This window comes from Desulfallas sp. Bu1-1 (genome assembly GCF_015594625.1).
GTDB lineage: Bacteria > Bacillota > Desulfotomaculia > Desulfotomaculales > Desulfallaceae > JADNRQ01.
Window position 1 is genome coordinate 1 of the sequence record NZ_JADNRQ010000015.1, and the last position, 57,671, is coordinate 57,671.

Sequence of the window (57,671 nt, forward strand, 5' to 3'; positions counted from 1 at the left end):
GCAACAACCGCTGCAACAACCAAAGAAGGCAAGGATTTTGCTCCCAAAATCCTTGCCTTTTCCACAAACAACATTTCCGACCCGGGCATCGACCTGGCGGGCAGCGCGCACATGCATTACCCGCCAAGCGTGATGGTGACCAGCATGCCCTGTACCAGCGGAATCAAGCCCGGGTGGATCTTGCGCGCGGTGGAAAAAGGTTTTGATGGTGTGTTTATCGCCGCCGACGGCGAGGAGTGCGCCTATCTTCCCGACTGTTCGGAAAGGGCGTCCAGGATCGTCAAAGAAGCCCAGGCGCTGCTCCAGGAGGCCGGATATGAACCGGAAAGGTTGAAGATGGCGGCTATTTGTTCGGTTTGCGCCGAACCGTTTACCAACCAGATCAAGGATTTTTACCAGACCTTGAAAAAACTCGGACCTGCCAGGAAGGGATAAAGATATGAATTATGACGTTCTCGTTGTAGGCAGCGGCATTGGGGGGATGGAATCGGCCCTCAAGCTCGGGGACATGGGATACAAGGTGCTGGTGGTGGAGAAAGAGCCCAGCGTCGGCGGCAAGATGATCCTGCTGAGCAAGGTGTTCCCCACGCTGGACTGTGCCAGCTGTATTTCCACCCCCAAGATGGCGGCCACCACCCATCACCCCAATATCGATGTGATGATTTATTCCGAGGTGGAGCGGATCAAGCGGGGCCGGGACGGCAGATTCCAGGTCAGGGTGCGCAAAAAGCCCACTTTTGTCAACCAGGCGCTTTGCACGGGCTGCCGGCAGTGCGAGATGACCTGCAACGTCGCCGTTCCCGACCAGTATAACGCGGACATGGTGGCCAGGCGGGCGGCTTACATCGCCTTTCCCCAGGCCGTTCCCAAAAAGGCCGTCATTGAACGGGAAGGCACGTCGCCCTGCTCGTTCGCCTGCCCGGCGGGCATCAAAGCCCACGGGTACGTGGCGCTGGTAAGGGCCGGAAAGTACCAGGAGGCATTTAATCTGATTTTGGAAACCACCCCCGTGATCGGCAGCCTGGGAAGGGCCTGTTACGCTCCCTGCGAGGGGGAGTGCACCAGGGGCGACCTTGAAGGGCCCCTGCCCATCCGGAAATTGAAGCGGTTTGTCGCGGACACTTATTACAGGGAACATGCGGAACCGGAACATAAACCCGCCGGGGAAGTCAAGGATAAAAAGGTGGCCGTCGTGGGTTCCGGCCCGGCGGGCCTTACCGCCGCCATGCACCTGGCCCGCCGGGGCTACCGGGTTAAAATTTTCGAGGCGGAATCCCGGCCCGGGGGCATGCTGAGGCTGGCCATTCCTTCTTACAGGTTGCCCAAGGATGTAGTGGACCGGGACATCAAAAATGTAACCGCGCTGGGAGTGGAAATCGAGACGGGCGTGCGGGTGGAAGACCCCGCCGGGCTGAAAGAGCAGGGCTTCGACGCGGTTTTCGTGGCCACCGGCACCCCCGGGACGAGGAAGCTGCGGGTGGAAGGGGAAGACCTGGACGGCGTGATGACATCGCTGGACTTCCTGCGGCGGGTCAACCTGGGGGAGAAGATTTCCCTGGAGGGGAAAACCGTTGTCGTCGCCGGCGGGGGTAACGTAGCCGTAGATTCGGCCAGGGTTGCCGTGCGGCTTGGCGCCAGGCGGGTAATCGTGCAGTACAGGAGAAGCCGGGCCGAAATGCCCGCCCATGACTGGGAAATCAAAGGGGCCGAAAAGGAAGGCGTCGAGTTCCAGTATCTCAGCGCCCCGCAAAAGTTCATTGGTGAGAACGGCAAGCTGACCGGAATTGAGTGCATCAAAATGGAACTGGGCCCGCCGGACGCCGGCGGCAGGAGAAAACCCGTGGCGGTTAAGGGTTCGGAATACAGATTACCGGCCGATTTCGTGATCACCGCCGTGGGGCTGGCCCCGGCTACGGAACAGCTGGCGGGCAGGCTGGAATTGAATCAAAACGGCACCATCAGTGTCAATCCCGAAACCCTGCAAACTTCGGTGCCCTTCGTGTTTGCCGGCGGTGACGTGGTGACCGGTCCTTCCATGATCGTCAACGCAGTTGCTCAGGGCAGGAGAGCGGCCTTTTTTATCGACCGCTACCTCAGGGGGGAAGAACTGGAGGGAACCGGTTATGATTACAGGATGCCCGCGGTCGACAAGCAAAAGGTCACCGGCAGGCAGCGGAGTTACCGGACCCTTGCCCCCGTGCCCGGCAGGGAAGTTACCGGGGTGCGGGCCGGCGATTTCACCGAGATTGAACTGCCCCTGACCGTTGAAGAAGCGCGGTACAGCGCCGGCAGGTGCCTGGACTGCGGGGTATGCTCGGAATGCCGCCAGTGCGTCGCCGCCTGTCCGGCCGGCGCCATCGACATGACCATGCGGGCGGAGGAAGTGGATGTTGAAGCCAGCTCGGTTATCGTTTCCACGGGATTCAAGCTTTTCGACGCCAATCTGAAACCCCAATACGGGTACGGCAAATATAAAAATGTCATCACCGGCATGCAGATGGATCGGCTGCTGGCGCCCACCAGGCCGTATAACACGGTGCTGAGGCCCCATGACGGCAAGGTGCCAGATAACATCGCCTTTATCCTGTGCACGGGCTCCCGGGACTGCACGGTGGATAACCCGCTGTGCTCCAGGGTGTGCTGCATGTACTCGGTAAAGCAGAACCAGCTGATCATGGGCGCGCTGCCCCTGGCGGACGTGACGGTTTATTACATCGACATCAGGGCTTTCAGCAAGGGCTACGAGGAATTTTACCAGCAGGCCAGCGCCATGGGGGCCAACTTTATCAAGGGCAGGGTCGCCAGGATCGAGGAAAAGGAAGACGGAAACCTGGTGCTGCATTACGAAGATATCGACAACGGCGGCAAGTTGAGCCGGGCGGAGCACGACCTGGTTGTCCTGTCTGTTGGCCTGCTGCCGAACACCGGGGTGTTCAACCTGTTCGACGGAGACAAGCTGGAAGCCGATGAGTTCCTCTATGTCAAAGAGGTCAACGAGGACGTCAACCCGGGTCAAACCAGCATTGACGGGGTTTTCGTGGCGGGAACGGCGTCCGGCGCCAAGGACATTCCCGATTCGATTCTGCACGCCGGGGCGGCCGCGGCCCAGGCGGCAGCATATGTGGAAAGGATAAGGATGAGCAAATGAGTGATCAAAAAAGGATTGGTGTGTATATTTGTCACTGCGGTGGGAACATCTCGGATTACGTCGATGTGGAAGGGGTGCTGCGGGCCGTCCAGGACGAGCCGGGCGTGGTTGTGGCCAAAACGGCGATGTTCACCTGTTCCGACGCCACCCAGCAGGAGATGGTCCGGGACATCCGGGAACAGAATCTGACAGGGCTGGTGGTGGCGTCCTGCTCGCCCAAACTGCACCTGTTCACCTTCCGGGAAGTGGCCAGGCGGGCGGGCCTGAATCCTTACCAGTACACGCAGGTCAATATCAGGGAACAGTGTTCCTGGGCCCATACCGGCGACAGGGCGGGGGCGACGGAAAAAGCCATCAGGCTGGTCAGGGGCGGCATCGCCCGGACCAATTTCACCGAACCCCTGGAGCCAATTACAATTGACACCGTGCCCAAAGTGCTGGTGGTGGGCGCGGGGATAGCTGGGCTGCGGGCGGCCACCGGCCTGGCGGATCTGGGCTTGTCCGTGCTCCTGGTGGAAAAATCCGCGTCCGCCGGGGGGAAGGTGGCGGGCCTCGGCAAGATGTACCCCCATGAAAAAACGGGCCGGGAGATTATCGCCCGGCTGGTTGACGAGGTTAAAAGAAGGGAAAACATCACCCTGTTTACCAATGCCGAGCTTGTTGAAAAGAGCGGCAGCATCGGCAACTTCAGGGTCAAGATCAGGCTCGGCGGCAAGCAGCGGGAAGAGATCGAAGAGAACGCCGGCTGCATCATTGTGGCCACGGGCTTTGACACTTACCGGCCCCGGGAGGGGGAGTACGGCTACGGCATCGACGGAGTACTCACCCTCGCGGAATACAAGGAGCTTTTGGACCGCTGTGGCGGCGGGCTGGTGCGCAATGGCAAACCGGTCAAGGATATCGTGTATATTTACTGTGTCGGCAGCCGGCAGCAGGCCGGGGAAAAACCCAACCGCTATTGTTCCCGCTACTGCTGCAACGCTGCGGTGCACGCGTCCATCCAGTCCTCGGAAGCCAGCCCCGGCATCCACCAGTTTCACCTGTTCCGGGATATGCGGACCTACGGCAAGTTCGAGACGCTGTACGGCCGGGCCAGGGATCAAGGCGCCGTGTTTGTCAGGTACAGCGAAAGCGAGCCCCCGGCGGTGGAAAAGGGCGCGGATGGAAAACTGAAGGTTACCGTCAAGGATTTGTTGACCTTCGGCGAGCAAATCGAAATACCGGCCGACGTGGTGGTGCTGGTGACCGGCATGGTGCCGGCGCGGAACGAGGCGCTGGTGGATGTATTGAAGCTTCCCGTCGGCAGGGACGGGTTCTTCAACGAGATCCACCCCAAGCTGCGACCGGTGGAAACCGTGGTGGACGGAGTGTTTATCTGCGGCGCCTGCCAGGGCCCCAAAAACTCGGCGGAGAGCGTGGCTTCCGCCCTGGCGGCGGTCACCCAGAGCGCCAGTATTCTCAAGAAGGGTTATGTCGAGCTGGAGCCGCTGATCGCTTCGGTGGACCCCGGGTTGTGCGAGCTGTGTGATGTTTGCGCCGGGGCCTGCCCCTACTCGGCCATCGAGCGGGATCATTACCAGGGCAAAGAGGTGGCCAGAGTCAATGAGGCGGTGTGCAAGGGTTGCGGTGGTTGCGCCCCGGTGTGCCCCCGGAACGCCATTAATCTTAAAGGTTATACGGACGCGCAAATGGAGTCGATGATCGATGCCATGTTAAAGGAGATCGGCTGAGATGAAGGAAGAAGTAAGGGATATCAGGGAAATAATCAGGGAAGAAATGCTGATGCGGGATAAAATTCTCGCCGTCCTGCGGGACGGTCCCAAAACGGTTCCGGAAATTGCGCAGGCCCTGGGCTGTCCTTCCCATGAAGTGATGTACTGGGTGATGGGGATGCGCAAATACGGTCACGTGGCCGAAACGGAAGAGGAAGACGGTTACTACAAGTACAGGGCTGTGGCGGGGGAGGGGAAATAATGGCGCTGGTCAACCCCGGTTTTGTCGATGCGGTTAAACAATCCGAAGCCTTCAACGCCTCGGCTTGCATGAATTGCGGCGTCTGCAGCGCGGTTTGCCCCATGGGCATCGAGCTTCTCCCCAGGAAGCTGTTCAGGTACGTGCTGCTGGGTTTGGAGGAAAAAGTACTGGAAAACACCGAAACCATTTACTCCTGCCTGTTGTGCAAAATGTGCGAGGCCAACTGCCCGGCCCGGGTGCACATAGCGGAAAACGTGAGATTCTTGAGATCCTACATCAATAAAAAAGTTTTTAAACTTTAAGGAGAGTAGAGCCATGCCGTTGCCAACCGGCGATACCATCGGGATTTTAGCGGATAACCTGAGAATGAGGAATTCGGTGCTGCCCATTTCCGCCAAAAGCGCGACGAGCTGGGCCAGGGGCCTGCATCTCCCCCGGGGCGCCAAAACCGTCCTGTACACGGGGATGATGTACCAGCTCATTCCTTATATTGCCGCTATGAGCAAAGCCCAGGCGGGCATTGAGGATTCGTTCCTGGCCAACTTCGTCAAGCTGGGCAGGCAGGTCAACAAGGTGATCAACATTTCCGCCTTCATGGCCATGCCGCCCAAAAGCATGCGGGAAACTTACAACCGGCTTCTGGTCAATATCGCCCTGCTGTTGCAGCGGGCGGGGGTTCAGTTTGGTTATTTATATGAGGATGAACTGTACTCCGGAGCGCTGGTTTACGACCTGGGCGCGGATGACGTGCTCAAGGCCCACGCCCGCAAAGTGTACGGCACTTTCCAAAAATACGGGGTCAAAAACGTGATCACCGTTGACCCCCACACCACCAACATGTTGCGGTCGGTCTACCCCACCTTGCTAGACGGCTATGATTTAAATGTCAAAAGCTACCTGGAAGTGCTGGTTGAACGAAACATCGAGCCCAAAAACCGGCTGGACCGGGAAGTGGTGATTCACGATTCCTGTGTCTACGCCAGGTATGAGAACGTGCTTAACGAACAGAGGACCCTGTTGAAAAATGCCGGCGTCACCGTGAAGGAACCCGCGTATTCGGGAAAATTCACCCTGTGCTGCGGAGGCCCCGCCGAGTCCCTGTATCCCAAAAAGGCCAGGGCGCGGGCCGAAGCAAGGGTGAAGCAGCTAAAAGAGGTGGCCCGGAATTGTGTCACCATGTGCCCCATTTGCTACGTCAACCTGCAAAAGGCGGCGGGCGGCGAAATTGAACTTGCGGACATCTCCAGCTACCTGGTGCAGGCTTATTGCTAAATAAAAGCCCGTCATTGCCCCAAAGCAACAAAATCATTGAGTGTTTTACCACAAGTGCGGGGAGGAATGGTGATGGATACCACCAAGAAAACAATCATCGTCTTCAGTGGCGACCTGGATAAAGTAATGGCGGCCTTTATCATTGCCAACGGCGCCGCCGCCATGGGGGACGAAGTGACCATGTTCTTCACCTTCTGGGGCCTGAACGCGCTGCGGAAACCCGAAAAAGTCAGCGTGAAGAAAAGTTTCCTGCAGTGGCTGTTCGGCAAAATGATGCCCCGGGGCGCCGGCAAGCTCGGCATATCCAAGATGAACTTCGGCGGGATGGGCGCAAAAATGATGAAAATGGTAATGAAGCAGCAAAACGTGACCACTCTGCCGGAACTGATGCAAACCGCGAAAGAGCAGGGAATTAAAATGATTGCCTGCACCATGTCCATGGACGTGATGGGCATCAGGGAGGAGGAGCTTATCGACGGCCTGGAATTCGCCGGGGTGGCCACCTACCTGGCCGAAGCCGACGAGGCGAACGTCAACCTGTTTATCTAGTTGCCCCTGAAAAACTCTAATTAACACGAAGCCCCAACGCGGACTTTTTCAGGGGAAACTATCTAGTTACCCCCGGTGCCGGGTGTTGCGTCGTTGTTGCGATTTGCCAAGTTGAGGTTCATATTCCGCAAATGCATGCTTTATGATTCTGAACGGCACCGTGTTAACGGCGCGCAATTTAAAAATATTGTTTTTTGCGGGGAAACCCGGGGTTTCAATATCCCGGGTTTTTTCGCGCGCTCTGATCATGAAGTGAAAAAATTTTTACATTCCTAAAATTTTTTTCATTTTTAAGAAGGAAACGTCTGAAATTTGTAGAATATCTTATTGAAAAAAGTTTCAGTGATCTGAAAATATTTTCATTCTTATCTTAAGGAGGCGATCGCTATAGACGTCAGGCAGCTGGTGCGTGTGGCCCGTTTGTATTACGAGTTCGGCTGCAAACAGGATGAAATAGCCGAGAGGGAAGGCATTTCCAGGTCTAAAGTGAGCCGCCTCCTTGACAGGGCAATCAAGGAAGGCATTGTTAAGATCGAAATCGTGTATCCCCTGCAACCGGTGCATGAATTGGCGGAAAGCTTGCGCGAATACTTCGGGTTGAAAAAAGTGGTGGTCATCCCGGTTATCGTCGATCACCCGGACGCGGTGCGGGACGACCTGGGGCGGGCGGTGAACAGCTTCCTGGGTGAGATTGTGGAGGACGGGGATATTATTGGTGTTTCCTGGGGCACCACCTTGCCCTTCGTGGTCAAGCACCTGGATCAATATCACGTTAAAAATGTGACAGTTGTTCAATTAAACGGCGGGGTAACTAAAAATTACCTTTCAACCCAATCCGGGAGCATTGTCGAAGGTTTTGTCAAGTCATTTAACGCCGTTCCTTACATGTTGCCCGCACCGACCATCGTCGACAGCACGGAACTGGCCCAAGCGATCTCCGCCGATTCCAATGTCAGGCAGACCCTGGAACTGGCCCGGCGGGCGCGCATTGCCGTCTTTGGCATCGGGCGGGCCTCATACGATTCCATACTGGTGCAGGCCGGTTACTTCAAGCACGGGGAATATGAGGAGTTGTTGCGCAAGGGCGCCGTGGGGGACATCTGCTCCCGCTTTTTCCGCCTGGACGGGAACATTGCCGACCCGGAGTTGAACCAGCGGACGGTGGGGATCACTCTGGAGGATTTGGCCCGGAAAGAATACGCCATTGCCGTGGCCAATGGCGTGGAAAAGGCGGAAGCCATCACCGGCGCTCTCAGGGGAAGGTATATCAACACGCTGTTCATCGATGAAGCGGCGGCCCAAAGGTGCCTGGAGCTTTTGGAATAGTCTGATCAAAATTTAGTGATGGGAGATGCTGCATATGAAAGCGCTTAAATTGTATGAACCCGGTGACCTCAGGGTTGAAGACGTGGAAGTACCCGCGCTTGCTTCCGGAAATGTACTGGTCAAAGTCAGGGCGGTGGGGGTTTGCGGCTCGGATATACCGAGGGTGAATTTCTTCGGAGCTTACCGGCCAAAACTTACCATCGGGCACGAATTCAGCGGTGAAATTGTGGAAGTCAACGAGGCCGGTGACTGGCAAATCGGGGACCGGGTGGTGGTTCCCCCCCTGTTGCCATGCGGAAAATGTTGGTGGTGCAAAACAGGTCATTACTCCTTATGTGAAAGCTACGATTACTTCGGCTCCCGGCGTGACGGGGCCATGGCGGAGTACGTGGACGTGCCCGTAGCCAATCTTCTGGCCCTGCCGGACAATGTTTCCTTTGAAGCGGGCGCCATGACGGATCCGGCTGCCAACGCCATCCATGCCATTTGGAAGGGCGGCCTGAACGTGGGGGAAATCGTTGCGGTTTACGGCTGCGGTCCCATCGGGTTGTTTGCCGTGCAATTTGCCAGGGAACTGGGGGCGGACCTGGTTATCGCCATTGATATCAAGGACGAGAAGCTGGCGATTGCCAGGGAGGTCGGTGCCGATGAAACAATTAACGGGTTGACCAGCCCGCCGGTGGAAAAAATCAACGAAATCACCAAGGGCAAGGGAGCGACATTGGTGCTGGAAACGGCCGGATCCCCCGTTGCGCAAAACCAGGCTGTTTGCTCCGCAGCCAAGCTGGGCCGGGTGGTATTTGTGGGCATTTCCCACAACCGGCTGGAGCTCTCCAAGGAAGCCGTAAATAACATTCTGCGGCGCGAACTGGTGGTCAAGGGTTCCTGGAATTCCTTCTCCGATCCCTTCCCCGGCCGGGAATGGACTTATAGCCTGGAACTAATGTCCAGGGGAAAACTAAAAACAACGCCGTTGGTGAGCCATCGCCTGGGACTGGATGACGGTCCCGCCATTTTCAAAAAATTTCTGGACAAGGATTTCTACTATAGTAAAGTGCTGTTTCTTCCCTGAAAATGGGGGTATTGATGATGACCATGCATGAGACCGAAACGCTGTTGCTGGGAGCGGATTTCGGCACCCAGGGAGTGCGGGTGGCCGTATTCGACCGCTACGGCGGTTTACTGGAAATGTCCTTTGCAGCGTACCCCACGTTTTATCCCCGGCCCGGCTGGGCGGAGCAAGACCCCCGGAACTGGTGGGATGCCTTTAAACAGGCGCTGGCGGAATGCCTGAAAGGGGTAAAAAGCCCGGAGAAAATAAAAGGCATGACCATTTGCTCAACTTCTTCCACGGTCCTGGCCGTGGATGACGGCGGTAACCCGCTGATGCGAGCGATTCTCTGGATGGACAACCGGGCTGTTGCGGAAGCCGGGATCATCAATAACACCGGTCACCCGCGCCTCAAGTATTCCGGCGGGGCGGACTCGGTGGAGTGGATGATTCCCAAAACTTTGTGGATCAAAAACAATCTCAAGGATATTTACCACGCGGCCCGGCTGATTGTTGAAAAGCAGGACTGGATCAACTACCGCCTGACCGGGCGCTGGGTATCCTCCCGCTGCACCGCCACCTGCAAATGGAACTACGCCGACATAGACGGCGGCTGGTCGGATGATTTCATGCGGGAAATCGGTTTGGCGGATTACCGGGATAAATTGCCGGTGCAGGTTGTTCCCGTGGGCCGCCCGGTGGGAGAAATCAGGCGGGAAGCCGCCTGGGAACTTGGCCTTCCCGCGGGCATCACCGTGTTTCAGGGGGGTATTGACGCGCACATCGGCTTGCTGGGCCTGGGCGCGGTGGAACCCGGCCAAATGGGTGTTATCATGGGTACCAGTTTTGTGCACCTGACCCTGTCTTCCGGTCCCATTTTTCGCCCCGGGCTTTGGGGGCCGTATCCCAACGCGCTGGTGGATGGTCTGTGGTTGCTGGAGGGCGGCCAGGTTTCCTGCGGTTCGTTGACCAGGTGGTTTAAAGATCATCTCGCTCCGGACTTGAAATACAGTCATCCCGGGGATGAACCATACCGGGTGCTGGCGGGCGAGGCGGCCCGGGTGCCTCCGGGGTCCGAGGGGCTGGTGGTGCTCGATACCTGGCAGGGCAACCGCACTCCCTACCGGGACCCGCTGGCCACGGGCTGTATGTGGGGATTGACGCTAAGCCACACCAGGGCGCACCTGTACCGGGCCATCCTGGAATCAGTGGCTTACGGCACGCGGAATATTCTGGAATCTTTTGCCGCCGCCAATCTGGAAATCAATGAAATCATCGCCTGCGGCGGAGTGTTGAATAACCAGCTATGGTTGCAAATCATCGCCGATGTAACGGGAGTGCCCATCCGCAAGGCGGGCTTCGGGGAAGCGGGCGTCCTTGGTTGTGCCGTGTGTGCGGCCGCCGGGTTGGGGTTATACCCCGGTTTGACCGCCGCGGCGCAATCCATGGTGGAATACGGGGAAACCGTGTACCCCGCGCCGGACCATACCCGGGTATACTCGTTTTATTTCGAGCAATACAAGAAAACTTACGAGCTTCTGGCGCCGCAAATGCACCTGTTGCACACGTTCCGGAGAAACGGGGGTGAAGGTGTTGGGCGAAAATAAATACATTCTGGAAATGCGTGGTATTTCCAAATCTTTTCCCGGTGTTCAGGCCTTGCAAAAAGTTGACTTTGCCGTCGCTCCCGGGGAGGTGCACTGCCTGATCGGCGCCAACGGAGCCGGCAAGTCCACCTTGATGAAAATTTTAGCCGGGGTATATCCCAAGGATGAGGGCGAGATATTTTTTGACGGGCAACGGGTGAACATCACCGACCCCATCAGCAGTAGCCGGCTGGGTATAGCCGTTATTTACCAGGAACTTTCCCTGTCCGGTAATCTATCTGCGGCGGAAAACATCTACCTGGGCAAATACCCCAGAAAATACCGGTACCTGGTTGACTGGGCCGCACTATATAACAGGGCGCAGTCCCTGATCGACAGCCTGGGCATCAAAATTGACGTTAAAAGGCCCGTGGCCGAGCTGAGCATGGGGCACAGGCAGATTGTCGAGCTGGCCAAGGCCCTGGCGTCCAATGCCAGGCTGGTGGTTATGGACGAGCCCTCCGCCACCCTTTCGGGGGAGGAGTTCGAGACCCTGGTCAGGGTGATCCGGGAACTAAAAGGCAAAGGGATTACCGTCATTTATATTTCCCATCGCCTGGAAGAACTTTTTCGCGTGGGTGACCGGGTTACGGTGCTGCGCGACGGGCGGTTTATCGCCACCAAGAATTTACGGGAGATTAGCCAGGATCAACTGGTGGAATTGATCATCGGACACGCTCTGTCCAAAGACCGGCAAGAAAGGCAGGCGACGTCCACTGGCCCGGAGTTGATCAGGCTCAAGGATATTTGCACGGACAAGCTGAAATCAGTCAGCCTGTCGTTATCCAGAGGTGAAATACTGGGCCTGTACGGGCTGGTGGGTTCCGGGCGGACAGAACTGTTGCGGGTGATTTACGGAGTGGATCAACCTCAAGCCGGGGAAATGTTTGCCGGCGGCAACAGGGTCGTTTTCAAGTCACCGCAGGACGCCTTGAAAAACAGCATCGCCATGGTGCCCGAAAACCGGAAAACCCAGGGCCTGGTGATTAACCTGCCCATCTGGGAAAACGCCGTTATTCCCTCATTTAACAAATTTTCCCGGCTGGGTGTGTTAAATTACCGTTCCATGCTCGGGGAAGTAAAGGAACAGGTAAGCAAATTGAATATCGTCACCCCTTCGCTGGGAACCAGGGTCCGGAATTTAAGCGGCGGGAACCAGCAAAAAGTTGTAATAGCCAAGTGGTTAATTAAAAATTCAAAAATTTTACTATTTGACGAGCCCACCCAGGGTATCGATATCGGGGCCAAGGAGGAAATTTACCGGATTATAAAAGAACTGGCCGGTAAGGGTTACGGAGTGATTGTCGCCTCCTCGGAATTGGCCGAGCTGGAGCAGTTGTGCAATCGCATTGTGGTAATGTTCAACGGCGCTATTGCCGGCCAGTTTCAGCAGGGGGATTACCGGAAAGAAAACATACTGCGCTGTGCGGTAGCAGGGAGGTAGGTCATGGACGGGACAGTGGATTTAACTGTGGAAAAAACACGGGAACGCAAGTTCAACCCGGGTCAATTTTTAGCGAAGTATAACCTTTTGATTTTGCTAATTGTGTTTATCAGTATAGCCGCAACGCTATCGCCCAAATTTTTAACCGTGCAAAACTTTCTCAACCTGCTGCAGCAGTCCTCGGTTACCGGCATTATCGCCGTTGGGATGACTTTTGTCATCATAGTCGCGGGGATTGACCTTTCGGTCGGGTCGGTGGTGGCCCTGGCCGGGATGGTGGTTGCGGTGCTGATCAGCAGCGGGTGGGGTATTCCCACGGCCATTATAGCGGCATTGGGTGTGGGAGCCGTACTTGGTTTTATCAACGGTTACGTGAGCACCAAGTTCAATATGCCGGCTTTTATCGCCACTCTGGCCATGATGGTTTCCGCCCGCGGCCTGGCGCTGCTGGTGACCGACGGCAAGCCTGTATTCGGCCTGCCCGAGCCCTTCAGTTTCCTGGGGGCGGGATTTATTGGCCGGTTTCCGGTGAGCGGCCTGCTCTGGATTGCGCTGACGGTCCTGGCCGCGCTGGTTTTAAAATACACTCCCTACGGGCGTAATCTCTATGCCGTGGGCGGCAATCCCGAAGCAGCGCACCTGTCGGGCGTGCGGGTGCATCGTCATTTAATTTCCGTCTATGTGATTTCCGGCTTTCTGGCAGCCCTGGCGGGCGTGGTGCTGGCATCCTGGTTGACCGTGGGCCAGCCCACCGCTGCCAAGGGGGCGGAACTGGACGCCATTGCCGCGGTGGTTTTGGGCGGTACCAGCCTGTTCGGCGGCACGGGCGGTGTCGGGGGCACCTTTATCGGTGTGCTGTTGATGAGCATTATTACCAATATTTTTAACCTGTTGGGCCTGGCTTCTTATTACCAGCAAATTTTCATGGGCGTGATTATTGTTCTGGCCCTGATCCTGAACCGGTTCGTGGTGGGCAAAAACGCCTGATGATTTATCCAACAATCAAGCCGGGGGGGTGACAAATGCACAGGGAACTGTTTGCGCAGGTTTGTTCGTCATGATTTTGTAAAGTTTATGTCAAGCTCAAGGAGGTAGGTTAATATGCAAAAATCCCGCTTGTTTATCGGATTGGCCCTGTTGTTGGCCCTGGTTTTTGTTGTTGCCGGTTGCGGCGGCGAAAAGACGACGCCGGATTCCGGCTCCGGTGATAAAGGGGATAAAGTTGTAATCGGTTTTTCCCAGGTTACTCTGGATTCGCCTTTTTATGTTTCGCTGATGGATGCGGCCAGGGCGGAAGCGGAAGCCAGGGGCGCCGAGTTGATCTATGTGGATGCCCAAAATGATATTGAAAAGCAAAACAATGATGTTCAGGATTTAATTACCAAGGGAATCGACGTTTTAATCCTGAACCCCGCCAACCCTACCGGGGTAAATCCAGCATTGCAGGCGGCCAAACAGGCCAATATTCCCGTAATTACCGTGGACCGTCCCACCGAAACCAAAGTGGCCACTTTTGTCGGGAGGGACAACAAGAAAATGGGTGAACTTGCCGGGGAGGAAGCCGTGAAGCTGCTGGGCGGCAAAGGCAAGGCCAAGGGTAAGATTATTGAACTCCAGGGCGATGCCGGCGGCAAAGTGATGATGGATCGCCGCGACGGGTTTCACGCGGTGGTGGACCAGGAACCCGGCATTGAAGTAATACAGGGACCTTATTGCGACTACGTGAGATCCAAGGCCGTCAAGGCGTTCCAGGATTTGTTGCAGGCCCATCCCGATGTGGACTTGGTGTACGCCCATAATGACGACATGGCCCTGGGCGCGTTGCAGGTATTGCAGCAGAATGGTTTGGCCGGTAAAGTGAAGATTGTCGGCATTGACGGCTTGATGGAAGCGATCAAGGCTATTGAAGCCGGCAATTACGACGTCACGGTATTGAACGATCCGCAACTACTGGGTAAAATGGCCGTTGATACCGCTCTGGGTGTGCTGGAAGGCAAGGAATATCCAGAATTTATTGATGCCGGAACGGGTTTGATCAACAAGGACAACGCCGCCCGGTATATTGACGATAACCTGGTTTTTGCGGCGGCCAAATAATAAATTTAAGAGTACAAAAGGAGTAAAAACCGTGAAAATCACAAGAAACGAGCTGGCCGGGATGATCGACCACACCTTGCTGAAGCCGGTGGCCACCCGGGAAGATATCATCAAGCTATGCGCTGAAGCCCGGGAGTATGGTTTCGCTTCCGTTTGCGTGAACCCGTTTTTTGTATCGCTGGCCGCCGGGCAGTTAAAAGGTTCGGGTGTGCTGGTATGCACAGTAATCGGTTTCCCCCTCGGCAGCACTTCCACCGCCGTTAAAGCCTTTGAGGCCGGGGAAGCCGTTAAAAACGGCGCCCGGGAAGTCGATATGGTGATCAATATCGGCGCCCTGAAGGAGCGGCGCGCGGGTGTTGTTCTGGAAGACATCCGGGCAGTGGTGGAAGCGGCCCGGGCGCATGACCCCGCGGCGATTACCAAGGTGATTATTGAAACTTGTTATTTGACCCGGGAGGAAAAGATACTGGCTTGCCAGCTGGCCGGGCAAGCCGGAGCGCATTTTGTCAAAACCAGCACCGGTTTTGGCGACGGTGGCGCAACGGTGGAAGACATTGCGCTGATGCGCGAAACCGTTGGACCTGGGATGGGCGTCAAGGCCTCCGGTGGAATTAAAAACGCCCGGCAGGCCCTGGCGATGATCCAGGCGGGCGCCAACCGGATCGGCGCCAGCGCGGGTGTGGACATTATTAAAGAAATGGAGTAAAAAACAATCCAGGACCATCGCCTTATGGTGATGGTCTTGGATTGTAAGGAGGTATCCTGATGAGCAAACTCAAGGTGGCTATTAACGGTTTTGGTCGCATCGGGAGAAACGTATTGCGGGCCGCCCTGAACAAGGGATTCTTGTCGGACCGGGATGCAGCGCTGGAATTTGTGGCCATTAACGATTTAACCGATCCGGCTACGCTGGCCCATTTATTCAAGTACGACTCGGTGCACGGCTGTGTGCCGGCAGAGGTAAGCGTAACAAATGAGGGCATCGTGATCAACGACCGGGAAATAAAGGTATGCGCCGAAGCCGATCCCGCACATTTACCCTGGGGACGGTTGGGGGTGGACGTGGTGGTGGAATCAACCGGGCGCTTTCGCAGCGCGGCAAAAGCCCGCAGTCACCTGGCAGCGGGGGCCCGCCGGGTGGTTATCACCGCCCCCGCCAAAGACGAGGACATCACCGTTGTGATGGGGGTAAACCATCATTGGTATGATCCCGCAAAGCATTACATCATTTCCAACGCCTCATGCACCACCAACTGCCTGGCGCCGGTGGCCGGAGTGTTGCACGAGCGGTTTGGCATTACCCGGGGGCTGATGACCACCGTGCACTCCTACACCAATGACCAGCGCATTTTGGATCTGCCCCACGGGGACCTGCGCCGGGCCAGGGCCGCGGCCATGAACATCATTCCCACCAGTACCGGTGCGGCCAGGGCCGTGGCACTGGTTTTGCCCGAACTAAAAGGGAGATTGAACGGCATGGCCGTGCGGGTACCCACCTCCAACGTATCGATGGTGGATTTTGTGTGCGACCTGGCGAAGCCGGCCACCGCGGAGGAAATCAACGGCGCGCTCCGGGAAGCGGCCGCGGGCGACCTGCAAGGTATCCTGGATTTCACCATGGAGCCGCTGGTATCCCGGGACTTCAGCGGCAACCCACATTCCTCCATCGTGGACGGGCTCTCCACCATGGTGATCGAGGGGACCATGGCCAAGGTGGTGGCCTGGTACGACAACGAATGGGGTTATTCCAGCAGGGTTCTGGACCTGATCGCCTATATGGCCAGCAGGGAAAGCTAAAAAGCATTTTCTAATTACTGAGATGCGCTTATTTTAAAGAGGAAACCCGGGTGATCCGGGTTTTTTTGATGCTGTTGACAAACTCAACGTTTATAACCTTTATTATGCATCCGGCATGGGCGATTATTAAGGGCGAAGATCCCCTGGGTTAGCAGACATCAACGTCGGGTGATACATTGCCCGAAAGATTACCAGATGCAAAATTAATAAAATTTTTTAAAATAAAGGAATTTTTAATTAAGAAACAAATTTTTAAAATATATAATAAATAAAATGGGAGGATGAAGGTGTTAGTAATCAATTCATCGTACGATGGCATATGGATTACTGACCATAAAGGAAAAACTTTAAGGTAATGGTTGGCATGTGCATGAAATGGTTGGCGTCATAATTCTGTTTAAGATGATAAGTTGGCGTTATATTGGTTGCGCTGATTTCGATGAGTTTTATGTTATCAAGTTATGTGAGTGGTTATACAATATCTCGGATAGCACGTTAAATAATTTTAAACAATGGCGAGGGAGGCAACAATATGACTAAACATACAATAAAGGTTGATACTACAGTTAAAAAAAATGATCTAATGATCCAATCTAAAATATTTGGCGAGGAATTGAGATTATATAAAGAAAAATGGTTGGAAGTTTTTTTAGTCGGGGACGTTCTTTACGATGGGATATACATTATAGACAATAATGGTACTGTAATCTCTGTTAATAAAGCTTTTATAAAAATGACCGGAATTACCGAAGAGGAAATAATAGGTCAAAGTGTAAAGTTATTGGTAAAAAAAGGAATTTTTACAAAACCAGCTAGTCTAATGGCATTAAAAAAAAGAGAAAAGATTTCCATTATAACTAATATTAATAACCAAAAAATAGTAGCCACAGCCAACCCAATTTTTAATGAAATTGGTGAAGTAGTACAAGTACTCACGGTATTAAGAGATGTCACTTATTTGATAAAACTACACGAGAAACTTGAATACTCTGAGAAACTAACTAAAAAATATATTAGCGAACTAGATTATTTGCGCAAAAGAGATTTAGACCAAAGTAGATTAATAGGCAAAAGTTCAAGCATTAGTCAAATTAAGGAAGTTATTAATCAGGTTGCCCAGACAGATGTTACTGTTCTTATTACAGGAGAAACAGGTGTTGGTAAAGAAATCGTTGCTAATGAAATACAAAGAAACAGTACAAGGAAAGACTCTCCTTACATTAAAGTAAATTGCGCAGCAATTCCAGATACTTTATTAGAGTCTGAATTATTTGGTTATGAAAAAGGAGCATTTACCGGCGCACAAAATAAAGAGAAGTTAGGGTTGTTTGAAATAGCAAACTCGGGAACGATTCTTTTAGATGAAATAGGTGAAATGCCAATTAAGTTGCAGTCAAAACTTCTACGCGTTTTACAGGAGAAAGAAATCATTCGTCTCGGTGGGACAAAACCAATAAAGCTTGATATACGGTTAATTGCGGCAACTAATCAAAAATTAGAGGAACAGGTAAAAAATGGGTTGTTCAGGCAAGACCTCTATTATAGATTAAACGTAGTTCCAATTCACGTACCTCCCCTACGTTCGAGACTGGAAGATATACCATTATTGGTTAATCATTTTTTACATAAATACAATGAAAAATATAAGAAAGACAAGTATGTAGATTCTTCTGCAATAGAGATAATGCAACAATATGACTGGCCGGGAAATGTCAGAGAATTAGAACACGTTGTCGAGCGACTTGTCGTTATCGTTACTGATCCGGAAATCAGGGCCGATCATATAATTAAAATTATAGATAATAAAAAATTACCCTCGGTTTACTTTGATAAAAGCAATTTAACTTTAAAAGAAGCCGTTCGCATGGTTGAAAGACAAATGATCCAAAGTGCTTTAAAAACCTATGGTAGCACCCATAAAGCCGCACGTGCATTGGGTGTTAGTCAACCCACTGTGTTGCGGAAAGCAAAGGAGCTTGGCGTAACTGCAGAGTGATGCGAATTTGTATTAGGCAGCGATACAATAATGTATTGGCAGGAAAAGTGCAAAATAGGCACTTTTCCTTTTTTTATTAAAATAAAACAATACAATAATATATCAAGATTTAAACCTAATGGATTGAAATCCCATACCTGGCAGGCATTGTTTGATTAGCGCGGTTATTGCAAATATGTTATCAATATTTGATTCTGACATTACTGTGGTAAGGGGAAGATATCGAATGGTTGATGTCATCGCCGGCAGTGAACAAATGATCGGAGTTACAGATCAGGCAAGTTCATTAAGTATGGAATCTTTCTGCAATGCAAGGCACTGTCGGAATTGATGTACAATATATGACTCTTTTAATTTCGCTGAACGATAAGAGATTGATTCACTAATATTTCACCTATGCAGGATTGACTCAGTTATAATCTAGTTATTGTCTTGGAGATATGAAAATATGATTCAAGAGAGACTCAAGAAAATTATTTTAGATGCTTAAAATTCTAAATATTTCAATGTTTTTGATTGGCATAAATATTGCGAGAAAAATAACAGAAGGGTAAGGGATTAGTCCAGGTCCTTCTAGATACTTTCAGCAAGACAGGGAAAGGTTTACGACCCTTACTACAACTCGTTCAGCAAGCTTACTCACTATTCCAGAATTTTTTACTGATTTACGAGTAGTGCCGGATATACTTCAGCCCATTATCCAAATGCAGGTGTAAAGTCCTCCCTTTAAGGACTTAGAAGCAGTAAGTAGGACTTTCTGATAATGGAAGGGGTGATGAACAGGTTTAATTTAATAATAGCTATGCAGTGTACAGCCCCATGAGTAACGATGGATACACGAAAAAGAATTAGAAGGAGGCCGAAAAAATGAATTGGGATAAAGTATATGATATCGTGTTTGTCGGCGCTGGAACCGCTGGATTAGCCGGTGCGATTCAGGCAGTTAAAAATGGCGATAAAGTCCTGATATTAGAAATGGCAAAACCAGGTGAATTTCGCAGCAGTATGTCAGTAATCGCAGGAGTTATGGACTTCCCGGGAACAAAATATCAGAAAGCAAAAGGTATCGAAGATTCTCCCGAACTGTATACTGCCGACCTCGTGAACAATTGTGGAGGAGATTACGATCTTTGCAAAGCAATGACCGAACGATTACACAAGACCTTGGACATGGTTGAAAATGACCTGGGTCTGGTTCCTAAAGATGTTATCGGCGGATGGGGCCACAGTGTGGGAAGATGTCACTTATTTGATGGACCCAAGGTTTTAAGAAGACTTGAAGAAAAAGCTTTGGAATTAGGAGTCGAAATCGCATGGGAAACTCCTGGAAAAGAACTGGTTTATGATAAGACGCTGGGAGTTCTCGGAATAATAGCCGAAAACGCCGGGCAAGAGGTAGCTGTCAAAGCAAGAAAAGGCGTTGTCCTTTGTACAGGCGGCTTCGGGTATAACAAGAAATTGTGTAAAGAGTTCGGACCTGACCACCTGCAAGACCTAATCAGACTCATGCCTCCCACTCATACCGGACTTGGACTGGAAATGGCCTTGAAGATAGGTGCCGCAACCAGGGACATCAAACATGCTCTAAAATGTTCTCTGCCGACATGTATTCATACTCTGGCCGATACCTCAATTCAGTACCTTGGAGGTATAGTAGTAAACAAGAGTGCTAAGAGATTTATTCGCGAAGATACCTGGTACGGATATTTGGGAGATGCAGGCGCGAAACAACAAGACGGCATTTACTATATCATTTATGATGATGCTATAAGATCAAGAGCAAAAAAAGATTTTCCCACCTGGCTCAGACATAAAGAGTTCAAAGGTGATACCATTGAAGATCTGGCAAAAGAACTTAAGCTGGATCCCAAAGCTCTCAAGGCGACAGTGGACAACTATAATAAAATGGCCGCGGCCGGAAAAGACACTGAATGTGGGAGAACCACCCTTGATGGAAACTTCGGAAGTCCTATTCCCGTTGACAAGGCGCCCTTCTATGGCATGGAATGCAAGCCTTCCACAACCTCCTTTAAAGGCGGCATAAGAATAGATACTTTAAACAGAGTTTTGGATTGGGACGGCTATGTAATTCCGAGGCTTTATGCCGCAGGGGAGGTAACGGGAGGTTACTTTGGAAAAGGCGGATACATCTGGGGAACAATGACAGTAATGGGAATGACCTGTGGCGCGATAGCAGCTGACGATGCTCATAAGAATAAACCAATGTAAGAACTTGGGTGTACGAGTTTGCGATGTGATAAAGGAAGATGAAGGGGTAGCATCGAGCTGCCCCTCTCCCTTACCAAGAGATTAGCGGTTAATGAGGAGGATGATGAAATGAGAAGGGATATCGAATTCATTAGCAATGGGGATAAATGCCGCGGTTGGCTTATCACACCTGACGAGGGGAAGGGACCATTCCCAACAGTAATCATGGCTGGCGGTTGGTGTTACGTAAAGGAAATAGTCATGCCTAATTATGCCGAGTATTTTGTGCGTAATGGTTTTGCAGCGTTATTATTTGATTACCGCAACTTCGGTGTTAGCGACGGCAGCTTGAGGCAACATCTAAACCCCTGGTGGCAGATTGAAGATTATAGAAATGCTATAAGTTTTGCAGAAAAACTACCTGAGGTGGATTCAGATCGTATTGCCGTGTGGGGAATATCATACAGCGGCGGCCACGTTCTGATAGTAGGGGCTTTAGATCCAAGAGTCAAGTGTATATTATCAACCATTCCTGTTGTTGATGGCTTTGAAAACATGAGACGTTCACACGGAGAAAGGAGGTTTGAAGATCTCCAGGAGTTTCTTTTAGAAGATAGAAGAAAGAGGTTTGAAGATGAGAGCAAAAGAGGTTATATGCCTTTTTCCTCACCCAAGCCGGAAGAGGAGCTCAGTGTGTGGCCTTATCCGGAGATAGGTGAGGTTTTCATGGAACACAAAAGAAAGGTAGCCCCTTTGCATGAGCATTGGAACACCGTAGAATCTTTAGAACTTCTATTGACTTATACTGTATTTCCCTATGTGCATAGGATTGTAAATACTCCTACAATGATGGTAGTGGCTGAAGGTGATAATATCACTCTTTGGGATCTTGAAATTGAAGCCTTCCGTCAAATCAAATCTCGGCGGAAAAAACTTTTTGTCATTCCAAAGACAACTCATATGACCCTTTATAAAGATATGAATAGGCTCGAAATAGTGGCAAGTGAGCAAGCGTCATTTCTAAATGAATGGTTAATAAGACCGTATAAATAAACCAGCTTAATTCCCATAGTATTAGAAGGGTATATATCCGAAAGCGTCAAATAAACCCCACCTTCCCTTTTTGGACCGGTGGGGTTTACATTAACTTTATACAGTTACCCGACAACTACTTAAATGTAAGGAATGATGGCATATTAACAAGGACGAAATTGAAGATATTGAGAAATTATGTTTACAAATGCAAGCTATTGGTTTAAAGAGATCTCAAATAGATAAAATTATAAATGATAGCTTATCTGGTAAGACCTGGGATAATTTAAATGATGATGAAAGGTCAAAAATATTAATCTCACTCAAAAAACGTATCTTATTTGCCCGTAAGTTAATAGCATTTCTGAGTTGTCCCGATTGTCGATGTTGATAGAGTGTGTTGGCATTGCCCCTAATTTGATAATTCATAATAAATTGTTGATCAGGAGTGGTTAATGGTGTTAGTACAGGAGATTGTTAGTGAGGCCAAGATTGTTTTGTCTCCTGACACATCCATTAATGTTGCCCTGAAAGAATGCATTGATAAAGATTTTTATATGGCACCGGTTGTAGATAATAATAAGTTTTATGGGATGTTCAAAATATCTTCCGTCTTCAAGTTTGAAACAACAAAGCTTAAAAAGACTGTAAAGGATGTGATGGACTCATCTTGTCCCGTTGTATTGAAGGATACGCTGGTTTCAGAAATACCAAGGGATTTTTGTTTATTTCTTCCTGTAATTGATCATGATAATAATTACCTTGGTATAATATCCACAGCTGATATCCTGAACTCTTTTGAAGAAAGTATACATTATAGCCTTTCCAGCCTGCGCTCGCTTATTGATTCCACCAACAACGGCATTATAGCAATAGATAAACGCGGGGTAATTACTATTTTTAATACCTCGGCCAGACGTATACTGGGGATAAGTGACAGTAATGTTATAGGTAAATATATAATAGATGTTCTTCCTAAAACCAGGCTTCCATGGATATTAAAAACAGGTAAACCCGAATTTAATGTAAAGACGGAATTTGAGCCGGCCAAAAAGCTTTTTGCCAACTATTCCCCAATTATGAATAATGGTGAATTAATAGGCGCGGTGGCGGTTTTTCAGGATTTTAGCGAACTTGAAAGTGTCTCGGAAGAGTTGAACAGGGTAAAAAGCTTAAATAAACAATTAGATGCAATTATCAATTCATCGTATGATGGCATATGGATTACTGACCATAAAGGAAAAACTTTAAAGGTAAATGACGCCATTGAAAGGATAACGGGATTGTCCAGGGATGAGTGTATCGGCCGGTATATGAGGGATATGGAACTTGACGGTACTGTTGATGAATCGGTAACGATGAAAGTTCTAAATGAAAAGAAGTCAGTTACGCTGGTTCAAAACGTGAGTACCGGCAGGCAGACCATAGTCACCGGGAATCCTGTTTTTGATGATGAGGGCAACATTATCTATGTTGTAACCAACGTAAGAGATATCACAGAACTAAGCAAGCTGAAAGAAAAATTAATTCAGGCCAAAGATTTAACTAATCGTTATAAGAATGAGATTAATGAATTAAAATTGAAATTGGTACAACAGGAGGATATAATAGCCCGAAGTAAATTGATGCAAAACATTCTGGATTTGGTTTCCAAAGTATCTATGGTGGATTCTACTGTTTTAATAACAGGTGAATCCGGTGTGGGTAAAGAGGTTGTAGCCAGGCTGGTACACCGGCTCAGCGCTAGGAATGAACAGGGAAGGTTTGTTACGATTAACTGCGGAGCCATACCTGAAAATCTTTTAGAATCCGAGTTATTTGGTTATGAGAAAGGAGCTTTTACCGGAGCTAAAAAAGAAGGTAAGCCCGGGTTATTTGAAGTAGCGGATAAAGGGACCCTCTTTTTGGATGAGGTATCCGAATTGCCCCTGGAAATGCAGGTTAAGCTTTTGAGGGTGTTGCAGGAACAGGAGATAATGAGGATTGGAGGGGTGAAAACAGTAAAGGTGGATGTAAGGGTTATTGCAGCCACCAATAAAAACCTTTTCAATCTCACACATGAGGGAAAATTCCGTGAAGATTTATATTACCGGTTGAATGTAATTCCAATTGATATTCCGCCGCTGAGGAAAAGGCCGGAAGATATTTCAGCCCTCATCAGTCATTATCTTTATAAATTTAATAATAAGTTTAAAACCAAAAAGGTTATTTCCTCGGAAACGGTTGACTATTTGTTAAATTATTCCTGGCCCGGCAATGTGCGGGAACTTATTAACATATTAGAAAGGTTAATTATTACCACGCGTGGTGATTTAATAACTTTTTCAGACTTACCGGCACATATTAAAACTTCGACGCATGTAAGCGGAGCAACAAAGAAGCAGGAATTTATACCTCTCAAGGAAGCCCTGGAACAATATGAACGTGAAATTATCGCATCGGCCATGGAAGTGTACGGTAGTACCAGAAAAGTGGCTAAAATGCTGGGAGTTAGCCAGTCCACGGTTTCCCGCCGGGTTAGGAAGTTAATTTCCAATTAACGCTCTGTACCTACCTCGGTTTGATGGACACGTAAATAGCTGGTCTTCGGTTGCCATTTACCGACAACTACGTGACCAATACGGTTTTAAGGGATCGGAAAGAACGGTACGAGCATACGTCCTCCGCCGCAAAAAGAACTCCGTGATGAAGCACAAGAGAAGTACTTGTGGTTGGAGCACCCACCCGGACAAGCCTAGCTGGATTTCGGGACGAGCCACATGGTATGGGATGGAGTACTGAGGGAAATCAAGTATTTGGCGTTCTCCTTCTCGTACAGCGATGCCAGTTTTTGCGTACCGTTGCCTAGCGAAAGTACGGAATGCTTGCTCTACGCTATGACCCAGGTTTTCGAGAGCAACGTCCATAATGAGGTGTAAGTTTTCTGGCAAGTTATAATTTTCCGGTAGTGATATTTTTTGACAAACTAATATCCGTATTATTTTGGCGTTTCAAAACTGGTTCATTGAGTCAAAACTGACTCGATAAGCTGGTTATTTTTTTTAAAAAGTTTATAAAGTGACTCAATTATGACTCAATGTATATTTTTAAAATCGTAATTTTCATTGTATTGCGAAGGTTTGAAAATGGCATGCAATTTGCGTGAAAAAGATTATGGTTATTGTAGCTCTACATCAAGGAAAGGAGGCAAGAAAAGCATGGAAACGTTTTTAGGTATTCCCTTAAAAGGTTGGCCTACCATTGCTCTATGGATCCTCGTCATCATCATTCCATGGACGTATTCCCTATACTTTTTTAAGCAGATTGACCGTTCAGGGGTAGAACGATGGGGCGCTAAAACCGCAGACAAGGAGCAATTAATTAACAATTTATCAGTTCGATAAAAAGTGAAAGGAGTGATTAAACGTGAATACGGTGCAGGTTACGGTTTTTATCTTATATTTTCTCTTATTAATTTACTTTAGCAGGCAGGGTTATAAAAAATCAGCCACTCTTGACGATTTTACAGTAGCAGGGTGGAGCATGGGGTTAATAATCAACGTGGCTACTTTTACTGCTACCTGGGTTAGTGCAGCATCTGTGCTAGGTGTACCAAGCATGCTTTATAGTGTGGGTTTTGCTGCAATCACCGGCTGGTTCGCCGGCTGGTTTTTTGCAAATGCTCTTATGCCAATTTTGGCTTATAAAATAAGAAGACCTGAATTTCCTGTGAGGACTATTCCTGAATTTATGAGATTACGTTATGAACCATTTGCAGAGAAGAGTTGCATCCAGGCAATAGCTTCTTTAACAATGATAGCCGGTTATCTTATTTATGTCACAATTCAAATTAAAGGTTTAGGTATGATAATTGCAACGCTTACAGGTATCCCTTATGAGGTAGGTGTATTCATTTTTGCTATCTTCATACTTATCACAGTATTTGGAGGAATGTGGTCAGTAGCTACCACCGACCTGTATAATACTGGCATAATTGTATTTGGCTTAATTATAGCTGCAATAGCGATTTTACCTCAGGTTGGTGGCTGGTCTGAAATGTTTGCCAAAGCTATGGAAATTTCTACACCTGCTGTGGTTGGAGGTAATCCTACCCCGGCGGGAGGCTTGCTGGATCCATTGGGTACTTTTACTCTTTCAGCTATGGTCGGAATATTTATTTCAAACTCTTTAGGCGCATCGGTTGCTCCCCATTGGCCTACGCGTTTGTTGGCAGCAAAAAACTTAAGAACAGCCGTTCTTACTCCCCTAGTATCTACATTTATAATTGCTGTTGTTTTTATTTGCTTGTTGATTTTAGGTGTCGGGGCTCGGGTTCTTGTTCCTACTATGCCCGATGGTAAAGCTACAGACTGGGTTATGCCCATGCTAATTTCGCAGTTTATGCATCCAGTTATTGCTGGTGTAATGTTAGCTGCAATATTCGCAGCAGCCCTTTCCACCGCTAACGCCATGACACTACATAACGCGTTAGCAATAACTTACGATATGATTCGCAACCTGAGCCACAAAACAATAAGCGATAAAACTCTGATAAATATGACTAAAATAACGCTGGTAATCCTGGGAATAATAGCAATCATTCTAGCCCTCAATCCCCCCGCGTTTATAGCCATGGCTGCCGCATACGTTTTCGGCCTTTTCGGTGGAACTTTTATCGCCCCGATGTACTTAGGCCTGTATTGGAAAAAGGCCAATAAATTGGGAGGTTACTTGGGCTCCATAGTTGGTGGCTTAACTTATGTGATCACCAACTATCTGATCACAATCAAGGCGATGCCCGGTACTATTCCGGCAATCGTCCTGGCAGTGGCTGCATCTGCTCTTTGCATCGTCATAACTGCTTATGTTTCTCCGCCGCCCCCGAAAGAGGCTTGGGAACCTTATTTTGAGCCGGAAATCAGCGAAAATACCAGGCAGGTTATATTTAAGGCTATGAAAAATATGGCAAAATAAGTGTTTTGACCTTTCAGGTAACGTTTAAACCGGAAACGGTTTAATGTAACATTCAGCGGAGGTGTTAAGGTGACCATTTTAGAAATTTTTCAAAAGGGTGGTAAAAACCGGCTTAACCACCCGGCTATTCTTGAACAACAAAAAGCTACGACTTATCGCGAGTTATATGAAATCGTAAACAAGCTTAGTAACGGTTTGAGCTTGCTAGGAGTGAAAAAGGGAAGTAAGGTTGCCCTGTACCTGCCTAACACCCGGGAGTTTATCCAAAGTTATTATGCAGTGCTGCAGCTGGGTGCGGTGGTGGTTCCCATCAACGTGCTGCTTCGCTCGGAGGAAATAAATTATATTGCCAGCCATTCGGATACCGAAGTTGTGATCACCAGCAGTGAACACTACCCCGAAGTAGAAAAGGGATTGAAAGGTTTGAAGGGAGTTAAACACGCTATTGTCTCCGGCCTGGATAAAGAGGGTATTGTTAATTTTGAAAAACTGGTTTCGGAATCGCCTGATTCTTCTTTTCAATATAAGGTTGAAGATGATGATGTCGCAGTAATAATCTACACTTCCGGTACCACGGGCAAACCCAAAGGAGCCATGCTGACACATAATAATATCAGCTCCAATGTTGTAACCTTTAATGATATTATGCGGGGGACTCCGGATGACAAAATGATTACAGTATTGCCCTTGGCGCACATTTTTGGCCAAACCTGCGTCATGAATACATGCATATATAACGGTGGAACCCTCATCCTGCACCAGCGATTTGAACCCGTTGAAATAATGAAGTCCATTCAGAATAACAAGGCAACGGTGTTCACGGGAGTTCCCACCATGTATTCCTACATTATAAACCATCCGGATGCATTAAAATACGATTTAAGAAGCCTGCGCCTTAGTATTTCCGGTGGGGCGCCTATCCCGGTGGAGGTGCTAAATAAATTTGAAAGTATGTATAACTGTGTCATTATTGAAGGCTACGGTTTGTCGGAAACCTCGCCGGTCAACGCGTTTAACACCATTGAAGGTCCTCGAAAGCCCGCTTCCACGGGCATAGCCATTAATGGTGTGGAAGTAAAAATATTTGACGAACAGGATAACGAAGTGCCGACAGGCGTAGTGGGAGAAATAGTTGTCAAGGGTCCCAATGTAATGAAGGGTTACTATAAAGACCCCGAAGCCACAGCCCTGGCCATGCGGGGTGGCTGGTTCCATACCGGGGACATGGCTTACAAGGATGAAGATGGCCATATATTCATTGTGGATCGTAAAAAAGATATGATCCTCAAGAGCGGTTACAACGTTTACCCGCGGGAAGTTGAAGAAGTACTTTATACTAACCCCAAGGTGGCTGGGGCTGCTGTTATTGGCGTGCCTGACGAGCTTAAGGGCGAGGAAGTAAAAGCCTTCGTGGTGCTCAAAGAGGGAGAGACAGCCACCGAGGAAGAAATCAGGCAATATTGCAGGTCAAAGATAGCCCCGTATAAGACACCTCGCTATATAGAATTCCTGGATGCGCTGCCTATGGGATCCACGGGTAAAATCCTGCGGCGGCAGTTGCGTGACATTGAATTATCCAGAACAAAAAAGTGAGGTGGCCGGATAATGAAGCTTAAAGATAAGGTTGCGTTGGTAACAGGTGGCAGCAGGGGTATCGGCAGGGCGATATGCCTTGCTTTTGCGGCCCAGGGGGCGATAGTGGCAGTAAATGCCACTACCTTTGAGGGAGCGGATAAAACCGCGGAGGAAATCCGCCAACAGGGAGGACGCGCCATAGCCGTAAAAGCTAACGTTGCCGATCCGCAGGATGTCAATGCCATGGTCGAGAAGGTGGTTTCCGAATTTGGCCGGCTGGATATACTGGTAAACAATGCCGGGATCTCCATGGCCAAACCTTCGGCGGAAATTCCCCTGGAAGACTGGAATCGCGCCATAGATATAGATTTAAACGGAGTATTTTACTGCAGCCAGGCGGTAGGAAGGCAGATGATCAAACAGAAAAGCGGCAATATCATCAACATGTCTTCCATGTACGGGCTGGTGGTGGCCCCGGGCCGGGCGGCTTATTCCACCAGCAAGGGCGGCATCAACGCCATGACCAAAGTGTTGGGTGTGGAGTGGGCCAAGGATAACATCCGGGTAAACGCCATTTGCCCGGGTTATATTGTGACGGAGTTGGTAACAGACCTTATCGATAAAGGAATTCTCGATGAAGTAAAACTTAGCAAGCGTTGTCCCATGGGGCGGCTGGGGAATGTTGATGAAGTGGCAAAAGTGGCCGTATTTCTGGCTTCCGATGATGCAAGCTATATAACCGGCCAGACTATTGTAGTGGACGGCGGCTGGTCGGTTTACGGTTATATTACCGATTAAGGATGGAGGGTTTAAATATGGAAGTTAAAACTATCACCGTAATAGGAGCTGGCCTTATGGGTTCGGGCATTACTCAAGTTGCGGCCCAGGCCGGGTATAAGGTAAACATACTTGATATCAGCCAGGAGTTTGTTGACCGGGGGGTTGCGGGCATAAACAAACTGCTCCAAGGTAAGGTTAACAAAGGTAAATTGTCCGAAGAAGAAAAAGAACAGATTATGGCCCGCATTGTTCCGGGGACGAATCTAGAAGTGTGTTCCGAGGCGCAAATGGTTATTGAAGCTATACCCGAGAAGATGGACCTGAAAAAGGATATGTTCAAAAAAATAGATTCTGTAACCAGTGGAGAAACTATTTTAGCCACCAATACCTCTTCGCTTTCCATTACTGAAATAGCTTCGGTAACAAAGAAGCCGCAAAAGGTGGTGGGCATGCATTTCTTCAGCCCGGTTCCGGTGATGAAATTGGTGGAAATAATTCCGGGTCTGGTCACCGAAAAACAAGTTATGGACATTGTTAAAGAAGTGGCTGAGAAAATGGGCAAAACGGTGGTATATGCCAACAACACCCCGGGCTTTATTGTCAACAGGCTACTGGTCCCCATGATGAACGAAGCCTTTTACCTGCTTATGGAGGGCAATAAAAAAGAAGATATTGATCAGGGCATGCTGCTGGGGGCAAACCACCCTATTGGCCCATTACAATTGGCGGACCTGGTGGGAATAGACATACTGCTTCATACCATGGAGTCCCTTTACGAAGGATTTTCCGATTCCAAATACCGTCCCTGTCCCTTGCTGAAAGAATATGTGGCGGCGGGCAAACTCGGACGTAAGACCGGAGAGGGGGTTTATTCCTACCGGTAGCGGTAGATTTTAAGATGGATTACAGAAATATTCTGACTGAGAAAAAAGACTCGTTATTTATAATTACAATCAATAGGCCTGAGACCTTAAATGCTCTAAATGAAGATACCGTGGGAGAACTGGAACACGCTTTTGACCAGGGTTCCGCCGACCCCGGGGTCAGGGTAATCATAATTACCGGCCAGGGAAATAAAGCCTTTGTGGCCGGGGCGGATATAAATGAAATAAGCACGCTGCCCTCGGTGAAGGCGGCCCAGGATAAAAGTACTCGCGGAATTGACATTTTATTTAAAATAGAGCACTGTGACAAGCCGGTGATTATGGCCATAAATGGTTATGCCCTGGGCGGAGGGTGTGAACTGGCCATGGCCGGGGATATCAGGATTGCATCGGATAATGCCAAGTTTGGATTGCCGGAAATCAATCTTGGCATTATCCCCGGCTATGGCGGCACCCAGCGATTACCCAGGCTGGTGGGCAAAGGCATGGCCAAGATGATGATTTTTTCCGGGATGATCATCGATGCCCAAAGGGCTTTTCAAATAGGGTTGGTGGAAAAGGTAGTTCCCGCGGGGCAACTGATGGAGGAAGCCATTTCTCTGGCCAACCTTTTGGCACAAAAACCCCCGGTTGCCCTGGCCATGGCCAAAAGGAGCATTAATGATGGACTGGAAGTGGATCTCAGGCGCGGCTGTGCCATGGAGAGTTCAAATTTTGCCGTGGCCTGCTCAACCGAGGATAGAAGGGAAGGAACCAGGGCTTTTCTGGAAAAAAGAAAACCCCGGTTCAAAGGTTTTTAACAATTAACTGGTCAAGGAGCGATAAAAGAATGACTATAAGGCTTACAGAAGAACAAATCATGCTAAGGAAAATGACCCGGGAACTGGCGCTGGAAAAATTCGCTCCCAGGGCGGCGGAAATAGACCGAACAGGAGAGTTTCCGTGGGATAATGTAAAACTATTGGCTGAGTATGGACTGCTTGGTATTAATGTACCTGAAGAATACGGCGGGGCCGGCTCCGATACTTTAAGCCATGTGATAGCAATTGAGGAGGTAGCTCGGGTTTGTGCCTCCACCTCAGTAATATTAACCACCCAGGCCCTGGCTATAGCCCCGGTATTGCTGGCTGGCACGGTGGAGCAAAAGAAAAAATATCTTACCCCCATGGCCAGCGGTCAGGTCCTGGGAGCCTTTGGCCTCACCGAGCCCGGGGCCGGGTCGGATGCCTCCCGGATCAGCACCACGGCTACCAGGGATGGCGATTACTACGTCTTAAACGGTGTCAAGCACTTTATCACCAACGGGGGAGAGGCGGAAATATACACCGTAGTGGCTATGACTGATAAATCTAAGGGCGTTAGGGGAATCAGCACCTTTTTCGTAGAGAAGGGGACCCCGGGCTTTACTTTTGGCAAGAAAGAAAGTAAAATGGGTATCCGCGGTTCAACAACCAGGGAGCTGATTTTTGAAAATTGCCGGATACCCAAAGAAAACCTCCTGGGCCAGGAGGGAGAGGGCTTTAAAATTGTAATGAAATCAATCGACCATACCCGCACCGGCGTGGCCGCCCAGGCCCTGGGTATAGCCCAGGGGGCTTTGGATGCCGCCCTGGAATATTCCAGGCAAAGAGAACAATTTGGCCAGCCAATCTGTGAATTCCAGGGTATTCAATTTATGCTGGCCGATATGGCCACCCAGATAGAGGCTGCCCGGGCGCTGGTCTACCAGGCGGCCATTGCCATTGATGACCATTCTGAAGAACTCAGTAAAATGTCCGCCATGGCCAAACTGTTTGCCTCGGATACGGCAATGAAAGTCACCATCGATGCTGTGCAAATTTTCGGTGGATACGGCTATACCACTGAATATCCAGTAGAACGCTACATGAGGGATGCCAAAATTACCCAAATTTACGAGGGCACCAACCAAATTCAAAGAATTGTTATAGCACGCAGTCTTATAAAATAAGCTGTGATGCTCTCCGGTTACGGTTATATTGCCCTTTCCCGCAAAGCTATTTGAGTTTTGCTGAAAATATTGTGAGGAGTTATATACAATGAAAGAAAAGCTTCTAAAACAAAAAAACAGCGATGATATAGTTGTGATCAGTGCTACGAGAACTCCGTTTGGAAGGTTTGGAGGTTCTCTTAAAAATATTGACATTTATGATTTAGGCGCTATCGTCATGAAAGATGCTTTAATAAGAATTAATCTGGAGCCGGATAAGATTGACGAAGTATGGTGGGGAATAGGTGATACTACAAATTGTAAAGACCCCTATACGCCAGTGGTGGCAAGACAATCGATGCTTAAAGCAGGTATTCCCCCTGAAAGACCTTCCTGCACTTTTGACAAAGCCTGTGTATCCGCCATGTCAGCTGTAAATTATGGTTCAAGAAGTATCAAATTAAATGAAGCCAAGGTAGTCTTGGCCGGAGGAGCTACGAGCTTTAGCACTGTTCCATATTTAGTAAGAAATCTTAGATGGTCGGGGGTCCGACTTGGGGGATTAAATTTAGAAGATCCTATTTTCCCGCTTGGCTATAAAGATTATGCTCCGGTTGCTGTAGACTCTGGAAATCTAGCTGTTGAATATAATGTATCCAGAGAGGAACAAGATGATTTTGCTTACGAAAGCCATCTAAAATACGGTAATGCCTATAAAGATGGTTTTTTCAAAGATGAAATGATGCCCTTGGAAATAAAAGAAAAGGATAAGAAAGGTAATATTATTTCAGAAAAAGTGTTGGAGATTGACGAGCAATATCGTCCCGATATTGCCAGAGAAGCGCTTGCCAAATTAAAACCGATATTCGGCAACCCTACTTGTACCGCGGGTAATTCGCCCGGAATGAATGATGGAGCTGCCGCTTTAATTTTAACAACAAGAGAACATGCACATGAATTAGGGTGTGAACCTGTTTGTACTATTCTCACAATGTCCACTATCGCTCTTCAACCGCGAATTATGCCTGTGTCACCCGCTTTTGCGATAAAGAAATGTTTGGATAAATTAAATCTAACTATTGATGAAATGGATTTAATTGAGATAAATGAAGCATTTGCTTGTGTGCCATTGATTTCCGCCAAACTTTTAGCAAGTAAAAAGTTTACCAAGGGGAACTATGATGAAATGGTTAGGTTGGTGTCTTCCCAGCCTTTGTTGGATACAGATGATGATAAGTACCAGGCGATCAAGAAAAAATTAAATGTTAATGGTGGAGCTATAGCGATTGGCCATCCGAATACCGCCAGTGGAGCCCGATTAATAATGACTATGGCTTATGAATTAAAAAGGCATGGTGGTGGCATGGGCGTATGTGCTATTTGTGGGGGGCTGACTCAAGGAGATGCGTGTGTAATTAAAGTTGAATAACACCCTCCGAATTGCTCGAAGTGATTGGCGGTCAGCATCATGATAATGTAAAAACGGTGAGGGGTAAAGCGTGGGTATACCATTTGAACAAATAAAAATTGGCGACACTGCTTCCGTATCTAAAACAATAAGTGAAACCGATGTTTATTTGTATGCCGGGATTACCGGAGATTTTAACGGAGTTCACATAAACAAGGAAGCTGCCGCCACTTCAATATTTAAAGAACGAATAGCGCACGGCATGCTGACGGCGGGTCTGATCTCGGCTGTAATCGGCTGCCGGCTTCCGGGAGAAGGAACAATATATCTGTCACAAAGCTTAAAATTTACTTCTCCGGTCAAAATAGGAGATACCGTTACCGCCACGGTGGAGGTAATTGGAAAACAAGAAAATAAAAAACGCCTAACTTTAAAAACTATTTGCACCAATCAGCATGGACAAATAGTCATTGAAGGTGAGGCACTGGTAAAGTGCGGTTAATATTGGATAATATATACAAATTTTGCAACGTCAATGTATTTAAAAATTATAAGACTTAATTATCACATTTTTTTGCCTTGAGGTTGAAATAATTCAGCCTCCAGGCCGTTATATGCTTGAAACCATGAGGAGAGCGGTAAGCCATGGAAAACCTTTTAACTATTGAAAGCGTGGTCAAAATTGCGCCATTTATTAAATTGTTGTTGGGGGATGAGGTAACGGTAGGGGTCTCCGATAGCGAAAAATTTTTGTATTATATTCCTGGTAAAAATTTAGACCACCAGGCAAAGTATGGCGACCCGGTAATACCGGGTAGCCTTACGGACCGTGCGCTGAAGACCGGTATACGCCAGTGCGCGGAGGTGGGGGAAGAGGTTTACGGTGTACCGTATATAGGGCAGAGTGTCAGGATTAATGATGAATCAGGACAAGTAATAGGCGCACTTACCATTTGTGTGCCTATTACACAGGCCAAACAAGTTAAAGAAATGACCGAAAAACTTGAAGGTCTGGTAGGCGGGATTTCCGAAAACACCGCCAGTCTTTCCGCCTCCTCCGAGGAATTGGCGTCCACAACACAAAACCTGGCCAATAATACCCAGCAGATTCTGAATGATGTTATGAAGACAAACGAAATATTGAAATTGATCAATGATATTGCCTCACAGACCCATTTATTGGGCTTAAATGCCGCCATTGAAGCGGCGCGGGTGGGGGAGTACGGCCGGGGTTTCAATGTTGTGGCGGAAGAAATAAGAAAGCTTGCCAACCGTACTAATAATTCCACCAAGGAAATTAATTCCATCATTAATTTAGTTAAAAGTTCAATTGAGTCCCTTTCTGATCAAATCACTGAGATTTCAGCCGTGTCCCAGGAACAAGCGGCATCTACCCAAAAGATAATGGCTTCTATCCAGGATCTGGATAAAATGTGTACTCAACTGGCTGAATTATCAACAGAATTGGTGAAATAAACCTGAATGCCGCAGGCTATCAGTGATTTTTTAGAGAAGGGTGATCTTATGTCCAGGAATTGTTATAAACATAAATTTAAACCTGTGGAACAGGCATTTGGTGGTATTGTAAAAGTGGCTGCTGTACAAACAAACCCGCTGTTAATGGAAAAGGATGTTAATTTGAGGGGTATCCTGGATAGGTTGGACCAGTCGGCCAAAAACGGTGCCCAGTTGGTAGTATTCCCTGAGTGTGCCCTTACCGGCTATTGCTTTAATAGCAAAGAGGAAGCTATGGAATATGCTGAAACAATTCCCGGGCCAAGTGTTGATAAGATCGTTGCTGCTGCCGGGGAACTTAGTGTATATACAGTTATCGGCCTGCTCGAAAAAGATGGTGATGAGCTATACAATACTAATGTCCTGGTCGGGCCGGATGGATTAATAGGGATGTATAGAAAAACTCATGTTATATACCTTGGCGTGGACCGGTTTGTAACTAAAGGTAACCTGCCGTATAAAGTATATCCTACTAAAATTGGGTGTATCGGATTGACCATCTGCTATGACATGAGATTTCCGGAGATAAGCCGGATATTGGCTCTACAGGGTGCTGATATTATCGCCAACAGCACCAGTTTACCTGTAGGCGCCGATTCGCACCAAAGCTTGTTAATCCCCACCAGGGCACTGGAAAACAGGGTTTATGTTGTTGCCGCTGACAGGGTTGGAGAAGAGAGGAGCAACAGATTTATTGGCCGCAGTATTATAGTAGACGTAGGAGGTAAACCTTTAGCCGAAGCAAGTGGTGATAATGTGGAAATTATCTATGCAGATATTGACTTAAGCAAAGCGCGGGCTAAAAAAAGTGTCATCAAACCGGGGGAGTATGAAATGGATATATTTGGAGACAGGAGGCCTGAACTATATCAGGGTATTACTATTCCTACGGTTTAACAGGGCTTAAAAATTGAATACATCCACCATTAACCCATTGACGGTTCCGGTTTTAGCCGAAAAAAAACGTGCACTTCTTTTCGGTTACCGAGTAACCGTTATATTTTTGTACATATATGAAATCCCGCGTTCGATATTTAAAAAATTTTTAAAAACTACTTGACAAGGCAAAAAAAGTAGTCTAAACTAAAGATCAAAGAAAGTCAAAGTTAAAGTTAAGGTCAAGCCTCGGATAAAATGACTGGTTTTTTCAGGTAGGCGCCGGGCAATAAATAAACCTACAGGAGGTGTTCATTGATGAGTTTGGTCAGATGGGATCCTTTTCGTGAAATCTCCAATCTTCAGGCGTCTATCAACAAGCTTTTCGATGAAAACTTTCGCCTGTTCCGGGCCCCTGAACAAGGAGGCTTGGTTCAGGGTTGGATGTTCCCGGTGGACATTAAAGAAACAGCCGATAATATTATAATAAATGCTGAAATACCTGGACTTAACCGGGAGGATATCAAGATCAGCTTTGCCGACAACCAGTTGACCATCCGGGGCGAGCGGAAAAAAGAAATCCAGGAGGAAAACGAGCGCTTTTTGAGGTTGGAGCGCAGTTACGGTAGCTTCTGCCGGACATTTACCCTGGATGTGCCGGTTAAACCGGAAGAAATCAAGGCCCGGTACCAGGACGGCCTGCTGGAAATCACCTTGCCCAAGCAGGATGACATAAAACCCCGGGAAATAACTATTGATGTTGAGGGATAATTAATAATTATCCCGGCAGCCTGCCCGAAAAAGAGGGATCCCCCCCCTCTTTTTTTGTGTGTTCGCCCGGCATGTCTGCCGAGCCGATGGGTTGAAAGAAACCCTGTCACCCAACCAGCTGGAAGACAACCCGTAGGCAAGTGCGTCACTGGCAACGGTGGGGTCTATTGGTGCGCCGAAGGGGGGACTTGGAACATAGCGCAAGCGAACCGGAGTTGGCCTACCAGGTGGGTAACCTTGCATAAAATGGGAAAGCCCAATAGCTGGATAAGCTCAATTAATGGAGTGGATACGGCGAAGGCTGCGAATGAAAAAGATGCGGGAATGGAAGAAGTGGAAGCAACTACATAAGGGGGGCGCCGGTCAGCTTTGGTGCCGCCCCCCTTTGTCCCGTTTATTTGCGGTTGCCTTTTGGTCAACCTGTAACGCTTCATCCAGCATAACCCCGTAATCTTCAAAAGCTGCGGTTTTGGAAACCAAACCGCTGATCACATCTTGTCGCACCGCTTCGGGGGACCGGTCGAACGGGTTCCCGTAACCCCCGCCCCCGGCGGTTTCCAGTGTGATGGTGGTACCCCGGGGCACTTCCCGGGTGAACTTGCCGGGCATTTCACAGGCGTTGTCGCCCGGCAGCCTGATCAAGCAGCGGGAGGTTCGGCCCGGGCGGCCGCCCCGCAGGCCCCAGGGGCTCTGCACGTTTCTTTCGGTGCTCACGGCCACCGTGGCGTCCTCCAGAACGGTGATTTCCCGTACCAGCCCGGTTCCGCCCCTGAACTCGCCGGGGCCGCCCGAATCGGGGATCAAGCCGTATCTCTCCACCAGCAGGGGGTAATTCATTTCGATCACTTCCACCGGCGTGTTCAAGGTATTGGTCATATTCACGTGCACGCCGTCCATGCCGTCCTGGTTGTACTTGGCCCCCTGGCCACCGCCGTAGGTTTCAACGTAGGAATAATACCGTTGCCGCCGGCCGTCCTTGCCGCCGATGGTGAAATTGCTCATGCTGCCCGTGCCGGCGGCGGTCACCCGGTGGGGTACGGCCTGCGCCAGGGCTCCCAGCACCACATCGGTGATCCGCTGGGCCGTGTTGATATTGGCGTGGGCCACGGGTGCCGGGAAGCGGGGATTGACCAGGCTGCCGGGCGGGGTGATCACCTCCAGCACCCGGGCGATGCCTTCGCTGGCCGGCAAGTCGGGGTCGGCGACCGCTTTCAGGGCGTAATAGACGCAGGCCAGGGTAACCCCGCGGGTGGCGTTGACGGGGCCCTTCACCTGGGGGCTGGTGCCGGTGAAGTCCACTTTGACCAGTTCTTCACCGGTATGCACGGCGGCCGTGATTTTAACCGGGTCCCGGGTAATGCCGTCCCCTTCCAGGTAATCCGTGTATGCATAGACGCCCGCGGGGAGTTCTTTAATGGCGGCACGAATCCTGCGCTCCGCGTAATTGATGATTTCGCCCATGTAATATTGCAGTGTTTCCACACCCACCCGCATGGCCAGTTCCTGCAGCCTTTTCACCCCTACCTGGTTGGCGGAAAGCTGGGCCTGGATGTCGCCGTAAAATTCGCCGGCGGTCCTGACATTGTGCGCCAGCACTTTTAACAGGTCCTGGTTTACCCGCCCCCCGCGGCAGATTTTGACCGGGGGTATCCTGAGGCCCTCCTGGAAAATTTCCGTCGCCGTGGTGGACATGCTGCCAGGCACCGCGCCTCCCATATCCACGTGGTGGGCCAGGTTGGCCACGACGGCCAGCGGGGCATTCCCGGCAAAAACCGGCGAGATGACGCACACGTCCGGCAGGTGCGAGCCGCTGATATACGGGTCGTTGATGATTACGGCGTCCCCCGGCGCCAGGCTTTCCACCGGGAAGAATTTCAGAACCTCCTTGACCACCGTGGGCATCAACCCCAGGTGCAGGGGGATGTGTTCGGCCTGGGCCACCAGGCTTCCCTCAATTGTATATATGGCGGTGGAGCAGTCCCGGCGGTCTTTGATGTTGGGCGAAAGGGCGGTACGGGTAAGGGTGGCGCCCATTTCTTCCGCCGCGGATTGCAGGGCGTTTCTCAACACCTCAAGGGTAATGGGATCGGTATTCATGCTAGCGCACCCCTGTTTCAATGATCAGATTGCCCCAGCGGTCGCAGTGCACCCGGTCGCCGGGCCAGATAAGGACGGTGGTGTCCGGCTGGGTGATGATGGCCGGTCCCTCGATTTCCCAGCCCGGGCCCGCTTGTTGCCTGTCGTAGACCGGGACATCGCGGTACGCCCCGGAGAGATAAACCCGCCTGGTGCCGCGTATTTCGGCCCGGGCGCTTGTCGCCGGAGGCGATGGTTCAATTTTGGGCAGGGCGCCGGTGGCTACGAGGCGCAGATTGACGATTTCAACGGGCGCGTTTTCCCGGCAGTAGCCGTATTCCCGGCGGTGCCGGCGGTGAAAACGTTGTAGAATGGCTTTTAGATCGGCCTCAATGAACGGGTTGCCCGGCACCGCCAGGGTCAGTTCATGGGACTGTCCCCTGTAACGGAGATCCATCAACTTGGTCAGGGTAATATCCCGGTCCTTGAAACCCTCCCCGGCCAGGTCAGCCCGTCCCAGATGAACAAGCCGGGCAAATTGGTCGTTAACTTCCGCGCACGCGCCGGGGGTCAACTCCGTGACAAAGGTGGTGGAATAATCGCGGCGCACATCGGCGGTCAGCATACCCCAGGCCGAGGTGACCCCGGGATGGGGAGGCACCAGGATGCGGGGAATGCCCAGTTCCCGGGCCAGCTCGACGGCGTGCGTAGGACCCGCTCCGCCGAAAGGCACCAGGGTGAAATCCCGGGGGTCGAATCCCTTCTGTACCGAGACCACGCGCATGGCCCGGACCATGTTGGCGTTGACCACTCTGATGATGCCCTCGGCCGCTTGTTCCACCGCCAGCCCGAGGGGCCCGCCGATTTTTTCCCGAATGCACCGGACGGCCCGCCCGGAATCGATGCCGTTGATGCCGGCGAAATCCGCCGGGTCCAGCCTGCCCAGCGCCATGTTGGCGTCGGTAACGGTTGGTTCCTCTCCGCCTTGGTTGTAGCAGGCGGGTCCGGGCACGGAACCCGCGCTTTGCGGGCCCACCCGCAGGGCGCCGCCGGGGTCCACCCAGGCGATGCTGCCTCCCCCGGCGCCGATGGTATGGATGTCCAGCATGGGCAACCGCAGCGGGTGGCCGCCGATGGCGCCCTCCGTGGTGAAGCGTGGTTCCCCGTTGTGGATGAGGCAGATGTCCATGCTGGTCCCGCCCATGTCCGCGGTAATCAGGTTCTTGTGCCCGGTCAGGCGGGCCAGGTGCACGCCCGCCAGCACACCGCCCGCCGGGCCGCTCAACACGGTGCGGGCGCTTTGTTCCCGGGCCAGGGAAGAGGTGATGACCCCGCCGTTGGACTGCATGATATACAATGCCCCGTTCACACCGGTGGTACTTAAATCCTGTTCCAGGCGAGCGATGTAATGATCCACCCGGGGCTTGACCAGGGCGTTGACCAGGGTGGTGCTGGTGCGTTCATATTCCCTGAACTCGGGCAAAATTTCCGAGGATATGGTGACGGACAGGCGGGGCAATTTTTGCCGCAGGGCGTTTTTCAGCAGTATTTCGTGTGCCGGGTTGATGTACGAGTGCAGCAGGCACACCGCCACCGACTCCACCCCGGCCTGTTCCAGCTGTTCGATGATCAGGTCGATTTCTTCATCCCGGGGCTTTACCTTAACGGAGCCGTCGGCCAGCACGCGCTCATTTATTTCCAGCACCATGTGCCGGGGTAGCAGGGGCGGCGGCTTTAAAGCCCAAAAGTTATATAAATGCGGGCGGTTTTGCCGGCCGATGAAAATGACGTCTTTAAACCCCCGCGTGGTAATGAGGGCGACGCGCGCCCCTTTTTGTTCCAGGATGGCGTTGGTGGCCACCGTGGTGCCGTGCAGCACCAGGTCTATTTCCCGCGGATCGAGGGAGAATTTTTGGGTAATATTTTCAATGCCTTTCAGGATGGCCCGGGACGGGTCGCCGGGGGTGGACGGCTCCTTGGCGATATATAGTTCGCCGTTATCTCCCAGCAGGCAAAAATCCGTAAACGTGCCTCCGGTATCAACGGCCAGTTTACAGGCGGTCAATTTCGATCAGCCTTTCATTTCGTTTTTGGATAAACCCTGGGGTCCGCATCCAGTGCTCCACTTACTCCAACCCGCCGGATCGCCCAGCGGCATGTTATATTATTCAGGCGCTCCGGCGGGGCAAAGTTTTAGCTTGTAGCATTTGAGGCTCTCTGCCGTTTGCGCAGCGCTTCCCGTCCGGGGAGCGCCAGCGCCAGCAGCAGGCCTATCACCGGGAAAATAATCATCACCCGGAACACCGCCGGCAGGCCCCAGTGGTCGGCCACCCAGCCCAGCATGGTGGCGCCCACGCCGCCCATGCCGACGGCAAAGCCCAGGATTAACCCGGAGGCCAGGCCCACGTTGTTGGGCAGCAGTTCCTGGCTGAACACCACCGTCACGGCAAACGTGGAGACCACGGTAAACCCGGCCAGGGCCACCACTACGGGGACCCAAATGCCGCTGAGCCGGGTGAATAAGTATAATAGAGGAATCATCAGGGCCATGGAGCCGGCGACGATGTTCTTGAGCCCCCAGCGGTCGGCCGCCGGCCCGCCCACCAGGGTGCCGACCGCCCCGGCGACCAGGAAAACCGAGGTCAGGGAGGCGGCGTAGGCCTCGCTGTGGTGCAGGTAATGGATGTAATACTGGGGCAAAAAAGTAACCAGCCCCAGGTGCACCCAGGAACGCATGGTGACCACCAGTACCAGGATTACCACCGGGATAAACAAACGCAGCGCGCTTGAGGCGTTTACGACCGGGGCCGAAGCGGTCTTTTTATTCGATGCGGGTGCCGGAGCCGGGGCGGCCTGCCGGGTTTCCGTAATCCTGGAAAGATATAACCAGAGCAGCAAGGCCATAATGCCGTTCAACACAAAGAAGCCCGTCGATCCGTACAGGCCTGCAAGGCCGATGAAAAAGCTGGTCAGCACCGGGCCGGCGGCAAAACCAAGATTGCCTCCCACGGAAAAAAGGGACATGCCCGAAGCTTTGCGGTCCCCGCTGGCAAAGCGGGCGTACTTGGAACCCTCCGGGTGGTAGGCGGCGACGCCCAGCCCGCTGACCAGCGCCACCAGCAGCAATATGGAAAAATTGGGACTAAAACCGGTAAGGGACATGCCCAGCCCCGCCAACAGGCATCCCAGGGGAATCAACCAGGCGGCCCGGAAGCGGTCGCTGAGGACGCCGAAAATTGGTTGAATTACGGAAGAGATCAGGTTGAAGGCCAGCATCACTATCCCCACCTGCAGCTGGCTCAGTGCGAATATGGGCTGTAAAAACGCCAGCATCATGGGCAGCGCTCCCTGGTTGATGTCGGTAATGGCATGGCCCGTTCCCAAAAGGGCCAGCATTTTTTTATTCGTTTTCACTCTTTTGAATCCTCCGGTTTGACTTCTGTTAAATTTAAATTTCACCCCGAGGTGTTAAAAATCCTTTTTATATTGTCCGGTGCCGGGGCAGGCCTTCCCGCGGGCGGGTTGAATTATTTCAGGCAGCCGGGAACCCGGACTTCATATTGTAATTTTTAACTGGTGGTGACAAAAAGTAGTTGCCAAAAGAACTGACATTGAGTATAATTTAAGAAAGTTACATATTGCACAAATTAAATTGCCCCGGCCCCGTTAGGGGGGGACTTTTAGATCAGATGAGGAAGGGGGGAAATTTTTAAGTTGGAAGTTGCACAAAAATGTAGGGGCAAAGAGCAGAATCGAAAGTGATCTATTTCACTATATTTGGCAATTATATTGTTAATTATTTAACAAATAACGATCGGGTTTAAAGTTTTAATTTTGATCTTGAAGGGTGGGTTGTTAAATGAATAACACCACACAGGCGACCGTCGGCGCTCCCGCCAAGGTTGAACAATTAAAAAGCCTCTCCGAAGAATGGCGCAGGATTGCCTTTGCCATACTGGGTATCGCTTTATTTGCACTTTTCTATTTTCTGCCTGAACTGCCGCCGGCAATTGATCCATCTGGAAAATCGTTTGAATTGTCCCGGGAAGCGCAACTGTCAATCGGACTTTTCCTGCTGGCCGGAATATGGTGGGTGTTTGAAGTAATACCAATCGGTGTAACCAGCCTCACTATCGGTGTTGTGCAGGCGGCCTTTATGATCCGCCCGGCCAAGGAAGCTTTTGCGACTTTTATGGACCCTTCGGTACTGTTTATCCTAGGTTCGTTACTGCTTGGCATTGCTTTTACCAAGGCAGGGGTCACAACCCGGTTGGCTTTCAAGATGTTGTCCATCGTAGGCGAAGATTCCCGTAAAATTTTGCTGGGTGTGTACATGGTAACCATGGTGTTGACCCTGGTCATGGCTCATACCGCGGTTGCGGCCACCATGTTCCCGCTGATGCTGGTCATCATGAGCATGTACGGTAAAGAGGACGTGCCCAGTAATTTTGGTAAAGCGATGTTCATCGGCATGGCGTACGCCGCCGGAGCCGGTAGTATGATCACCCTGCTGGGGGCGGCTCGTGGCCCGGTGGCACTGGGATTTTTCAAGGAATTCACCGGAATCAACATTGGCTTTCTTGAGTATACCCTGACCATGGCACCCTTCGGCATCGTGATGGTATTAATAACCTGGTTCCTGTTGTGCTATGTGTTTTTTAAGCCGGAGCAGAAACAAATTGCCGGGTTGAAAAGGAAAGTGGAAGAAGTTTACTCGCAGATGGGTCCCATGACGGGGAAAGAAATTTTTGTTATCGTCCTGGCCCTGGCCGTGGTGGCCATCCTGGCTACCCAGCAGTTTATTCCTGCCATTAAGGACATGAACAGGAGTATCCCCATGCTGGTGGCGGCCATCATCATGTTCCTGACCAAACTTTTCACCGTGGAAGACCTGGAAAAGAGCGTCCCCTGGAATATTGTGCTGCTGTTCGGCGGAGCCATGAGCATCGGCACCGCGCTGTGGGTGACCGGAGCCGCCGAGTGGATGGCCGTGCATTGGCTGGCTATGTTCCAGAACGCCCACTGGCTGATTTTTGTGGTGGCCATCGCTTTCCTGGTAATCGTAATGACCAACTTTATTATGAACGTGGCGGCTATCGCCATTACCCTGCCGGTGGCCCTTGTCATCGCGGGGTACCTGGGCGTCAACCCGTACCTGATTCTGTACGCTTCCCTGGCCATGGCCGCGCTGCCCTATATGCTGCTGGTGGGGGCGGCGCCCAACGCCATTGCGTACCAGTCGAAGCAATTTACCCCGGGTCAATTCTTTATGGTCGGTATCCCGTTCACTATCCTGGCACTGGTCATGGTGGCCATATTCGCACTGGTGGTATGGCCCCTGCTGGGCATCCCGGCCCTGGTCAAATAACAAAACGGAAAATAACGAATTCGCCCCGGTTGCCGGGGCGTTTTTCTTTAGAGCGGGTATTTTTCTCATTCTTCCTCGCCGGTTTCAAAACCCAGGCGCTTGATCACCCGGTCCAGTTTTAAAGTGACAATGGCCAGTACCACCGCCACCAGCATAGGGGTATACATGCCCGCCCCGATACCGGTACCCACTCCGGCGGTGAGCCAGATGCTGGCTGCGGTGGTAAGCCCGCGCACGCGGTTTTTCTCCTTGAAAATGATTCCCCCGCCGATAAACCCCACTCCGGCGACGATCTGGGCGGCGATCCTGGATGGGTCCATGTTGCCGTACTGCGGTAATCCCACGAATTCCGTAAACCCGTAGGCGCTGATGATGGTAAACAGCGCCGCGCCCATGCTGACCAGGGCGTGGGTGCGCAACCCGGCGGGTTTGTGCCTTTTTTCCCGCTCCAGCCCCAGCAGGATGCCCGCGAAAAAGGCCAGCACGATTCTGAGTAGCAATTCGCCATGAAAGTTCAAATTAATCACCCGGAGATAGTTGTTTTTATATTGTTTCCCCGGGGAACCTTTAATCCTCTACAAATTTTCGCCAGTCACCGCCGGGTACCGGAATGCCGATTTTTCTTATATATTTCTCGCGGTGGGCAGGACAAACGTAAACCCTGGCCCGGATTTTCCGGTCCAGTTCGGGGACAACCACTTCACGTTCCACCCGTTCATACAGGTTGTCCGGGTGACCGGGGGCGATGAAATCCTCCAACCGGTCAAGCACAGCCGTTACGGGCGATGTTTTCGTAAATTGCAGAACTTCACCGCGGGTTGTCCCGCCATCCTTCTCTATTAGCATGGGATAGCCGCAGGGCAGGTGGTAAAGTGTTCCCGTGATCAAGGCGGGGTAACCTCGAATGATTTCAGCCTCGATCAGATGGCGGTTTGACATTCCCTGAAGCAGGGTACCGTAGACAAAATACCACAAAAACAGTTCCCCCTCATGCTTTACAATTAGGCGGGTATGGTTTGTTCAATATTGTAGCTTAACCTTCTGAGACACCTGTTTTGGTAATTAGCTGGATCAACTTAATGTAGGCCTGGTGGATGTTCCGGGAATTTTTAGCCAGCACCGGGCTGATAAAGGCCAGGATCAAAACGTACAGCGCGGCAAAGGCGGGCAGTGTGCTGTTTACCCCGGCGGACGCGGCCAGGCTGGCGGTGATGATGGCAAATTCGCCCCGGGCGATAATGGTGAAAGCGACGTTGAAACCGCGCTTGCTATTGTACCCGGCGATCCAGGAGGCCAAAAGGCCGGTGATGACGTTGCCGGCCACGGTCATGAGCACGGCCCCCACGGCAATGTAGACGGCGTCGCCAAACAGGCGGTAGTCTATTTCCAGGCCGAAGGAAAAGAAAAACACCGCGCCGAACAGGTCCCGCATGGGCGTGATAAATTGGATGACTCGCTTGGAGTGCACCGTTTCCGCCAGCACCAGGCCCAGCAGCAGCGCTCCGATGGCCTCGGCGATATGAATGGTTTCCACCAGCACGGCGGTCAGCAGCAGCATGGTGAAGACGATGACCACGAATGTTTCCGCCGGTTTGACGGGCAGCCTGGGCTCAACCAGCGCCCCGATGCGCCTGCCCAGCACGATCACCAGGAGGATAAAGACAATTATCAGCGCGATGCCGGGGATGATCTCCAGCGCCTCTACGTCCCCGCCGCCCGAGAGCAGGCTGGACATTACCGAGAGGTAAACGGCGAGAAACACGTCCTCAAAGACCATGATCCCCAGGATAAATTCCGTTTCCGGGTTGGCCGTCCTTTTCAAATCAACTAACAGTTTGGTGATAATGGCGCTGCTGGAAATGCCGGTAATCCCGGCCACCACGAACGCCTCGGCCCAGCCCTGGAATACGATCCAGCCAAAGGCCAGGCCCCGCAGGAAATTCAAACCCACGTAAACGGTTCCGCCTTTGAACAGGGATAAGCCGGCGGCGGCCAGTTTGCCGGCGGAAAATTCCAGGCCGAGGTAAAACAGCATCAATAAAACACCCAGCCGGGACAGCAGGTCGATTGATTCGGTTCTCTGCACCACGGCTGTAGAGAATCCGAATATTTCCGGGGCGTGGGGGCCGACAAGGATGCCCGTGAGAATCAGAAAAGGAATGGATGAAAATTTAAGCTTGTTGGAAATATAAATGGCCAGGCTGATAAATGCGAACGCTAGCCCCAGGTTTAAAATAATATCGGAACTCAACTGCCATCTTCCTCTGCGTGGCCTTTTTGCAGCATGTCTTCAAACAGGTCCATTTTTTCTTTTATGCCGGCGGCCACGATGGTATGCCCCGGTGTAAAAATATACGACGGGCCCGGGTTGATCCGGGCATGCCCTTTGCGGCCCCTGAGTTTATCTTCGATTACAGCGATGACGATAATACCGTGGTTTTTGCGCAGTCCCAGGTCGCCGATGCTTTTGCCCGCCACCCGGGAATTCTCCTTCACTTCCAGCCATTCAATGCGCAGGTCGGCCACGGCGGTTTCCAATTTTTCCAGCAGCCGGGGCTGGTAAAAGGAGCCGCTGATAATTGACCCGACCTGCCTGGCTTCCTGGTCCGTCATGGTTACGGAACTGAGGGCGTCGTCCTCCCCTTCGGGGAAATGGTATACTTCCCTGGTGCCTTCGTCGTGAATGACGATAACCACCCGGTCGCCGTTATCCAGGCTGACTTCGAATTTTTTGCCCAGCCCGGGCAGTTCGGCTTCCTTGATCGTTGACATAGCCGGCCTCCTGTATTGAAAAATATTTATAAACAAAGGGGCGGGAATCCCCGCCGTTTATTTTTTGACCGCATTTACACCGGCATCCTTGATAATTTTCATTACCTGGTTCATCATTTCCTGGAACGTGTTCTGCGCATCCGAAAAGGCTTTGATTGTCCTGTTTTCCATGAATTTAAGCTGCACCTGTTCGAATTCCCTGGTCTCGTCCGGGGTCATGGATTCGCCTTTTTTTTGTTTTTCCTTTTGCAGTTGCTGCAGCTCATGAAATCTTTTCAACAAGGACTGGGCGTTGGGGTCGCCGATCATGGCCCTTTCGGCTTGCTGAACATTCTTGAACTCTTCCGACTCGATAATACTTTTGCCCAGCTCCGCCGCCTTTTCAAACACTTCCTTGGACATCGAATCCCCTCCCTAAGATTGCAAGTTGGTTTGTTATCCCTGGATTGAGGGCTGCCGGTTCGGAATAACTGAAAAACAGCGCACAGGAGTATTATAACACGGTGGTACAAGTATCAATAGCTTAGTTTAAATTACCCATGAAAAAATATTAAATTGATTAACAGCAAAAACATTATAGCGGCAGGCGATCCGGTGGATTTCTGGAGCGAATGGAGAACTGGGTGCGGTGCTTGCAGTAAAGATCAGGTTCAACAGCGCTTTTGTTTTGATATAATTATGGTTGCTTGAACAATAAAATTATGCAAGTTAAGTTTTACTGCAAAATATTGAAATGGGAGATGAGTTATGCTTAGAGATTATATACTGTTTGACCTGGACGGAACTTTGCTGGATTCGTTGCCGCTGATTGAGAAATCTTTTCGCCACGCGTTCAAACAGTTTCAAATACCGTGGAACAACGGGGCGGTAATGAAGACGGTGGGTCTGCCCCTGCGGGACGCCTGCAGGCAATTTGCCGGTGAAAGGTGGCAGGAATTTTTTGATTGTTATATCCAGTATCAATTAACCATACACGATAAGTTTATCCGGGTTTTCCCCGGCGCCCTGGAAACCCTGGACCAAATCAAACCGCTGGTCAAGGGGATGGGCGTGGTAACTTCCAAGCGCCGCGTCATGGCCCGGCGCGGTATTTCTGTCACCGGACTGGACCGCTACCTGGACCACCTGGTTACCCTGGAGGACGTGGAAAAACCCAAACCGCACGCCGAGCCCGTGCTGCGTGGCCTTCAAAAGTTCGGGGCCAATCCCGGCCAGGCTGTTTACGTGGGGGACAGCTACTTTGACATTGAATCCGGGCGCAACGCCGGTGTTCTTACCGTTGGGGTGACCTGGGGCATGGCCACCCGGGATGAACTGGAGGATGCCGGGCCGGACTTCTTGGTGAATACCTGGTCCGAGATGGTTGAAGTGCTGACTGTCAACCGGCGGCGCCTGTTTTAGTCCACCAATTCCACCCACTCGGCCATCAATTCTTCCAGCTCCGCGCGGAATTGTTCCAGGGCGGAGCTTTTTTGCCGGTATGTGGCGTGGTCGTTGTATACTTCGGGCAGGTAGAGTTCCCGCTCCAACCGGTTTATTTCTTCTTCTTTGGAGGCAATCGCCCGTTCCAGTTCCAAAGCGCGGCGTTGCCTCTTTCTTTCCTCCCGTTGGATTTCCTTGCGCTGCAGGTACTCTTTTTTTCCCCCGGTTATAACCCGTTCTTTTAGTTGCCGGGTTTCGGCCTGCCCGGCTTTTCTGCTCCGGTAATCATCAAAATTGCCGTAATAAATATTGACGCCGTCCGGGGTGAGTTCAACAATCCGGGTGGCGATTTTATTGATGAAGTAACGGTCGTGGGACACGAACAGCAAGGTCCCCGGGTAGTTCAAAAGCGCCTCCTCCAGCGCCTCGTTGCCCAAAATATCCAGGTGGTTGGTGGGTTCGTCCAGCAGTAAAAAGTTGGCCCGGCTACAGATCAGCTTGGCCAGGGCGAGCCTGGACCTTTCGCCTCCGCTGAGATCGCCCACATTTTTAAGCGCATCCTCGCCGCTAAACAGGAACCTGCCCAGCACTGTGCGTACCGTTTGCTCGTCCAGGTGCGGGTATTCGTCCCACAGCTCGTGCAGCACCTGTTTTTCTTCCACCAGGTTCTTTTGCTCTTGCTCGTAATAGCCGGCGGACACGTGGTAACCCTTGCGGATCGTCCCTTTCAGGGGAGGCAGCAGCCCCGCGATCGTCTTCAGCAGGGTGGTTTTTCCCGTGCCGTTGGGGCCCAAAAGAGCCACCCGCTCGCCGCGGTGAATGCTGAAAGTGATATTTTGTCCCACCGGCTTGTCCCGGTAGCCGATGCTTAAATTTTTGACTTCCAGGACCATTTTCCCGCTCTGCCGGTCCGCGTCCAGGGATATGGCCATTTTTTTATCATTGACTGCCGGGTTTTCCAGGGGCTTGATTTTTTCCAGAAGTTTAAGCCTGCTTTGGGCCCGCCCCGTTGTTGACGCCCGGGCGATGTTACGCCGGACAAAGTCCTGCAGGCGGGCGATCTCTTCCTGCTGCTTGCGGTACTGCCTGGCCCGGCGCTCCAGTTCCTCCGCTTTTAACACCAGGAAGCGCGAGTAATTGCCGCTATAGCGGGTCAGCCGGGCAAATTCAAGCTCGTAAATGGTGGTGGCCAGCGCGTCCAGGAAGTAGCGATCGTGGGAAACGGCCAGAATGGCCCCGGGGTAGGCCTGGAGGTACCTTTCCAGCCAGCCCAGGGTATCCATGTCCAGGTAGTTGGTGGGCTCGTCCAGGATCAATACGTCCGGTTTGGTTAAAAGCAGTTTGGCCAGGGCCAGGCGGGTTTTTTCACCGCCGCTGAGCCGGTCCACGGGCATGGTGTAATATTCTTCGCCGAAATTCAATCCATGCAGCACGCCGCGAATGGCCGCTTCATACTCGTAGCCGCCGTTCCTGCCGAAGCTTTCCCGCAGGGCCGTATATTCTCCGGTTGTTTGTTGCAGCAGACCGGGGTCGGAAGCGATTTCCGGGCGCCCCATTTTAATTTCCAGCGCGCGCAGTTGTTTCTCCTGTTCGATCAGGTCGGTAAATACGGACAGCATCTCATCCCATACCGTTCGGCCCGGGGACAACCCCCCGTTCTGGGCCAAAAAGCCAATGGTAACCGTTTTGGGCCGAATCACTTCCCCGGCATCGGGCTGCATCCGGCCGGTGAGGATTTTCAGCAGGGTGGACTTGCCGGCGCCGTTGCGTCCCACCAGGCCCACCCGCTCGCCTTCCCGGACGGTCAGGGTCACGTCGTTTAAAACCTGCAGGTCGCCGAAAGATTTGGAAATATGAGCTCCCTGTAAAACAATCATCCCATCATCACTCCCGTACCCATCAAGTTTACCTTATTCAGACGGGTGTTAACGACTGCTGTCATTATGAATTTTAGATTAAGTTTTAGTTAACATTGTTGACAATAATTAATCACGTTTTAATATGCATTTAACAAAATATTAATATAGTTTATATTAATATAGTGCTGAACGGAAATCCATGATTAAATGGGAGGACATTATTGATGCTTTTTAAAAAGAAGGATATTTTTTTTGAAACCCTTGTAGAAAGCGCAAACAATTTAAAAGAGGCTTGCAACCTGTTTCAAGAAGAAATCAGCAATCTCCGGCAGGTGGAACTGTACGCCGAAAGAATCAAGATTCTCGAGGACAAGGGGGACGAGCTTACTCACAGAATTATTCACGCATTAAATAAAACTTTTATCACGCCGCTGGAAAGGGAGGATATACTCGGCATAGCTATTGAGATGGATAATGTTGTGGATGGAATTGAAGCCGTCGCCGACCGCATGGACTTGTACAAGGTCACCGAGGCCGACGATTACATCAAGCTGTTTGCCCAAATGATTGTCAACAGTGCGGACGAAATTGTTGCCGCTATAAATTTGCTGGCACAGAAAAAGCTGCAGGAAATGATGCGGCACATTTATAGAATAAACGAACTGGAAAACGAAGCGGACCAGTTGCTCAGGGAATGCATTATGACCTTGTTCGAAGAATACAAAGACCCGATCATGATTATCAAGAAAAAAGAATTGTATGAAATGTTGGAAGGGGTTACCGATGCTTGTGAGGACCTGGCAAACATATTAGAAGCATTGCTGATGCGCAACTCGTAAAGGAGAATCAAGCATGGAATCTTCAATTGTTCTGGTTGCCGTTGTAGTAATCATGGCCCTTTCTTTTGATTTTATCAACGGCTTTCATGACACCGCCAACGCCATTGCCACCTCCGTATCCACGAAGGCTTTAACACCGCGGGTGGCCATTCTTCTGGCCTCGACCATGAACTTGATCGGAGCGTTAACCTTTACCGGGGTGGCCAAGACAATCGGCGGCAAAATTGCCGATCCGTTTGCGCTGGAAAACGGGTTGTTCATTGTTTTGGCCGCGTTGACCGCGGCCATCGCCTGGAATTTAATTACCTGGTACTACGGGATTCCCAGCAGTTCTTCCCATGCTCTCATCGGCTCATTAACCGGGGCGGTAATTGTCGCAGCCGGTTTTTCAGGAGTTAATTTCAAAGGTTTTTTAACCATATTACAAGCTTTGATTCTATCACCTTTTGCCGCTTTTGGCGTGGGCTATATCATTATGACGACCCTGCGGTTTATCTTTAAAAACGCCAATCCTCAAACGGTAAACCGGGGCTTCAGGTCGATGCAGGTTTTAACCGCGGCTTTCCAGGCGTTCAGCCATGGGACCAATGACGCCCAAAAATCCATGGGGATTATCACCTTTGCGTTAATTGCGGGGGGATTTCATCAAACCCTGGATATACCTTTCTGGGTAAAAATATCCTGCGCGCTGGCCATGGCTTTGGGCACGTCGGCCGGTGGCTGGAAAATTATTAAAACCGTCGGTTCCAAAATCATCAAGCTTCAGCCCATCAGCGGTTTCGCCTCCGATTTCACGTCGGCAACGGTGATTATCGGCGCAACCGTGCTGGGGCAACCGGTGAGCACCACCCATGTGATCTCTTCCGCCATCATGGGTGTGGGCTCGGCAAAAAGGATTTCCTCTGTAAAATGGCTGACCGCTCAGAAAATGGTGACCGCATGGATCATAACTTTACCGGTAACAGCCGTGTTGGCCGGGCTATCCTACCTGATTATTTCGGTTTTCTTATAGGCCGGATTATTACTTTTAGGACTTTTAGTTTGCGATTAACGTGTAGTTTTTGTGTTGCCCCGGATGATGCGGGCTAAAAAATAATAATAATAATATGATTATTAAGATGCCTTTTTTCACAAACAGGCAGGAATCAGGAAAGTGTATGTCGTATTATTTATACAGTAAGCAACCCGTTGATCCTGCCCATGAGCCGTTAGGTCCGGTTGTAGAAAATAAATCGCCAGCGCTCACCGGCTCGGTCGAAATTGTAATTAAAAATCTACTTGCAGCTTTTGAGGAGGTGGTCGTCAACCCGGGTAATGCACGTTATTTCAGGTGCACGACGGCCTGATAAGCAAGAAGCCGGAACAGCGGAGGGCAACTTTGGGAAAACCAGTGCATTTTTCGTTAATGAATATGTTGCACTCCAGTGGTTGGAATGTTAATATATTGCTAGTGTAAAAATGATTTTTACCCTAAAAATAATACTATCAGAGATTTTTTAGGGGAAAATAAAAAAATTAATTTGCTAATATTTTTTGGAGGTGTAGTTGATGGCTTTTCTGGAAATAGGCGGAAAGCAAATTGAACTCGATGAAGACGGTTTCGTTGTCAATCCCGATGAGTGGACTGAAGAGGTGGCGAAAGCCTTTGCTGAAAGCGAAGGTATTAAAGAGCTTACCGAAGACCACTGGAAAGTAATCCACTACCTGCGCGATTATTACAAGCAGTTCCAGGTTGCCCCGATGGTAAGAAAAATGTGCAAACAAACCGGTTACAGCTTGAAGCAGATTTACGAGCTGTTCCCCTCCGGCCCGGCAAAGGGCGCCTGCAAACTGGCCGGCCTGCCCAAGCCCACCGGTTGCGTGTAATAAAAATAACCCCGCCAAAAGGCGGGATTTTTTTTTGGTTAAAACTATTGACAATAATGGCTAATGTAAATAGAATTTTAAATGAGCAAATGTTCAAAACCAAGCGGTAAATGCCGGGTAAATACTCTAAAAATGGAGGTAGTGCAGTACTAATGAAAATTGCCATACCATCTGAATATGGATATGTCAACCAGCATTTCGGCAGGAGCAGGGAATTTACAGTGGTTGAACTGGATAACGGTAAGATTGTCTCGCAAAAAATCATCTCTGCGGATAATTTGCAGCACAATCACGCCGGGCTGGCCGGTTTAATGCAAAATGAAGGCGTTGAAGTGGTTATTGTCGGGGGCATTGGCGCCAAGGCTCTGGAGGCCCTGGAGGAAAGCGGTTTAAGAGTCGTCAACGGGGCCAACGGCAAAATCGAAGAAGTCGTGGGCAGCTTTGCCAGGGGCGAACTGGTTTCCAGTGCGCAGGCCTGCTGCCACCACCACGGAGAGCATCACGGCCACGGTTGTCACCACGGTTAGATGCCGTATCCGGTTAAAAAGCCGGCCAGTACCATAAGCACTCCGCCGGCGGTTAATAACACCAATTTTTTTACCCGGGCGTCCCAATTTCCGGGCCGGTATCCGGGCCACTCTCCAGTTTTAATGATCTGGAGTGTCAGCAAAAGCACCCCGGCGGTAATTACGCAAAGACCGGTGAATATAAACAGGAAACAGGCAATGACCATGACGTAACCTCACTTTACTTTATATAGCATAATAACACAATAAGCCATAAGATTAATCTGTTCAAGTGCTTTCGTCAAACAAAACATGTAATATTCTTTTTTCGGCGTCTTTTCGCAAAAACACCTTTTGGGGGGTGTTTTTTTTTCGGGCATTCATTATAATTAAATAGATGGTTTGCTAACCGGGACGGCGCCCGGGGCGTTTTGGTGAAAATGCCGTTTGTAATAGCCGTTGCTGCAGGATATATGCAACAATTTTATTAATGATTACGGGAAGGGTGGTACCAGGTGTTACCTTTGATAAAATTGAACCAGGCGGTTAGCCAGGCGGAAGAAAAGGGATTATTTGACGAACTGAATAAAATCTACGGGCTGATTCCGGAAACCAGCTGCGAGCGCTGCGCCACCTGCTGCACGGTGCCCCAGCCGGCGTATATTGTTGAATATTTGAACATGTTTCGTTATGTAAACAAAGTAATGCCGGAAAAGTGGCCGGAAATCATCGCCGGCGCGGTGCGTTATTATTTCCTGGAACTGGTTGATATTAACCAGCGCTGCCCGTTTTTGGACGGGGAAAACAACTGCATGGTTTATGAAGCCCGGCCCTTCACGTGCCGCACTTACGGGCTGATGGGGCAGCGGGAAGAAAACGAACAGGTCCGCAAAAACATGGAAAAACTGGCGGAAAAATATCTTCAAGAGCACGGCATTGAACTGCCCAGGGAAATTGTTGAATTTGAGCTGCCCCGGTGCGACAAGGTCCGTGTGGTGAATGGAACCAACAAAAAACCCCTGGAATTGATCCAGTTGCTTACCGCCGACCTCGGGCAGTTGGAAACGTTTTTTGTACCCGTGCAGGTGGTGGACAGCCAGTACACTTTCGTTCCCTATGTAAACCATCTGGTAATGAGCGTGGTCAGCGAGGGGGCGAGATATCGCCGCCCGCGGGTAATGAAGGAGTTCCTGGAAAACGGTCGCAGCGAATTGCTGGATAGTTTCATTGAAAAGTATAAGAGGACGTCTTTTTGACGTCCTGCAATGCTTGTCAATGAACAAGATTCATGATATATTTTTAATAACATGATGTTTTTTACCAGGATGATGGCTAAGGGCCGCGGAGGTTTTTTCGACGTGGCCCCTATATAAAAGCCTGTTATGTGCATAGATTCACAATGCCGGGCAGGCTTAGCAAAAATTAATAATTTTTTCCTTGAGTAAAAAGCAGGAAGACCACTACTTTGTGTCTAATTTCATTAATACGGCTGGAGCCAACCATTATATTCTAATGATGATTAACCGGTTTGTAAGTCAACTGGCTGACAAAAAGAGAAAGACGGATGGGAGATTAGGTTTTCATTAGGAACATTTTGTTCCTTAGTTACAAAAAAATTAAATAAACTATTAGGAGGGAAAGCATTTATGGCACTACCTAAACCGCATGGCCCGGAAGGAGTACTCAAGCCCCTGTTGCTGTACGGGGAGGAGAGGGAAGCCGAAATTAAGCGGGCTCAAAGCATGCCCAAGGTGTACATGAGTTCCAGGGAAACGTCCGACGTTTTGATGCTCGGGATTGGAGCTTTTACACCGCTGTATGGATTTATGAAGAAAGATGATTACACCGGCTGCGTGTTTGACTTGAAGCTGACCGACGGCACCATGTGGCCCATGCCCGTTACCCTGTCCATCACCGGAGAGGAAAAGGACGCCATCGGCCTCAAGGAAGGCATGGAAGTCGCCCTGTACGACAGGGAATCCGGCGAGCTCTACGCCACCATGCTGGTGGAAGAAATTTATACTTACGATAAAGAGGCCGAGTGCCGCGAAGTGTTCAAAACCCTGGACGCCGAAGGACACCCCGGTGTGGCCAAGGTTATGCAGCAGGGAGAATACAACCTGGGCGGCCCCATTAAAGTCGTCAACGAAGGTATCTATCCTCAAAAATATCCCAAGTACTACCTCTATCCTGCAGAAGCCAGGAAACTCTTCGAAGAAAAAGGCTGGTCCAACGTCGTTGCTTTCCAAACCAGGAATCCGATGCACCGCTCCCACGAGTATCTCTGCAAATTCGCCCTGGAAAGCGGTCTGGTGGACGGCTGCTTCATCCACGCCATCGTCGGCGCGCTGAAACCCGGCGACATCCCGGGTGAAGTCCGGGTCAAGTGCTACGAGGCCTTGGTTGAAAATTACTTCCCGAAAGAGAACATCGCTCTGGGCGTATACCCCATGGAAATGCGTTATGGCGGGCCGCGTGAAGCCCTGCTGCATGCCGTATTCCGCCAAAACTGGGGCTGCCGGTACCTGATCGTCGGCCGCGACCATGCCGGCGTGGGCGACTACTACGGCCCGTTCGACGCCCAGAAAATTTTTGACACCCTGTGGCCGGGCGCCCTTGAACTGAAGCCCATGCTGATCGCTTGGACCTTCTATTGCTACAAGTGTCAGAGCATGGCCAGCCAGCGCACCTGCCCGCATGGTCCGGAAGATCGTTGCGTGGTGAGCGGCACCAAGTTCCGCCGCATGATGCAGGATGGCGAAGATATTCCGAAGGAATTCGGCCGTCCCGAAGTTATGGAAATTCTGCGCGAATACTATAAGACCGCGGAAAGGGTCGAGATTAAGAAGGGCGCATACGAGGATATCCCCGGTCCCCAGAAGTAATCGACTTGAGCAACAATAAAGATACTGGGTGTGCCCCGGGGGGCGCACTCAGTATCAATGTATAATGTATTCACCATGAGGTTTTGTCGTTAAGTGTCATGAAAAAGTTCAATTATATCCCGCCAAAAAGAAGGAGCCCGGGCATTTGCGTCGAAAGTATAATTATCGCTGATTGCAGTCCAACTTGTATTGGCGCTTGTGACCGGCAATGCAAAGTCCATTTTTAAGTCCATATTTTTATAAACATGATAACACTTGACCGGAACGGATTCGTAGCATGTATACGACAAAATCAGACGCAAATAGGCGACAATGGACTTGAGCATTTTTCCAAAACCGGGTTGCCCGGCGCAACCCGCGATCCCAAAAACCGCTCGGGGGAGGTGGTGAAAAAACGGTGTAGATTTACGCCGGTACGCAACGCGAGCAACATCGCAATATCTTGATGCTTTGTGAATGTAGACTGGGGAGAGAAAAGGTTAACAATTTTTCTCTTGAGACTAGTTGATCAAAATGTGGTATCAATTTCTGCGGGCATGATATCAAAGCCGCAGAAACTTATTAACAAATAGGGAACGGGAGGTTGAATTAATGCCAACTTTTGTAATCGCCGAGAAATGTGACGGCTGCAAGGGTAAGGACAAAACTGCTTGCATGCATGCATGCCCCAATGATTTGATGGTGCTGGACAAAGAGAAAATGAAGGCCTACAACCGTGACCCCTGGCACTGCTGGGAGTGCCTCTGCTGTGCGAAAGCCTGCCCGCAGCAAGCCATGGACCTGCGTGGTTACGCTGACTTCGTACCGATGGGCGCCAGTGTAACTCCTCTGAGAGGTTCGGACAACATTATGTGGACCATCAAGTTCCGGAACGGTATGGTCAAGCGCTTCAAGTTCCCCATCAGGACCACTGAAGAAGGTACTGCTGTTCCCGGTGGTGACTTCCCGGAAGGCGCCGGCGATCTGAACAGCCAGGCCCTGTTCACCGAGCCGGCATCCCTGCTGCTGGATGAAGTGCCCACCATTAAGAAGTAACTGCGAATCTGATTGCCAGTTTTAAAGAACTTTACGGAGGAGGTTAATATTAATGCCAATGAATTTTGAAACTGTTGAAGTCACCACTGACCTTCTGATCGTGGGCGGCGGTATGGCGGCCTGCGGCGCGGCAGTGGAAGCTGCTTACTGGGCAAAGAAAAACGGTTTGAAGGTAACCCTCGTTGACAAGGCCGCCTTGGACCGCAGCGGTGCCGTGGCTATGGGTCTGTCCGCTATCAACCAGTACCTCGGCGTGGGCAAAGGCAAGAACACCGTCGAGCAATATGTTGAGTACGTTAAGAACGACCTGATGGGCGTTGCCCGTGACGACCTCGTTTACAACATTGCCCGCCACGTCGACGGTACGGTGCACCTGTTTGAAAAGTGGGGCCTGCCCATTTGGAAAGACGAAAATGGCGAGTACGTAAATGAGGGCCGCTGGCAAATCATGATCAACGGTGAATCTTATAAAGTCATCGTTGCCGAGGCCGCCAAGAACGCCCTGGGCATGGACAATATCTACGAGCGCGTATTCATCATCGAGCCGCTGCTCGACGGCAACAGGATCGCCGGCGCTGTAGGCTTCAGCGTTCGCGAAAATAAATTCTATGTCTTCAAGGCGAAAGCCGTTCTGGCCGCCATGGGCGGTGCCGTAGGCGTATTCAAGCCCCGCTCCACCGGTGAAGGTCTCGGCCGCTCCTGGTATCCTCCGTTCAGCACCGGTTCCAGCGCATACTTCACCATCCGCGCCGGCGCTGAAATGACCTGCCAGGAAGTCCGCTTCATCCCGGTC

The 57,671-nt window shown here is 50.5% G+C and carries 51 protein-coding genes (1 of these 51 running past the window's edge); 41 read left to right on the forward strand and 10 right to left on the reverse strand.

Annotated elements, in window-relative coordinates:
* From IT084_RS12710 to IT084_RS12860, 31 genes are all read left to right on the forward strand, one after another.
* Positions 1-435: hydrogenase iron-sulfur subunit (locus IT084_RS12710; RefSeq protein WP_243276958.1), on the forward strand; the 435-nt coding region annotated here is incomplete at its 5' end.
* Positions 436-439: 4 nt separating this feature from the next.
* Entirely contained in the window at positions 440-3,148 is a 2,709-nt protein-coding gene (locus tag IT084_RS12715) for an FAD-dependent oxidoreductase (protein WP_195713277.1), read from the forward strand.
* Entirely contained in the window at positions 3,145-4,878 is a 1,734-nt protein-coding gene (locus IT084_RS12720; RefSeq protein WP_195713278.1) for a CoB--CoM heterodisulfide reductase iron-sulfur subunit A family protein, read from the forward strand. The genes IT084_RS12715 and IT084_RS12720 overlap by 4 nt, the downstream gene beginning before the upstream one ends.
* A gap of 1 nt (position 4,879) precedes the next feature.
* Complete coding sequence (locus tag IT084_RS12725) at positions 4,880-5,122, forward strand: MarR family transcriptional regulator (protein WP_195713279.1); 243 nt, start codon at positions 4,880-4,882, stop codon at positions 5,120-5,122.
* A complete protein-coding gene (locus tag IT084_RS12730; protein WP_195713280.1) occupies positions 5,122-5,424 on the forward strand; it encodes a 4Fe-4S dicluster domain-containing protein in 303 nt (100 codons plus the stop codon). Before IT084_RS12725 ends, IT084_RS12730 begins: the two co-directional genes overlap by 1 nt.
* Positions 5,425-5,437: 13 nt before the next feature.
* The gene (locus IT084_RS12735; RefSeq protein WP_195713281.1) at positions 5,438-6,394 is read left to right on the forward strand and encodes a (Fe-S)-binding protein; all 957 of its coding nucleotides are present in this window, start codon (positions 5,438-5,440) and stop codon (positions 6,392-6,394) included.
* 72 nt (positions 6,395-6,466) lie between these two features.
* Positions 6,467-6,943 carry a DsrE/DsrF/DrsH-like family protein gene (locus tag IT084_RS12740; protein WP_207744578.1) on the forward strand — a complete coding sequence of 159 codons (477 nt, stop codon included), beginning with the start codon at positions 6,467-6,469 and terminating at the stop codon, positions 6,941-6,943.
* Between the two features lie 411 nt (positions 6,944-7,354).
* Positions 7,355-8,269, forward strand: a complete 915-nt coding sequence (locus IT084_RS12745) for a sugar-binding transcriptional regulator (RefSeq protein ID WP_313885476.1) — start codon at positions 7,355-7,357, stop codon at positions 8,267-8,269.
* Positions 8,270-8,303: 34 nt separating this feature from the next.
* On the forward strand, positions 8,304-9,341 hold the full coding sequence (locus IT084_RS12750; RefSeq protein WP_243276959.1) for a galactitol-1-phosphate 5-dehydrogenase: 1,038 nt from the start codon (positions 8,304-8,306) through the stop codon (positions 9,339-9,341).
* 14 nt (positions 9,342-9,355) lie between these two features.
* The gene (locus tag IT084_RS12755; protein ID WP_195713284.1) at positions 9,356-10,927 is read left to right on the forward strand and encodes a ribulokinase; all 1,572 of its coding nucleotides are present in this window, start codon (positions 9,356-9,358) and stop codon (positions 10,925-10,927) included.
* Positions 10,914-12,410, forward strand: coding sequence for a sugar ABC transporter ATP-binding protein (locus IT084_RS12760; RefSeq protein ID WP_195713285.1), 1,497 nt, complete (start codon positions 10,914-10,916; stop codon positions 12,408-12,410). The genes IT084_RS12755 and IT084_RS12760 overlap by 14 nt, the downstream gene beginning before the upstream one ends.
* A gap of 3 nt (positions 12,411-12,413) precedes the next feature.
* Positions 12,414-13,397 carry an ABC transporter permease gene (locus IT084_RS12765; protein ID WP_195713286.1) on the forward strand — a complete coding sequence of 328 codons (984 nt, stop codon included), beginning with the start codon at positions 12,414-12,416 and terminating at the stop codon, positions 13,395-13,397.
* A 114-nt stretch (positions 13,398-13,511) separates the two neighbouring features.
* The gene (locus tag IT084_RS12770; RefSeq protein WP_195713287.1) at positions 13,512-14,507 is read left to right on the forward strand and encodes a substrate-binding domain-containing protein; all 996 of its coding nucleotides are present in this window, start codon (positions 13,512-13,514) and stop codon (positions 14,505-14,507) included.
* 37 nt (positions 14,508-14,544) lie between these two features.
* A complete protein-coding gene (gene deoC / locus IT084_RS12775) occupies positions 14,545-15,213 on the forward strand; it encodes a deoxyribose-phosphate aldolase (RefSeq protein ID WP_195713339.1) in 669 nt (222 codons plus the stop codon).
* Between the two features lie 59 nt (positions 15,214-15,272).
* Positions 15,273-16,304, forward strand: coding sequence for a type I glyceraldehyde-3-phosphate dehydrogenase (gene gap / locus IT084_RS12780; RefSeq protein WP_195713288.1), 1,032 nt, complete (start codon positions 15,273-15,275; stop codon positions 16,302-16,304).
* A gap of 532 nt (positions 16,305-16,836) precedes the next feature.
* A complete protein-coding gene (locus tag IT084_RS12785) occupies positions 16,837-18,300 on the forward strand; it encodes a sigma-54-dependent Fis family transcriptional regulator (RefSeq protein WP_195713289.1) in 1,464 nt (487 codons plus the stop codon).
* 867 nt (positions 18,301-19,167) lie between these two features.
* Entirely contained in the window at positions 19,168-20,529 is a 1,362-nt protein-coding gene (locus IT084_RS12790; protein WP_195713290.1) for an FAD-dependent oxidoreductase, read from the forward strand.
* A gap of 108 nt (positions 20,530-20,637) precedes the next feature.
* Positions 20,638-21,561 (forward strand): alpha/beta hydrolase, encoded by a 924-nt coding sequence (locus IT084_RS12795; RefSeq protein WP_195713291.1) that lies wholly within the window; start codon positions 20,638-20,640, stop codon positions 21,559-21,561.
* Between the two features lie 434 nt (positions 21,562-21,995).
* Positions 21,996-24,080 carry a sigma-54-dependent Fis family transcriptional regulator gene (locus tag IT084_RS12800; protein ID WP_195713292.1) on the forward strand — a complete coding sequence of 695 codons (2,085 nt, stop codon included), beginning with the start codon at positions 21,996-21,998 and terminating at the stop codon, positions 24,078-24,080.
* Between the two features lie 657 nt (positions 24,081-24,737).
* Positions 24,738-24,923 carry a hypothetical protein gene (locus IT084_RS12805; protein ID WP_195713293.1) on the forward strand — a complete coding sequence of 62 codons (186 nt, stop codon included), beginning with the start codon at positions 24,738-24,740 and terminating at the stop codon, positions 24,921-24,923.
* Between the two features lie 22 nt (positions 24,924-24,945).
* Positions 24,946-26,493: a sodium:solute symporter gene (locus tag IT084_RS12810; RefSeq protein ID WP_195713294.1), complete on the forward strand. Its 1,548-nt coding sequence runs from the start codon at positions 24,946-24,948 to the stop codon at positions 26,491-26,493.
* Between the two features lie 69 nt (positions 26,494-26,562).
* Positions 26,563-28,086 (forward strand): long-chain fatty acid--CoA ligase, encoded by a 1,524-nt coding sequence (locus IT084_RS12815; protein WP_195713295.1) that lies wholly within the window; start codon positions 26,563-26,565, stop codon positions 28,084-28,086.
* A gap of 12 nt (positions 28,087-28,098) precedes the next feature.
* The gene (locus IT084_RS12820) at positions 28,099-28,866 is read left to right on the forward strand and encodes an SDR family NAD(P)-dependent oxidoreductase (protein WP_195713296.1); all 768 of its coding nucleotides are present in this window, start codon (positions 28,099-28,101) and stop codon (positions 28,864-28,866) included.
* 17 nt (positions 28,867-28,883) lie between these two features.
* Entirely contained in the window at positions 28,884-29,732 is an 849-nt protein-coding gene (locus IT084_RS12825) for a 3-hydroxyacyl-CoA dehydrogenase family protein (RefSeq protein ID WP_195713297.1), read from the forward strand.
* Positions 29,733-29,746: 14 nt separating this feature from the next.
* Entirely contained in the window at positions 29,747-30,532 is a 786-nt protein-coding gene (locus IT084_RS12830; protein ID WP_195713298.1) for an enoyl-CoA hydratase/isomerase family protein, read from the forward strand.
* A 29-nt stretch (positions 30,533-30,561) separates the two neighbouring features.
* The gene (locus IT084_RS12835; RefSeq protein WP_195713299.1) at positions 30,562-31,701 is read left to right on the forward strand and encodes an acyl-CoA dehydrogenase; all 1,140 of its coding nucleotides are present in this window, start codon (positions 30,562-30,564) and stop codon (positions 31,699-31,701) included.
* Between the two features lie 88 nt (positions 31,702-31,789).
* Entirely contained in the window at positions 31,790-33,109 is a 1,320-nt protein-coding gene (locus IT084_RS12840; protein ID WP_195713300.1) for a thiolase family protein, read from the forward strand.
* A 70-nt stretch (positions 33,110-33,179) separates the two neighbouring features.
* A complete protein-coding gene (locus IT084_RS12845) occupies positions 33,180-33,590 on the forward strand; it encodes a MaoC family dehydratase (RefSeq protein ID WP_195713301.1) in 411 nt (136 codons plus the stop codon).
* A gap of 143 nt (positions 33,591-33,733) precedes the next feature.
* Positions 33,734-34,564 (forward strand): methyl-accepting chemotaxis protein, encoded by an 831-nt coding sequence (locus tag IT084_RS12850; RefSeq protein ID WP_195713302.1) that lies wholly within the window; start codon positions 33,734-33,736, stop codon positions 34,562-34,564.
* Between the two features lie 6 nt (positions 34,565-34,570).
* On the forward strand, positions 34,571-35,500 hold the full coding sequence (locus IT084_RS12855; protein ID WP_195713303.1) for a carbon-nitrogen hydrolase family protein: 930 nt from the start codon (positions 34,571-34,573) through the stop codon (positions 35,498-35,500).
* Between the two features lie 297 nt (positions 35,501-35,797).
* A complete protein-coding gene (locus IT084_RS12860) occupies positions 35,798-36,250 on the forward strand; it encodes an Hsp20/alpha crystallin family protein (RefSeq protein WP_195713304.1) in 453 nt (150 codons plus the stop codon).
* Positions 36,251-36,613: 363 nt separating this feature from the next.
* Here the strand turns inward: IT084_RS12860 and IT084_RS12865 are convergent, their stop codons facing one another.
* The 3 genes from IT084_RS12865 to IT084_RS12875 form a co-directional block, all read right to left on the reverse strand.
* Positions 36,614-38,347 (reverse strand): hydantoinase B/oxoprolinase family protein, encoded by a 1,734-nt coding sequence (locus tag IT084_RS12865; protein ID WP_195713305.1) that lies wholly within the window; start codon positions 38,345-38,347, stop codon positions 36,614-36,616.
* Position 38,348: 1 nt separating this feature from the next.
* Entirely contained in the window at positions 38,349-40,391 is a 2,043-nt protein-coding gene (locus IT084_RS12870; RefSeq protein ID WP_195713306.1) for a hydantoinase/oxoprolinase family protein, read from the reverse strand.
* Positions 40,392-40,519: 128 nt separating this feature from the next.
* A complete protein-coding gene (locus IT084_RS12875) occupies positions 40,520-41,740 on the reverse strand; it encodes an MFS transporter (protein ID WP_195713307.1) in 1,221 nt (406 codons plus the stop codon).
* 445 nt (positions 41,741-42,185) lie between these two features.
* On the opposite strand from IT084_RS12875, the gene IT084_RS12880 reads away from it, so the two are divergent.
* The gene (locus IT084_RS12880; RefSeq protein WP_195713308.1) at positions 42,186-43,694 is read left to right on the forward strand and encodes an SLC13 family permease; all 1,509 of its coding nucleotides are present in this window, start codon (positions 42,186-42,188) and stop codon (positions 43,692-43,694) included.
* 65 nt (positions 43,695-43,759) lie between these two features.
* Here IT084_RS12880 and IT084_RS12885 read toward each other — a convergent pair whose 3' ends face one another.
* From IT084_RS12885 to IT084_RS12905, 5 genes are read right to left on the reverse strand one after another with little or no spacing between them, the layout of a single operon-like run.
* Positions 43,760-44,212, reverse strand: a complete 453-nt coding sequence (locus IT084_RS12885; protein ID WP_207744579.1) for an MgtC/SapB family protein — start codon at positions 44,210-44,212, stop codon at positions 43,760-43,762.
* A 49-nt stretch (positions 44,213-44,261) separates the two neighbouring features.
* Complete coding sequence (locus IT084_RS12890; RefSeq protein ID WP_195713310.1) at positions 44,262-44,669, reverse strand: gamma-glutamylcyclotransferase family protein; 408 nt, start codon at positions 44,667-44,669, stop codon at positions 44,262-44,264.
* 58 nt (positions 44,670-44,727) lie between these two features.
* Entirely contained in the window at positions 44,728-45,945 is a 1,218-nt protein-coding gene (locus IT084_RS12895) for a cation:proton antiporter (protein WP_195713311.1), read from the reverse strand.
* Positions 45,942-46,466: a cation:proton antiporter regulatory subunit gene (locus tag IT084_RS12900; RefSeq protein WP_195713312.1), complete on the reverse strand. Its 525-nt coding sequence runs from the start codon at positions 46,464-46,466 to the stop codon at positions 45,942-45,944. The genes IT084_RS12895 and IT084_RS12900 overlap by 4 nt, the downstream gene beginning before the upstream one ends.
* Before the next feature lie 57 nt (positions 46,467-46,523).
* Entirely contained in the window at positions 46,524-46,868 is a 345-nt protein-coding gene (locus tag IT084_RS12905) for a YlbF family regulator (RefSeq protein WP_195713313.1), read from the reverse strand.
* Between the two features lie 345 nt (positions 46,869-47,213).
* Between IT084_RS12905 and IT084_RS12910 the strand changes: the two genes are divergently transcribed.
* Positions 47,214-47,867 carry an HAD-IA family hydrolase gene (locus tag IT084_RS12910; RefSeq protein ID WP_195713314.1) on the forward strand — a complete coding sequence of 218 codons (654 nt, stop codon included), beginning with the start codon at positions 47,214-47,216 and terminating at the stop codon, positions 47,865-47,867.
* Here IT084_RS12910 and IT084_RS12915 read toward each other — a convergent pair.
* Complete coding sequence (locus tag IT084_RS12915) at positions 47,864-49,765, reverse strand: ABC-F family ATP-binding cassette domain-containing protein (protein ID WP_195713315.1); 1,902 nt, start codon at positions 49,763-49,765, stop codon at positions 47,864-47,866. The genes IT084_RS12910 and IT084_RS12915 overlap by 4 nt on opposite strands.
* A 206-nt stretch (positions 49,766-49,971) precedes the next feature.
* Here IT084_RS12915 and IT084_RS12920 point away from each other — a divergent pair, with 206 nt between their 5' ends.
* The 4 genes from IT084_RS12920 to IT084_RS12935 all read left to right on the forward strand — a co-directional run bounded on the left by IT084_RS12920 (position 49,972) and on the right by IT084_RS12935 (position 52,979).
* On the forward strand, positions 49,972-50,586 hold the full coding sequence (locus IT084_RS12920; RefSeq protein ID WP_195713316.1) for a DUF47 domain-containing protein: 615 nt from the start codon (positions 49,972-49,974) through the stop codon (positions 50,584-50,586).
* Positions 50,587-50,599: 13 nt separating this feature from the next.
* Complete coding sequence (locus IT084_RS12925) at positions 50,600-51,598, forward strand: inorganic phosphate transporter (protein ID WP_195713317.1); 999 nt, start codon at positions 50,600-50,602, stop codon at positions 51,596-51,598.
* A gap of 536 nt (positions 51,599-52,134) precedes the next feature.
* The gene (locus IT084_RS12930; protein WP_195713318.1) at positions 52,135-52,452 is read left to right on the forward strand and encodes a TusE/DsrC/DsvC family sulfur relay protein; all 318 of its coding nucleotides are present in this window, start codon (positions 52,135-52,137) and stop codon (positions 52,450-52,452) included.
* A gap of 152 nt (positions 52,453-52,604) precedes the next feature.
* Complete coding sequence (locus tag IT084_RS12935; protein WP_195713319.1) at positions 52,605-52,979, forward strand: NifB/NifX family molybdenum-iron cluster-binding protein; 375 nt, start codon at positions 52,605-52,607, stop codon at positions 52,977-52,979.
* Here IT084_RS12935 and IT084_RS12940 read toward each other — a convergent pair.
* Complete coding sequence (locus IT084_RS12940) at positions 52,976-53,185, reverse strand: hypothetical protein (RefSeq protein ID WP_195713320.1); 210 nt, start codon at positions 53,183-53,185, stop codon at positions 52,976-52,978. The genes IT084_RS12935 and IT084_RS12940 overlap by 4 nt on opposite strands.
* A 288-nt stretch (positions 53,186-53,473) precedes the next feature.
* Between IT084_RS12940 and IT084_RS12945 the strand changes: the two genes are divergently transcribed.
* The 4 genes from IT084_RS12945 to aprA all read left to right on the forward strand — a co-directional run.
* Positions 53,474-54,214 carry a YkgJ family cysteine cluster protein gene (locus tag IT084_RS12945; RefSeq protein WP_195713321.1) on the forward strand — a complete coding sequence of 247 codons (741 nt, stop codon included), beginning with the start codon at positions 53,474-53,476 and terminating at the stop codon, positions 54,212-54,214.
* Between the two features lie 390 nt (positions 54,215-54,604).
* Positions 54,605-55,843 (forward strand): sulfate adenylyltransferase, encoded by a 1,239-nt coding sequence (gene sat / locus IT084_RS12950; protein WP_195713322.1) that lies wholly within the window; start codon positions 54,605-54,607, stop codon positions 55,841-55,843.
* 591 nt (positions 55,844-56,434) lie between these two features.
* Positions 56,435-56,878, forward strand: a complete 444-nt coding sequence (gene aprB / locus IT084_RS12955; RefSeq protein ID WP_195713323.1) for an adenylyl-sulfate reductase subunit beta — start codon at positions 56,435-56,437, stop codon at positions 56,876-56,878.
* 52 nt (positions 56,879-56,930) lie between these two features.
* A protein-coding gene (gene aprA, locus IT084_RS12960) for an adenylyl-sulfate reductase subunit alpha (RefSeq protein ID WP_195713324.1) crosses the window boundary here: on the forward strand, positions 56,931-57,671 show its 5' end (the start). 1,140 nt of this gene lie beyond the right edge of the window; the window shows 741 of its 1,881 coding nt (coding positions 1-741); its start codon is at positions 56,931-56,933; its stop codon lies off the right edge, out of view.

Bases quoted from the DNA above. Each gene is read 5' to 3' on its own strand.
- IT084_RS12880 (WP_195713308.1), top strand. From the start codon at position 42,186: ATGAATAACACCACACAGGCGACCGTCGGCGCTCCCGCCAAGGTTGAA.
- IT084_RS12805 (WP_195713293.1), top strand. From the start codon at position 24,738: ATGGAAACGTTTTTAGGTATTCCCTTAAAAGGTTGGCCTACCATTGCT.
- IT084_RS12940 (WP_195713320.1), bottom strand. From the start codon at position 53,185: ATGGTCATTGCCTGTTTCCTGTTTATATTCACCGGTCTTTGCGTAATT.
- IT084_RS12850 (WP_195713302.1), top strand. From the start codon at position 33,734: ATGGAAAACCTTTTAACTATTGAAAGCGTGGTCAAAATTGCGCCATTT.
- IT084_RS12835 (WP_195713299.1), top strand. From the start codon at position 30,562: ATGACTATAAGGCTTACAGAAGAACAAATCATGCTAAGGAAAATGACC.
- IT084_RS12935 (WP_195713319.1), top strand. From the start codon at position 52,605: ATGAAAATTGCCATACCATCTGAATATGGATATGTCAACCAGCATTTC.
- IT084_RS12785 (WP_195713289.1), top strand. From the start codon at position 16,837: ATGACTAAACATACAATAAAGGTTGATACTACAGTTAAAAAAAATGAT.
- IT084_RS12790 (WP_195713290.1), top strand. From the start codon at position 19,168: ATGAATTGGGATAAAGTATATGATATCGTGTTTGTCGGCGCTGGAACC.
- IT084_RS12750 (WP_243276959.1), top strand. From the start codon at position 8,304: ATGAAAGCGCTTAAATTGTATGAACCCGGTGACCTCAGGGTTGAAGAC.
- IT084_RS12740 (WP_207744578.1), top strand. From the start codon at position 6,467: ATGGATACCACCAAGAAAACAATCATCGTCTTCAGTGGCGACCTGGAT.
- aprB (WP_195713323.1), top strand. From the start codon at position 56,435: ATGCCAACTTTTGTAATCGCCGAGAAATGTGACGGCTGCAAGGGTAAG.
- IT084_RS12860 (WP_195713304.1), top strand. From the start codon at position 35,798: ATGAGTTTGGTCAGATGGGATCCTTTTCGTGAAATCTCCAATCTTCAG.
- IT084_RS12930 (WP_195713318.1), top strand. From the start codon at position 52,135: ATGGCTTTTCTGGAAATAGGCGGAAAGCAAATTGAACTCGATGAAGAC.
- IT084_RS12715 (WP_195713277.1), top strand. From the start codon at position 440: ATGAATTATGACGTTCTCGTTGTAGGCAGCGGCATTGGGGGGATGGAA.
- IT084_RS12900 (WP_195713312.1), bottom strand. From the start codon at position 46,466: ATGTCAACGATCAAGGAAGCCGAACTGCCCGGGCTGGGCAAAAAATTC.
- IT084_RS12910 (WP_195713314.1), top strand. From the start codon at position 47,214: ATGCTTAGAGATTATATACTGTTTGACCTGGACGGAACTTTGCTGGAT.
- IT084_RS12925 (WP_195713317.1), top strand. From the start codon at position 50,600: ATGGAATCTTCAATTGTTCTGGTTGCCGTTGTAGTAATCATGGCCCTT.
- IT084_RS12720 (WP_195713278.1), top strand. From the start codon at position 3,145: ATGAGTGATCAAAAAAGGATTGGTGTGTATATTTGTCACTGCGGTGGG.
- IT084_RS12725 (WP_195713279.1), top strand. From the start codon at position 4,880: ATGAAGGAAGAAGTAAGGGATATCAGGGAAATAATCAGGGAAGAAATG.
- gap (WP_195713288.1), top strand. From the start codon at position 15,273: ATGAGCAAACTCAAGGTGGCTATTAACGGTTTTGGTCGCATCGGGAGA.
- IT084_RS12765 (WP_195713286.1), top strand. From the start codon at position 12,414: ATGGACGGGACAGTGGATTTAACTGTGGAAAAAACACGGGAACGCAAG.
- IT084_RS12800 (WP_195713292.1), top strand. From the start codon at position 21,996: ATGGTGTTAGTACAGGAGATTGTTAGTGAGGCCAAGATTGTTTTGTCT.
- IT084_RS12905 (WP_195713313.1), bottom strand. From the start codon at position 46,868: ATGTCCAAGGAAGTGTTTGAAAAGGCGGCGGAGCTGGGCAAAAGTATT.
- IT084_RS12820 (WP_195713296.1), top strand. From the start codon at position 28,099: ATGAAGCTTAAAGATAAGGTTGCGTTGGTAACAGGTGGCAGCAGGGGT.
- IT084_RS12825 (WP_195713297.1), top strand. From the start codon at position 28,884: ATGGAAGTTAAAACTATCACCGTAATAGGAGCTGGCCTTATGGGTTCG.
- IT084_RS12920 (WP_195713316.1), top strand. From the start codon at position 49,972: ATGCTTTTTAAAAAGAAGGATATTTTTTTTGAAACCCTTGTAGAAAGC.
- IT084_RS12830 (WP_195713298.1), top strand. From the start codon at position 29,747: ATGGATTACAGAAATATTCTGACTGAGAAAAAAGACTCGTTATTTATA.
- IT084_RS12755 (WP_195713284.1), top strand. From the start codon at position 9,356: ATGATGACCATGCATGAGACCGAAACGCTGTTGCTGGGAGCGGATTTC.
- IT084_RS12840 (WP_195713300.1), top strand. From the start codon at position 31,790: ATGAAAGAAAAGCTTCTAAAACAAAAAAACAGCGATGATATAGTTGTG.
- IT084_RS12735 (WP_195713281.1), top strand. From the start codon at position 5,438: ATGCCGTTGCCAACCGGCGATACCATCGGGATTTTAGCGGATAACCTG.
- IT084_RS12865 (WP_195713305.1), bottom strand. From the start codon at position 38,347: ATGAATACCGATCCCATTACCCTTGAGGTGTTGAGAAACGCCCTGCAA.
- IT084_RS12770 (WP_195713287.1), top strand. From the start codon at position 13,512: ATGCAAAAATCCCGCTTGTTTATCGGATTGGCCCTGTTGTTGGCCCTG.
- sat (WP_195713322.1), top strand. From the start codon at position 54,605: ATGGCACTACCTAAACCGCATGGCCCGGAAGGAGTACTCAAGCCCCTG.
- IT084_RS12730 (WP_195713280.1), top strand. From the start codon at position 5,122: ATGGCGCTGGTCAACCCCGGTTTTGTCGATGCGGTTAAACAATCCGAA.
- IT084_RS12795 (WP_195713291.1), top strand. From the start codon at position 20,638: ATGAGAAGGGATATCGAATTCATTAGCAATGGGGATAAATGCCGCGGT.
- IT084_RS12915 (WP_195713315.1), bottom strand. From the start codon at position 49,765: ATGATTGTTTTACAGGGAGCTCATATTTCCAAATCTTTCGGCGACCTG.
- IT084_RS12855 (WP_195713303.1), top strand. From the start codon at position 34,571: ATGCCGCAGGCTATCAGTGATTTTTTAGAGAAGGGTGATCTTATGTCC.